The 55897-nt window shown below is 64.5% G+C and carries 55 protein-coding genes and 1 tRNA gene (1 of these 56 cut by a window edge); 27 read left to right on the top strand and 29 right to left on the bottom strand.

The window, feature by feature from the left end; genetic code table 11:
* From T331_RS18475 to T331_RS0114250, 4 genes are all read left to right on the top strand, one after another.
* Positions 1 to 4 carry the final stretch of a [protein-PII] uridylyltransferase gene (locus tag T331_RS18475; RefSeq protein WP_051622397.1) on the top strand. The gene continues 2777 nt to the left of window position 1, outside the view, so 4 of the gene's 2781 nt are visible here — the last part of the coding sequence; its start codon lies off the left edge, out of view; the stop codon is at positions 2 to 4.
* Between the two features lie 116 nt (positions 5 to 120).
* A complete protein-coding gene (locus tag T331_RS0114260) occupies positions 121 to 525 on the top strand; it encodes a hypothetical protein (protein ID WP_026440512.1) in 405 nt (134 codons plus the stop codon).
* The gene (locus T331_RS0114255; protein ID WP_026440511.1) at positions 518 to 1795 is read left to right on the top strand and encodes an NAD(P)/FAD-dependent oxidoreductase; all 1278 of its coding nucleotides are present in this window, start codon (positions 518 to 520) and stop codon (positions 1793 to 1795) included. The genes T331_RS0114260 and T331_RS0114255 overlap by 8 nt, the downstream gene beginning before the upstream one ends.
* A 48-nt stretch (positions 1796 to 1843) precedes the next feature.
* A tRNA-Thr gene (locus tag T331_RS0114250) sits at positions 1844 to 1918 on the top strand.
* A 9-nt stretch (positions 1919 to 1927) separates the two neighbouring features.
* Here the strand turns inward: T331_RS0114250 and T331_RS18470 are convergent.
* Positions 1928 to 2224 (bottom strand): PilZ domain-containing protein, encoded by a 297-nt coding sequence (locus tag T331_RS18470; protein ID WP_035180251.1) that lies wholly within the window; start codon positions 2222 to 2224, stop codon positions 1928 to 1930.
* A gap of 371 nt (positions 2225 to 2595) precedes the next feature.
* Here T331_RS18470 and T331_RS0114240 point away from each other — a divergent pair, with 371 nt between their 5' ends.
* Both T331_RS0114240 and T331_RS0114235 read left to right on the top strand, forming a co-directional pair.
* On the top strand, positions 2596 to 3561 hold the full coding sequence (locus T331_RS0114240; RefSeq protein WP_026440510.1) for a 2-hydroxyacid dehydrogenase: 966 nt from the start codon (positions 2596 to 2598) through the stop codon (positions 3559 to 3561).
* Between the two features lie 56 nt (positions 3562 to 3617).
* Complete coding sequence (locus T331_RS0114235; protein ID WP_026440509.1) at positions 3618 to 4304, top strand: fumarylacetoacetate hydrolase family protein; 687 nt, start codon at positions 3618 to 3620, stop codon at positions 4302 to 4304.
* Between the two features lie 134 nt (positions 4305 to 4438).
* Here the strand turns inward: T331_RS0114235 and T331_RS0114230 are convergent, their stop codons facing one another.
* The 10 genes from T331_RS0114230 to T331_RS0114180 form a co-directional block, all read right to left on the bottom strand.
* Complete coding sequence (locus T331_RS0114230) at positions 4439 to 4981, bottom strand: phosphate-starvation-inducible PsiE family protein (RefSeq protein ID WP_026440508.1); 543 nt, start codon at positions 4979 to 4981, stop codon at positions 4439 to 4441.
* Positions 4982 to 5113: 132 nt separating this feature from the next.
* Positions 5114 to 5848 carry an amino acid ABC transporter ATP-binding protein gene (locus T331_RS0114225; RefSeq protein WP_008492144.1) on the bottom strand — a complete coding sequence of 245 codons (735 nt, stop codon included), beginning with the start codon at positions 5846 to 5848 and terminating at the stop codon, positions 5114 to 5116.
* A gap of 3 nt (positions 5849 to 5851) precedes the next feature.
* Positions 5852 to 6706, bottom strand: a complete 855-nt coding sequence (locus T331_RS0114220; RefSeq protein ID WP_026440507.1) for an amino acid ABC transporter permease — start codon at positions 6704 to 6706, stop codon at positions 5852 to 5854.
* The gene (locus tag T331_RS0114215; protein ID WP_008492142.1) at positions 6703 to 7458 is read right to left on the bottom strand and encodes an amino acid ABC transporter permease; all 756 of its coding nucleotides are present in this window, start codon (positions 7456 to 7458) and stop codon (positions 6703 to 6705) included. The genes T331_RS0114220 and T331_RS0114215 overlap by 4 nt, the downstream gene beginning before the upstream one ends.
* 10 nt (positions 7459 to 7468) lie before the next feature.
* A complete protein-coding gene (locus T331_RS0114210; RefSeq protein ID WP_035180250.1) occupies positions 7469 to 8278 on the bottom strand; it encodes a transporter substrate-binding domain-containing protein in 810 nt (269 codons plus the stop codon).
* 432 nt (positions 8279 to 8710) lie between these two features.
* Positions 8711 to 9445 (bottom strand): amino acid ABC transporter ATP-binding protein, encoded by a 735-nt coding sequence (locus T331_RS0114200; RefSeq protein ID WP_008492140.1) that lies wholly within the window; start codon positions 9443 to 9445, stop codon positions 8711 to 8713.
* Positions 9423 to 10079, bottom strand: coding sequence for an amino acid ABC transporter permease (locus tag T331_RS0114195; RefSeq protein WP_456049070.1), 657 nt, complete (start codon positions 10077 to 10079; stop codon positions 9423 to 9425). Before T331_RS0114195 ends, T331_RS0114200 begins: the two co-directional genes overlap by 23 nt.
* Positions 10079 to 10750 carry an amino acid ABC transporter permease gene (locus T331_RS0114190; RefSeq protein ID WP_026440504.1) on the bottom strand — a complete coding sequence of 224 codons (672 nt, stop codon included), beginning with the start codon at positions 10748 to 10750 and terminating at the stop codon, positions 10079 to 10081. The genes T331_RS0114195 and T331_RS0114190 overlap by 1 nt, the downstream gene beginning before the upstream one ends.
* A gap of 9 nt (positions 10751 to 10759) precedes the next feature.
* Complete coding sequence (locus T331_RS0114185) at positions 10760 to 11548, bottom strand: transporter substrate-binding domain-containing protein (protein ID WP_026440503.1); 789 nt, start codon at positions 11546 to 11548, stop codon at positions 10760 to 10762.
* 345 nt (positions 11549 to 11893) lie between these two features.
* Positions 11894 to 12817: a dihydrodipicolinate synthase family protein gene (locus T331_RS0114180; protein ID WP_026440502.1), complete on the bottom strand. Its 924-nt coding sequence runs from the start codon at positions 12815 to 12817 to the stop codon at positions 11894 to 11896.
* Between the two features lie 196 nt (positions 12818 to 13013).
* Here T331_RS0114180 and T331_RS0114175 point away from each other — a divergent pair, with 196 nt between their 5' ends.
* Both T331_RS0114175 and T331_RS0114170 read left to right on the top strand, forming a co-directional pair.
* Positions 13014 to 13940: an aldose 1-epimerase gene (locus T331_RS0114175; RefSeq protein ID WP_026440501.1), complete on the top strand. Its 927-nt coding sequence runs from the start codon at positions 13014 to 13016 to the stop codon at positions 13938 to 13940.
* 109 nt (positions 13941 to 14049) lie between these two features.
* Entirely contained in the window at positions 14050 to 16014 is a 1965-nt protein-coding gene (locus T331_RS0114170) for an OPT family oligopeptide transporter (RefSeq protein ID WP_026440500.1), read from the top strand.
* 38 nt (positions 16015 to 16052) lie between these two features.
* Here the strand turns inward: T331_RS0114170 and panS are convergent, their stop codons facing one another.
* Entirely contained in the window at positions 16053 to 16991 is a 939-nt protein-coding gene (panS, locus tag T331_RS0114165; protein WP_026440499.1) for a ketopantoate/pantoate/pantothenate transporter PanS, read from the bottom strand.
* Between the two features lie 269 nt (positions 16992 to 17260).
* On the opposite strand from panS, the gene T331_RS20310 reads away from it, so the two are divergent.
* Complete coding sequence (locus T331_RS20310; RefSeq protein ID WP_155992727.1) at positions 17261 to 18286, top strand: hypothetical protein; 1026 nt, start codon at positions 17261 to 17263, stop codon at positions 18284 to 18286.
* A 111-nt stretch (positions 18287 to 18397) separates the two neighbouring features.
* Here T331_RS20310 and trhO read toward each other — a convergent pair whose 3' ends face one another.
* Genes trhO through T331_RS0114140 form a run of 4 tightly spaced genes read right to left on the bottom strand, consistent with a single transcriptional unit; the run spans position 18398 to position 21269 of the window.
* On the bottom strand, positions 18398 to 19399 hold the full coding sequence (gene trhO / locus T331_RS0114155; RefSeq protein ID WP_026440498.1) for an oxygen-dependent tRNA uridine(34) hydroxylase TrhO: 1002 nt from the start codon (positions 19397 to 19399) through the stop codon (positions 18398 to 18400).
* Positions 19400 to 19454: 55 nt separating this feature from the next.
* Positions 19455 to 20459, bottom strand: coding sequence for a DUF6976 family protein (locus tag T331_RS0114150; protein ID WP_026440497.1), 1005 nt, complete (start codon positions 20457 to 20459; stop codon positions 19455 to 19457).
* 12 nt (positions 20460 to 20471) lie between these two features.
* Positions 20472 to 20681 carry a hypothetical protein gene (locus T331_RS0114145; protein WP_008492126.1) on the bottom strand — a complete coding sequence of 70 codons (210 nt, stop codon included), beginning with the start codon at positions 20679 to 20681 and terminating at the stop codon, positions 20472 to 20474.
* Positions 20682 to 20717: 36 nt separating this feature from the next.
* Entirely contained in the window at positions 20718 to 21269 is a 552-nt protein-coding gene (locus T331_RS0114140) for a methylated-DNA--[protein]-cysteine S-methyltransferase (protein ID WP_280512648.1), read from the bottom strand.
* A 141-nt stretch (positions 21270 to 21410) separates the two neighbouring features.
* On the opposite strand from T331_RS0114140, the gene T331_RS0114135 reads away from it, so the two are divergent.
* A complete protein-coding gene (locus tag T331_RS0114135; protein WP_026440495.1) occupies positions 21411 to 22883 on the top strand; it encodes an AlkA N-terminal domain-containing protein in 1473 nt (490 codons plus the stop codon).
* Here the strand turns inward: T331_RS0114135 and T331_RS0114130 are convergent.
* Positions 22874 to 24124 carry a D-amino acid dehydrogenase gene (locus T331_RS0114130; RefSeq protein ID WP_026440494.1) on the bottom strand — a complete coding sequence of 417 codons (1251 nt, stop codon included), beginning with the start codon at positions 24122 to 24124 and terminating at the stop codon, positions 22874 to 22876. The two genes, T331_RS0114135 and T331_RS0114130, sit on opposite strands and share 10 nt — an antisense overlap.
* Before the next feature lie 21 nt (positions 24125 to 24145).
* Positions 24146 to 25273 carry an alanine racemase gene (gene alr, locus T331_RS0114125; protein ID WP_026440493.1) on the bottom strand — a complete coding sequence of 376 codons (1128 nt, stop codon included), beginning with the start codon at positions 25271 to 25273 and terminating at the stop codon, positions 24146 to 24148.
* Between the two features lie 135 nt (positions 25274 to 25408).
* Here alr and T331_RS0114120 point away from each other — a divergent pair, with 135 nt between their 5' ends.
* From T331_RS0114120 to T331_RS18460, 4 genes are all read left to right on the top strand, one after another.
* A complete protein-coding gene (locus T331_RS0114120) occupies positions 25409 to 25873 on the top strand; it encodes an Lrp/AsnC family transcriptional regulator (protein WP_026440492.1) in 465 nt (154 codons plus the stop codon).
* A 187-nt stretch (positions 25874 to 26060) separates the two neighbouring features.
* Positions 26061 to 27755: a circadian clock protein KaiC gene (kaiC, locus tag T331_RS0114115; protein ID WP_026440491.1), complete on the top strand. Its 1695-nt coding sequence runs from the start codon at positions 26061 to 26063 to the stop codon at positions 27753 to 27755.
* Positions 27755 to 28078 carry a circadian clock KaiB family protein gene (locus T331_RS0114110; protein ID WP_026440490.1) on the top strand — a complete coding sequence of 108 codons (324 nt, stop codon included), beginning with the start codon at positions 27755 to 27757 and terminating at the stop codon, positions 28076 to 28078. Before kaiC ends, T331_RS0114110 begins: the two co-directional genes overlap by 1 nt.
* A complete protein-coding gene (locus T331_RS18460) occupies positions 28078 to 29838 on the top strand; it encodes a PAS domain-containing hybrid sensor histidine kinase/response regulator (RefSeq protein ID WP_008492117.1) in 1761 nt (586 codons plus the stop codon). Before T331_RS0114110 ends, T331_RS18460 begins: the two co-directional genes overlap by 1 nt.
* A gap of 6 nt (positions 29839 to 29844) precedes the next feature.
* Here the strand turns inward: T331_RS18460 and T331_RS0114100 are convergent, their stop codons facing one another.
* Both T331_RS0114100 and T331_RS0114095 read right to left on the bottom strand, forming a co-directional pair.
* Positions 29845 to 30183 (bottom strand): DUF2322 family protein, encoded by a 339-nt coding sequence (locus tag T331_RS0114100; protein WP_205619713.1) that lies wholly within the window; start codon positions 30181 to 30183, stop codon positions 29845 to 29847.
* Positions 30184 to 30312: 129 nt separating this feature from the next.
* Complete coding sequence (locus T331_RS0114095) at positions 30313 to 30762, bottom strand: PPC domain-containing DNA-binding protein (RefSeq protein ID WP_008492115.1); 450 nt, start codon at positions 30760 to 30762, stop codon at positions 30313 to 30315.
* A gap of 194 nt (positions 30763 to 30956) precedes the next feature.
* On the opposite strand from T331_RS0114095, the gene T331_RS18455 reads away from it, so the two are divergent.
* Genes T331_RS18455 through T331_RS0114070 form a run of 5 tightly spaced genes read left to right on the top strand, consistent with a single transcriptional unit; the run spans position 30957 to position 36751 of the window.
* On the top strand, positions 30957 to 31808 hold the full coding sequence (locus T331_RS18455; RefSeq protein ID WP_051622395.1) for a hypothetical protein: 852 nt from the start codon (positions 30957 to 30959) through the stop codon (positions 31806 to 31808).
* A 19-nt stretch (positions 31809 to 31827) separates the two neighbouring features.
* Positions 31828 to 33606 carry a thiamine pyrophosphate-requiring protein gene (locus T331_RS0114085; RefSeq protein ID WP_026440489.1) on the top strand — a complete coding sequence of 593 codons (1779 nt, stop codon included), beginning with the start codon at positions 31828 to 31830 and terminating at the stop codon, positions 33604 to 33606.
* Between the two features lie 4 nt (positions 33607 to 33610).
* Positions 33611 to 34252 carry a gluconate 2-dehydrogenase subunit 3 family protein gene (locus tag T331_RS0114080; protein ID WP_026440488.1) on the top strand — a complete coding sequence of 214 codons (642 nt, stop codon included), beginning with the start codon at positions 33611 to 33613 and terminating at the stop codon, positions 34250 to 34252.
* Positions 34242 to 35876, top strand: a complete 1635-nt coding sequence (locus T331_RS0114075) for a GMC family oxidoreductase (protein ID WP_026440487.1) — start codon at positions 34242 to 34244, stop codon at positions 35874 to 35876. The genes T331_RS0114080 and T331_RS0114075 overlap by 11 nt, the downstream gene beginning before the upstream one ends.
* A complete protein-coding gene (locus T331_RS0114070) occupies positions 35873 to 36751 on the top strand; it encodes an SMP-30/gluconolactonase/LRE family protein (protein WP_051622394.1) in 879 nt (292 codons plus the stop codon). Before T331_RS0114075 ends, T331_RS0114070 begins: the two co-directional genes overlap by 4 nt.
* Here T331_RS0114070 and T331_RS0114065 read toward each other — a convergent pair.
* The 6 genes from T331_RS0114065 to T331_RS0114040 form a co-directional block, all read right to left on the bottom strand.
* Positions 36748 to 38319: an FAD-dependent oxidoreductase gene (locus tag T331_RS0114065; RefSeq protein WP_026440485.1), complete on the bottom strand. Its 1572-nt coding sequence runs from the start codon at positions 38317 to 38319 to the stop codon at positions 36748 to 36750. The two genes, T331_RS0114070 and T331_RS0114065, sit on opposite strands and share 4 nt — an antisense overlap.
* A gap of 134 nt (positions 38320 to 38453) precedes the next feature.
* Positions 38454 to 40232: a glycoside hydrolase family 15 protein gene (locus T331_RS0114060; RefSeq protein WP_026440484.1), complete on the bottom strand. Its 1779-nt coding sequence runs from the start codon at positions 40230 to 40232 to the stop codon at positions 38454 to 38456.
* A gap of 13 nt (positions 40233 to 40245) precedes the next feature.
* Entirely contained in the window at positions 40246 to 40557 is a 312-nt protein-coding gene (locus T331_RS0114055; protein ID WP_008492105.1) for a cytochrome o ubiquinol oxidase subunit IV, read from the bottom strand.
* On the bottom strand, positions 40554 to 41189 hold the full coding sequence (locus tag T331_RS0114050) for a cytochrome c oxidase subunit 3 (protein WP_026440483.1): 636 nt from the start codon (positions 41187 to 41189) through the stop codon (positions 40554 to 40556). The genes T331_RS0114055 and T331_RS0114050 overlap by 4 nt, the downstream gene beginning before the upstream one ends.
* Entirely contained in the window at positions 41177 to 43261 is a 2085-nt protein-coding gene (locus tag T331_RS18450) for a cbb3-type cytochrome c oxidase subunit I (protein WP_081822264.1), read from the bottom strand. The genes T331_RS0114050 and T331_RS18450 overlap by 13 nt, the downstream gene beginning before the upstream one ends.
* Positions 43254 to 44162, bottom strand: coding sequence for a cytochrome ubiquinol oxidase subunit II (locus T331_RS0114040; RefSeq protein WP_051622398.1), 909 nt, complete (start codon positions 44160 to 44162; stop codon positions 43254 to 43256). The genes T331_RS18450 and T331_RS0114040 overlap by 8 nt, the downstream gene beginning before the upstream one ends.
* Before the next feature lie 226 nt (positions 44163 to 44388).
* On the opposite strand from T331_RS0114040, the gene T331_RS0114035 reads away from it, so the two are divergent.
* From T331_RS0114035 to arsB, 3 genes are read left to right on the top strand one after another with little or no spacing between them, the layout of a single operon-like run.
* The gene (locus T331_RS0114035; protein WP_008492101.1) at positions 44389 to 44730 is read left to right on the top strand and encodes an ArsR/SmtB family transcription factor; all 342 of its coding nucleotides are present in this window, start codon (positions 44389 to 44391) and stop codon (positions 44728 to 44730) included.
* A 10-nt stretch (positions 44731 to 44740) separates the two neighbouring features.
* Positions 44741 to 45178: an arsenate reductase (glutaredoxin) gene (gene arsC / locus T331_RS0114030; protein WP_026440481.1), complete on the top strand. Its 438-nt coding sequence runs from the start codon at positions 44741 to 44743 to the stop codon at positions 45176 to 45178.
* Complete coding sequence (gene arsB / locus T331_RS0114025) at positions 45171 to 46217, top strand: ACR3 family arsenite efflux transporter (RefSeq protein ID WP_211248733.1); 1047 nt, start codon at positions 45171 to 45173, stop codon at positions 46215 to 46217. The genes arsC and arsB overlap by 8 nt, the downstream gene beginning before the upstream one ends.
* Positions 46218 to 46347: 130 nt before the next feature.
* Here arsB and T331_RS0114020 read toward each other — a convergent pair whose 3' ends face one another.
* Entirely contained in the window at positions 46348 to 48042 is a 1695-nt protein-coding gene (locus T331_RS0114020) for a dihydroxyacetone kinase family protein (RefSeq protein WP_026440479.1), read from the bottom strand.
* 414 nt (positions 48043 to 48456) lie between these two features.
* Here T331_RS0114020 and T331_RS18445 point away from each other — a divergent pair, with 414 nt between their 5' ends.
* Both T331_RS18445 and T331_RS18440 read left to right on the top strand, forming a co-directional pair.
* On the top strand, positions 48457 to 50703 hold the full coding sequence (locus tag T331_RS18445) for a TonB-dependent receptor domain-containing protein (RefSeq protein WP_051622391.1): 2247 nt from the start codon (positions 48457 to 48459) through the stop codon (positions 50701 to 50703).
* 77 nt (positions 50704 to 50780) lie between these two features.
* Positions 50781 to 51488 (top strand): TonB family protein, encoded by a 708-nt coding sequence (locus T331_RS18440; RefSeq protein ID WP_211248732.1) that lies wholly within the window; start codon positions 50781 to 50783, stop codon positions 51486 to 51488.
* A gap of 247 nt (positions 51489 to 51735) precedes the next feature.
* Here the strand turns inward: T331_RS18440 and T331_RS0114000 are convergent, their stop codons facing one another.
* On the bottom strand, positions 51736 to 52635 hold the full coding sequence (locus T331_RS0114000) for a LysR substrate-binding domain-containing protein (RefSeq protein ID WP_026440478.1): 900 nt from the start codon (positions 52633 to 52635) through the stop codon (positions 51736 to 51738).
* Positions 52636 to 52758: 123 nt separating this feature from the next.
* On the opposite strand from T331_RS0114000, the gene T331_RS0113995 reads away from it, so the two are divergent.
* The 3 genes from T331_RS0113995 (at position 52759) to T331_RS0113985 (ending at position 55528) form a co-directional block, all read left to right on the top strand.
* The gene (locus T331_RS0113995) at positions 52759 to 53190 is read left to right on the top strand and encodes a cupin domain-containing protein (protein WP_026440477.1); all 432 of its coding nucleotides are present in this window, start codon (positions 52759 to 52761) and stop codon (positions 53188 to 53190) included.
* A 143-nt stretch (positions 53191 to 53333) separates the two neighbouring features.
* Entirely contained in the window at positions 53334 to 54332 is a 999-nt protein-coding gene (locus T331_RS0113990; protein WP_026440476.1) for an aldo/keto reductase, read from the top strand.
* 137 nt (positions 54333 to 54469) lie between these two features.
* Positions 54470 to 55528 (top strand): aldo/keto reductase, encoded by a 1059-nt coding sequence (locus tag T331_RS0113985; protein ID WP_026440475.1) that lies wholly within the window; start codon positions 54470 to 54472, stop codon positions 55526 to 55528.
* A gap of 32 nt (positions 55529 to 55560) precedes the next feature.
* Here T331_RS0113985 and T331_RS0113980 read toward each other — a convergent pair.
* Positions 55561 to 55897, bottom strand: a 337-nt coding sequence (locus T331_RS0113980; protein WP_026440474.1) for an IS5/IS1182 family transposase, incomplete at its 5' end; no start/stop codon positions are given.

Genomic DNA, 55897 nt, shown 5'->3' with positions numbered 1-55897 from the left:
CTAGGAGCGCGAAGAGGTGGGAACTTTTTGCAAAAAGTTCCCACACCCTCAAAAACTTTTGCTCCTGGTGCCTCGGCGCTGTCATTTGACATAAAGCGAATTTAATCCGATTCCTGGGGAATGGCGCGCAAGGTCTCCGCTTCCCGCATCGGCTTCATGCTGTGCTGCTTCCTGTTTCCGGGGCTGATCGGCAGTTTCGCGAGTTTCTCCATCCCCGCCCCGCTGGTGGATGTGATCCATCAGCAGGCGGCTTTGGATGCGGTGCTGGCGGCCCCCACACCGGCGGCACAGCAGGCCGCCCTGGCTTCATTGCCGCAGGCGGTGGATGAGGAGACCGCCGCCATCGCCACCCAGGGCAGCGCCCCGCTGCCCGCCCGCATCGCCGCCGCCACCACCCATATGCGCCAGCACGCCCTGGCCCAGGCCCGTGCATCCGCCTACCGCATCCGGCTGATGGTCATCACCATGACCGTGCTCGGCGCGATCTTCGCCCTTATGTTGATGGGACCAGACAGACATGAATGATCACATCGCCTCCTATTACGCCGCCAGCGCCAACCGCCAGGATGCGCGCCCGCCGCTGGAGGGCGCCATCGCGGCCGAGATCTGCATCATCGGCGGCGGCTTCACCGGGGTGAACGCTGCCCTGGAGCTGGCCCAGCGCGGCCGCCACGTGGTGCTGCTGGAAGCGGTGCGGATCGGCTTTGGCGCCTCCGGGCGCAATGGCGGGCAGATCGTCAATGGCTATTCGCGGGATCTGGACGTGATCGCGCAGCGCTACGGCGTTGCCGCCGGCCGCAAGATCGCCGGCATGGCCCGCGAGGGCGGAGACATTATCCGCGAGCGCGTCGCGCGCTACCAGATCGATTGCGATTTGAAGCCGGGCGGGATTTTCGCCGCCCTCACCCAGTCCCAGCTGCGCGGGCTCGCGCATCATGTGAGAATCTGGGAGAGTTTCGGCTATCAGGACGGGTTCGAGCTGCTCGACCAGACCGGGCTGCAGACCCATCTGAAATCGCAGCGCTATGTTGGCGGGCTGATCGACCATCATGCCGGGCATCTGCACCCGCTGAATCTGGTGCAGGGCGAGGCGGCGGCGGCGGAAGCGCTGGGGGCGATGATCCATGAGGGCTCACCCGTGACCGGGGTGACATTCGGCGATGTGGTGCGGGTGAAGACCGCGCAGGGCGAGGTGACGGCAAAGACCGTGCTGGTCTGCGGCAATGCCTATCTGCAAGGCGTGCTGCCGGCGCTGGAGACGCGGATCATGCCGGTCTCCACCCAGGTTCTGGCCACCGAGCCGTTGGGCGAGACCGCCGCCGAATTGCTGCCCACCGATATGTGCGTGGAGGATTGCAACTACATCCTCGATTATTTCCGCCGCACCGCGGATAACCGCATTCTCTATGGCGGCGGCATCGTCTATGGCGGGCAGGACCCGGCCAGCGTGCGGGCGAAAATCCTGCCGCTGATGCACAAAACCTTCCCGACTCTGAAGGATGCGCGGGTGGATTTCGCCTGGAGCGGCAATTTCGCCCTCACCCTCACCCGCTTCCCGCAAATTGGCCGGCTGGCGCCGAATGTGTATTTCTCCCACGGCGATAGCGGCCATGGGGTGACGACGACGCATCTGCTGGCGCGCTTGCTGGCGGAGGCGGTCAGCGGTGAATCGCAGCGCTTCGATGTCTTCGCCGGACTGCCCTATTTCCCCTTCCCCGGCGGCCGGCATCTGCGGGTGCCGCTGACGGTCGCCGGCTCCTGGTGGTATCGCTTCCGGGACATGCTGGGGCTGTAACGCCCGGTTGCCGCCGCCTGTGAATTCCAGTACAGGCTGGCGCTGCGGGCCGGGTTAGCACAGTGGTAGTGCAGCGGTTTTGTAAACCGAAGGTCGGGGGTTCAAATCCCTCACCCGGCACCAGCCTGTTTGCTATTCCGCTGGCTCGTTCAGATATTCCAGACCGATCGCCACACCGCGCGCCCAGCAGCGGCGCACCCGGCGCGGGGCACGGCCATCGATGCGCAGGGTCAGGTAATCCGGCACCGGCATCATCACCGCGGTTTCCACCTTGGCCCCGCCTTCGGAGAGGTCACGCACCATGCAATCCACCACCGCCTGGCTGGTCAAGCCATAGACCAGCTTGGCCCGGCTCAGGGCCGGCTGACGGGCGCTGCGCCGGCGTTCGGTTGTATCCGTTCGGCTTTGAGACTCGCCCAAAATCGACATGATCTCCCCTCTCAGAGAAGCGGCGCACCCGCCCTGCCCCTCGGCTTTCGTTCAATGAAGCTGAAACTCCTACTCGCCACGCGACGCTTTTAGCTGTGCCACAACCCAGGCGCGAATCGTTGCGAGTCGATAAATAATTAACACATTCTTGTGAAAATGCACCGCAAAAATCTGCACGCCTCTGCGCGAAAAACTCATGAGCATACCAACTAATTTTCGGAATCGCGGAGGGGGCCGGGGATGGCCCCGAAAAACTCATGCCTGAGCCCAGCAAGGCACGGGTTTTCTTGGATTTTCCTCTGGCTATGGTGGAAGCGGGCGCGGGGCGTGAGGCGTCTGGGCACAAGCAGATCTGGACGGGGTGAATAAAAATGAGCGCGCGCAGCAAGATTTTGAGCATTGGCGGGATGGAGCGCCGGGTGGAAGAGGCACTGGCCCGCGATTTCGAGGTGTTCAGCAGCCATGACGAGTCGCTTGCCAAGCTGGTGGCGGCGCATGGCAAGGAGATCGAGGCCATCGTCACCTGGGGGCGTGAGAAGACCGACGCGGCGCTGATAGAAGCCTTGCCGAAGCTGCGGCTCATCTCGAATTACGGGGTTGGCTATGATTCGGTGGATGCCCATGCCGCCGCTGCCCGGGGCGTCATCGTCACCCATACGCCGGATGTGCTGAATGACGAGGTGGCGGATTTCGCCGTGGCCCTGCTGCTGGCCACCATCCGGCAGCTGCCGCAGGCGGATGCCTATGTGCGCGGCGGGCAATGGGCAAGTGCACGGTTTCCGCTCAGCGCCTCGCTGCGCGACCGCTCGATCGGCATTGCCGGGCTGGGGCGGATCGGGCTGACCATCGCCAAGCGGCTGGAGGGGTTCGGCCGGCCGATCGCCTATCACACCCGCACGCAGCGCCCGGGCCTCGCCTATGCGTATCATCCCACGCTGGAAGGGTTGGCGGCGGCCGTGGATACGTTGATCCTGGTGATGCCGGGCGGGGCGTCCACCCATCATGCGGTGAATGCGAAGGTGCTGGAGGCGCTCGGGCCGCGCGGCATTCTGATCAATGTCGCCCGGGGCTCGGTGGTGGACCAGGAGGCGCTGATCGCAGCGCTACGAAACCGGACCATTCTCAGCGCCGGGCTGGATGTGTTCGAAGGTGAGCCGAATGTGCCGCAGGCGCTGCGGGAGATGGCGCATATCGTGCTCGCCCCGCATATTGGCAGCGCCACCGAGATGACCCGCCGGCTGATGGCCGAGCTGGTGATCGATAATGTCCGCTCCTGGTTCGCGGGCGAAGGCCCGCTGACCCCGGTGCCGGAAACCCCTTGGCCCGCCAAGGATTGAAACGCGCACGGGCATGCCGCGCCTCGCGTGCCCCTCATCCAACAGGAGCCAAAAGCATGGCCGAGTTCGTTTTCCCCCCGCCGGCGCCGGTCACCGTACCGGTGAGCGATGGCCGCGCCTTTCCGGTGCGCCGGATTTTCTGCGTGGGCCGCAACTATGCCGCCCATGCCCGCGAGATGGGCAACGATCCGACGCGCGAGCCGCCTTTCTTTTTCACCAAACCCGCCGATGCGCTGGTGACGGAGGGCAAGGACACCCCGTATCCGAGTGAGACGAAAAACCTGCATTACGAGATCGAGCTGGTGGTGGCCATCGGCAAGGGCGGGCGGACTATCGCGCCGGCGGAGGCGCTGGGCCATGTGTTCGGCTATTCCATCGGCGTGGATCTGACCCGGCGGGATTTGCAGGACGAGGCCAAGGGCATGCGCCGGCCGTGGGATCTGAGCAAGGGGTTTGATGCCTCGGCGCCGATTGGCAGCATCGTCCCGGCCAGCGAAATCGGCCACCCAGCGGCGGGGCGGATCGCGCTCAGCGTCAATGGCCAAGTGCGCCAGGACGGGGATCTGGCGGATCAGATCTGGCCGGTGCCGGATATCGTCGCCACCTTGTCCAAGTTTGTGGCGCTGGCGCCGGGGGATCTGATCTTTACCGGCACGCCGGAGGGGGTGGGCGCCATCGTGCAGGGCGATGTGGTCGAGGGCGAGATTGCCGGGGTTGGCACGCTGAAAACAAAAATTATCTAAAAGTTTTTTGGTGCCGCTTTTTTACAAAAAAGCGGCGAAAAACGGTTGGATGGTGATGACGACGTTGCCAGCCCCCCGAATGTTTGTGGGGACTTTTTGAAAAAAGTCCCCACACCCCCAAAAACTTTTGCGCCTTATCCCAGTTTCGTCGGGGTCGTTGCCTCGCCCGGCGGCTGGCTACGGCGCATGAAGATGCGCACATCCTGCTCGCGAATCAGCCAGTAAACCGCCCCCAACGATAAGGCGGCGGCGGAGAGGGCCAGCAATTCGGCCGGCGAGGTCGCCTGCAGATCCAGAATGATGAATTTCCGCGCCACCGCCAGCAGCGCGATCAGCATGATGGTGCGCCCACGCACCACCTCCTTGCGCTCCACGAAGGTCAGCCGCAGCGAGCTTTTGAACTCCAGCGCGATGATCACGGTGAAGATATTGCCGAATACATCCTGGAAGGCCGAAGTGCTGTTGGCGCTGAACTGGTCCTGCCAGACAAGCCCCCAGACATTCTGCACCAGCGAAACCGTCGCCACCGCCGTGATCACCATGATCAGCACGGTCAGCACCAGTATGATCACATGCTCGAAGCTCTCATAAGGCGACGCCTCGCGAAACACCTGCCGCAGCCGGCTCCACTCGCGCGCGAACGGGTTGGCGCCTTTATGGTGATGGGGCTCAGACATAGGGCGCGCCCCTGGTCGGTCGAAATTCGCGCATCGTCACCTTTCCTGCTCGTGCCCAGGCGCCGTTTTACGCGCCAGGCCAGCGCGCAGGCAACAAGGTGCGCGCGATGTCACGAAATGGCAGCGCGCCGGTTACAGCACCTGGGACAGGAAGGTCTTGGTGCGCTCATCCTGCGGGTTGCCGAAGAACTGCGCCGGGGGGGCGTGTTCGACGATGACGCCGCGATCGGTGAAATAGACCTCGTTGGCGACTTCGCGGGCGAAATTCATCTCATGGGTCACCAGCACGCAGGTCATGCCCTCCTCGGCGAGCTGGCGGATGGTGATCAGCACCTCACCCACCGTCTCGGGATCAAGCGCCGCCGTCACCTCATCGAACAGCATCAGATCCGGGCGCATGGCGAGCGAGCGGGCGATGGCGACACGCTGCTGCTGGCCGCCGGAAAGCTCTCCAGGATAGGCATGCGCCTTGTTTTCCAGCCGCACCTTCTTCAGCAGCGCATGGGCTTCCGCCTCCACCTCGGCGCGCGGGCGCTTGAGAACCTGCATCGGTGCCATCATCACGTTCTGCAAGGCGGTGCGGTGCGGGAAGAGATTATATTGCTGGAACACCATGCCGACATGCCGGCGCAATTTCAGCTTATCCAGCTTCGGGTCGTTGACCTCAATGCCCAGCACCTTCACGCTGCCCTGCTCGAAGGGCACCAGCGCGTTGACGCAGCGGATCAGCGTGGATTTACCGGAGCCGGACGGGCCGATGATGCAGGCGACATCGCCCTTGGGCACCTGCAGGGACACGCCTTTGATGACTTCGACATCGCCGAAGCGCTTATGCAGGTTTTCGATGGTGAGAAGAGCGTCGGCCATGGGTCAGATCCGTACCTTGGTGCGGCGCTCCAGGCGCCGTGTCGCGATCGCGACCGGGTAAGTGTAGATGAAGAAGAGCAGCAGCACGTAGGCATAGACCGGCGCCAGCAGCCCAGGATTATTCCCCGCCGCCGCCAGCACCTGGCCGGCGCGGGTGACGACATCATTCACCCCGACGATGGAAGCCAGCGTCGTGTTGGTGGTGAGGATGGCGTAGAGATTCATCCAGGGCGGCAGCATGCGCTTGAAGGCCTGCGGCAGGATGATCGAGAAAAGCTGCTGGTTGCGGGTGAAGCCGAGGGATTCGGAGGCTTCCCACTGGCCGGGATGGATGGAGCGCACACCGCCGCGCACGATCTCAGCGACATTGGCCATCACCGGCAGGCCGAGCCCGACCACCGCCTTCAGCCAGTCCGGCAAGGAGATATGCAGCCCGCCGATGCGCATATGGTAGGGCAGCAGATAGATCATGAAAAACAGCAGCGCCAGCCAGGGGGCGTTGCGGAAGAACTGGGTGAGCGCCCAGCTGGTCTGGCGCAACGGCTTGGTCTGCGCCACCAGCCCGAGGCCGAGCGCGATGCCGAGAATGGTGCCCATCGCCATCGACAGGAAGCTGATTTCGATATTCAGCAGGAAGCCGCGCAGCAGCAGCGGCGTCCACTGCACCAAGGTGGCGAAGATGCTCTTTTGCAGCGGCGCCGGATTGGCGGCCTGGGCGACGCTGGCGCAGATCAGCAACAGGGCGGTGAGACCGAAGCCGTGCCAGATGGTCAGGCGCGGCAGCGCGAAGCTCAAGCCAGCGCGCGCGCGCGGGCGCAGCGCCGCGGGCAGTTTCGGGAAAACCGGAAGATCGCTCATGTGCCCAACCCCGGACGGCGCAAGGACCGTTCCCACCAATGCATCAGCGCCACCAGAATGCCGACCAGGATGATGTAGATGATGAAGAGCAGGATCATCATTTCCGGCACATTTTCCGCGTCCGACCAGATCTGGTTGGAGACATAGAGCAGCTCGGGCACCGCGATGGCGTAGGCGAGCGTGGTGGTCTTGATCAGATTGACCAGATTATTGGTCAGCGCCGGCAGGCAGATGCGCAGGCCCAGCGGCAGGATCACGTTCAGATAGGTCTGCCGGCGGGTATAGCCCAGCGCCTCGGCCGCTTCGAGCATGGAATGCGGGATCGCCTCGATGCCGGAGCGGAAGATCTCGACATTGAAGGAGCCGGCATAGAGGGCGAGCGAGATGCTGGCCCAGGCGAAGCCGCCGATCAAAGGCTGCGCCATGCCGAACCCGTTATGGGTATGCGGCAGCACCGCCGAGAGACCAAAGAAAAAGAAGTAGATCTGCACCAGAGGCGGGGTGTTACGAAAGAGCTCGACATAGCTCCACGTCACACCCCGCACCCAGGCGGATTTCACCCCCTGCCCCCAGGCGCCGATGACCCCCACCAGCACCGAGGCGATGATGGTGACCACCGATAATTCAATCGTCACCCATAGACCGTGCACGAAGCGCGTGGCGTCGAACGGGTCGTAGAAGACGGTAAAATTGATGCCGGTGGTGGCGTTGAGATGCCTGAACCAGTCGGCAATGGGGGCGAGGGCGTTCAAAGTCTAGCGCTTACTTGGCGGCCTTGTGGGCATCCTCGGCGAACTTGGAATGCTGGATATGGTACTTGGTTTCCAGCTGCAGCACATAGCCGGTCTTGTTCCAGTCGCTCACGGTCTGGGAGAGGAATTTCTCGAAGGCCGGCTCGCCCTGCTTGATCGCCATGCCCCAGGGCTGCGCATCCTGCGAGGGCAACGGCATGTCATAGCCGCTCCAGTTCGGGTCCTGCAGCTTGCCTTCAATGGCGGTGTCATCATACAGGAACGCGTCGCAGCGGCCCTGATGCAGAGCGGTCAGCGCCTCGGCCACGCCGGTAAAGGCGACCAGCTCGGCGCCGTATTTCTCGGCCACTTCCTTGTTATAGAAGGAGCCCTGAATGGCGCAGACCGGCACGCCCTTGACCTGCGACCAGCTATGCAGCGGCACGGTCTTGGCGACCATCAGATTGTAACCGGAAGCGTAGTAATCCGGGTGGATGATGTCGACGATCTTGGCGCGCTCGGGCGTGTCGTTCATCGTCGCGATCAGCAGATCGATCTTGCCCTGCTGCAGGAACTGGATGCGGTTGGCGGCGACGACGTTGACATAGCGCACCTTCACGCCCAGGCGCTTGGCGATATCGGCCGCCATGTCCGGCTCGATGCCGATATTCTGGCCGGACGGGCTCAGATAGCCGAAGGGCGGGTAATCGGCCTTGACGCCGACAACCAGCACGCCCTTGGACTTGATGTCCTGCAACTCATCCGCGTGCGCCGGCGCGGCGGCATAGGCGGCGCCAAACCCGGCGACCAGACCGCTGAGCAAAAATGCTTTGAATTTCATGAAAACCCCCATTTGTTTATTGAAGCCAGGCCAGCCGGGCGCCAGAACATGTTGGAGGGTAACGAGATTTGCGCGCGACGCAAAGCCCTTATTCGGCGCGCTCCCCTCTCCCCGGGCTGAAGCTGCCCATTATCGCGGCACAGCGCCTGCAATCGCACCGCCATTCTGGGCAGTTGCAGGGCAAAAAGATTTTTGTGCGGCGCTGCGGCGGCAGAGAAGAAACCGCCTGCTGAATGAGCAAAAATTTTTGGGGTGCAGCCCTTTTTTCAAAAAGGGCTGCGAAAACGTTTGGGGCGTTGGCACATTGTTGCCACCACCCCAAACATTTGTGGGGAGTTTTTGAAAAAAGTCCCCACCCCTCCAGCGCCATTCCATCGCTGCTGCTCAGCGATGGAACCTTGGGCGCCTCCGCCCCCAAAAACTTTTGCTCCTTTACGCCGCGTCGCGCTGGCCGATGAACTGCCGCAACTCCGGCGTTTGCGGCGCGGTGAAGACCTGCTCCGGCGGGCCGCTTTCATGGATGCGGCCCTGATGCATGAACACCAGGCGGTGGCAGACCTCACGCGCGAAGCGCATCTCATGTGTTACCATCACCAGCGTCATGCCCTGCGCGGCCAGGTCACGCACCACCGCCAGCACCTCGTTCACCAGCTCCGGGTCGAGGGCGGAGGTGATTTCGTCGCAGAGCAGCGCCAGCGGCTGCATCGCTAAGGCGCGGGCGATGGCGACGCGCTGCTGCTGGCCGCCGGAGAGCTGGCCGGGATAGGCATCGAATTTCTGCCCGAGCCCGACGCGGGTGAGCATCTCCTTCGCCAGCGCCTCGGCCTCGGCCTTGCCGGTTTTCTTCACCACCATCGGCGCCAGCATCACATTGCGCCCGACGCTGAGATGCGGGAACAGATTGAATTGCTGGAAGATCATGCCGACCTTCTGGCGCAGCAGCCGCAACTGCCCCGCACTCTCCAAGACGCTGGTGCCGGCGACCCGGATGCTGCCTTGCTGGTAGGTCTCCAGCCCGTTGATGCAGCGCAGCAGCGTGGATTTGCCCGAGCCGCTCTTGCCGATGAGCGCGATCACCTCGCCCGGCTCGATATCCAGCGTGATGCCTTTCAGCACCTCATTCTGGCCGTAGCTTTTATGGATGTCAGTGAGCGAGATGAGCGGCATTGAGCCTCCGTTCGAGCCAGCCTCTGCACAGCGCGACGGGATAGCAGAGGCAGAAATAAATGAGCGCCACCAGCCCATAGACCGTGAACGGATGGAAGGTGGCGTTGGTGATGGCGGTGCCGGCCTTTTCCAGTTCGACAAAGCCGATGATCGAGGTCAGCGCCGTGCCCTTGATCACCTGCACCATGAAGCCAAGGCTGGGGGCGGCGGCGATGCGCAGCGCCTGCGGCAGGATGATATGGCGCAACTGCTCAAGATAGGACATGCCGAGGCTCCCCCCCGCCTCCCACTGGCCGGCGGGCACGGCCTCGACGCTGCCGCGCCAGATTTCGGCGAGGAAGGCGCCGGTCCAGAGCGAGAGCGCGACCCAGGCCGCGGCCCAGGCCGGCACATCGATGCCGAACAGAGCCGGGGTGAAGAAGGCCAGGAAGAGCTGCATCAGCAGCGGCGTGCTCTGGAAGATTTCGATATAGATCCGCGCCACCCAGGCCAGGCGGCGATGGGGCTGCACCCGCAGCACCAGCACGATGAGCCCGGCCAGCACCCCGCCGACAAAGGCGCCGGCGGAGAGGGCCAGCGTCCAGCGCGTCGCCAGCAGCAGGCCGCGCAGAATATCCCAGGTGGTAAAGCCCATCATCGCGCCTGCACGCCTTTGAAGAGATGCCGCCCCGCCGCCAGCAGCGCCTGGCGCAGCGCCAGGGCCAGCACGAGATACAGCGCGGTAACGACGAAATAGGCTTCAAACGCCCGGAAGCTGCGGGACTGGATATAGGAGGCGACGTAGGTGAGCTCCTGCACGCTGATCTGCGAGCAGACCGAGGAGCCCAGCATCACGATCACCACCTGGCTGGCCAGGGCCGGCCAGATCCGCGCCAGGGACGGGGCGAGCACGATATACCAGAAAATCTGCGGCTTGGAGAGACCAAGGCTGGCCCCGGCCTCGACCTGCCCGCGTGGCGTCGCCATCAGCCCGGCACGGACGATCTCGGTGCCGTAAGCGCCGAGATTGACGACCATGGCGAGAATCGAGGCATCCACCGCATCCAGGCGCAGGCCCAGCGCCGGCAGCCCGAAGAAGATGAAAAACAGCTGCACGATGAAGGGCGTGTTGCGGATCAGCTCGACATAGACCGTGACCGGCAGATTGAGCCAGAGCTTGCCGCTGGTGCGCGCCCAGCCGCCCAGCACCGCGACCGCGATGCCCAGCGCGGTGCCGAACAATGTCAGCTCCGCGGTGATGGCGATGCCGTGGAGCATCATCGGCCAGTAGCCGATGATGGCGCCAAAATCGAACTGATACGTCATTGCGCGGGGTCAGAAATCGGCGGGCAGCGGTTGCTTCAGCCAGGTCTCGCAATATTTGTTCAAGGTGCCATCGGCCTTGGCCGCGGCGATGATGGCGTTCACCTTCGCCAGCAGCGCCGGCTGGTTCTTGTTGACCCCGACATAGCAGGGCGAGCTTTGCAGGATGAATTTCAGCAGCGGCGCGCGCGGCGGGTTCTGCGCCATGATCGTCGCGGTGGTCGAGCTGTCGGTGCAGATCAGCTGGGTTTGGCCGGAGATGAAGGCGGAGATGGTGGATTGGTTATCGCCATAGCGCATGATCTGCGCACTCGGCGGGGCGAGCTTGCTCAGCGCGATATCCTCGATATTGCCACGGGTGACGGCGATGCTCTTGCCGGCGAGATCGGCGGCGGTTTTGACATCGATCGTCGCCGGACCGAAGACGCCGCTGAAAAAGGGGGCGTATTTGTCGGAGAAATCGATCACCTTGGCGCGGGCGGGATTCTTGCCGAGGCTGGAGATGATCAGATCGACCTTGCCGGTCTGCAGATAGGGAATGCGGTTTTCCGAGGTGACGGGGGTCATCTGCAGCTTCACGCCGATTTTCGCGGCGATCAGCTTGGCCATGTCGATATCATAGCCCTGCAGGTTCATATCCGGCCCGACAAAGCCCCAAGGCGGCAGATCCTGCGGCACCGCAACGCGCAGGACGCCAGATTTGGTGATGTCGTCCAGCGTATCGGCCAGGGCGCGGCCGGCGAGGGTGAGAGAGGCGACGCCCGCCGCCATGATCGTGGTGAAATGCCGTCTGGTGGTCATCTATATATCGTTCCTGCGTTCAATACCGCGCCGGGGCGCAACAGCAGGGACCAATGCAAGAGCGATGCCACGATGGGGGGCGACAGGCTTGGCACCGCAAATGCCGGGGCCGACTTGGAAATGACGGGGATTGTTGAACAATCAGCGTCGCAGACGCTGGGTTTTTCGCCAAACCCGCCCATAAAAGCGCCAATTGGCGCGGGGGGGGGGGGTGGGGGGGTGTCCGTTCCCCTTACGGTTTTCGCCGCTTTTTGCGCAAAAGCGGCGTGAAACAGTTTGGGCGTTCAGCCTTCATCCGCCCGCCCGGCGCCAGCTTGGCCGGCGCGGGCGGGAGCGGCGCGGGGCTCAGGCCGCGTGGGCCTTGGTCAGCCCCCAGGCGGCGAGGTTGCGGGCCAGATCCTCCTGCTGGCGCGGGGTCAGCGGCCAGGCGCCCGGCGGGCGCACCGCGCCGCAATCCTGCCCCATCAGCGCCAGCGCCGCCTTCACCACCGAGACATTGGTGCCGTTGCCTTCCTCGGCCCGCAGCGCCTCGAATGGTTCCATGGTGGCGATCATCGCGCGGGCCTTGGCGTAGTCCCCGGCTTCCAGGGCGGCGTGAATCGCGACCGAATGCGCCGGCCAGACATTGATGAGGCCGGAGGTGAAGCCGCGCGCCCCCACCGCGTAGAAGGCCGGCGCCCAGGTTTCGGCCAGCCCGCCGACCCAGACGATGGAAGGATCGGCACGGCGGATCGCCTCGGCCAGGCGCAGCGGCGCCGGGGTCGCCCATTTCACCCCGACCACGTTGGGGATGGCGCAAAGATCCGCGATGGCGTCCAGGCCGATGCCGTCATTGCGCAGATAGATCACCACCGGCAGCCCCTGCCCGGCCTCGGCGATGCGCTTCACATATTCGACGACGCCGCGCGGGGCGACGAACGGGTCGGGCGGCTGGTGCACCATCAGCGCCGAAGCGCCGGCGGCGCGGGAGGCTTTGGTGAGGGCCAGCGCGTCATGGATCGAGCGGCCGATGCCGGCCAGCAGCGGCACCCGCCCGGCCACCGCCTCCGCCGCCGCATGCACCGCACGCTCCGCCTCGGCGGTGGTCAGGCCGTAGAATTCGCCGGTATTGCCGTTGGCGGTGAGGATATGCACGCCCGCCGCCGCCGCCCGCTCCGCGATCGCGGCAAGCGGTGCCGGGTCAATCTGGTCCTGCCGGTTGAACGGTGTCACGAGAATGCCCGAAATGCCCGTGAGCCGGGCACGAAACTCTTCAGCGGTGAAGCTCATCTTGCGATCCTTATCCCTTACCAAATCATGATCTTCGTTTGAAATCAGCGTGATGTCCGGAAGCGGCCAAAGCAGCGCCGCCACGGTCCGGACCGGTCGATTTACATATATTATAAACTTAATTGACAACTTTTTGTCAAGCGCGGCCTTGCCGCCTCCTGCATGCTGCGCTGTAACCGGCAAAGGAGGATCGCCAATGACCCGTTCGGACGCTGCAGAGCACGACCAGCCTGACTCTTTACATCTGCGGCAAGGCCCGACCGCGCTGGCACTCTCGCCAGGCCAGGGCGGCGCCATCATCGGCTGGCACCATGGCGGCACCAGCCTGATGCGGACGGTGCAGCCCGGGCCGGACGGCACGGTGAGCGTGCGCCAGCTGGCCTCCTACCCGCTGATCCCGTTTTCCAACCGCATCGCCCATGGGCAATTCAGCTTTGAGGGCCAGAGCTACACCCTGCCCCGGGACACGCGGGAGACGCGCCATGCGATGCATGGCAACGCGCTTCTCGCCCCGTGGGAGATTGACCGCGCCAGCCCGGCCGAGGCCTTGCTGCGCCTTGCCTCCTCACCGAACCGGCCGGATTTGCTCGCCTTCCCCTTTGCCTATGGGGCCACCCAGCTTTACCGGGCGCAAGATGACGGGTTCGAGATCGAGATCAGCATCCGCAACCAGGACCGCCGGGCCATGCCGGCCGGGATGGGGCATCATCTTTATTTCCCGCGCCTGCCAGGGGTGAGGGTGCGCTTCGCGGCGGCCGCGATGTGGGAGAGCGACCAGGAGGCGCTGCCCGCCTTAAGGACGGATGCCTGGCGCAGCCGGCTGGAAGCCGGGCTGGGCGACCTCGATTCAGTCAATTTCGATAATTGCTTCGAGGGCTGGGCGGGCCAGGCCTGGCTGGATTATCCAGAACAGGGCTACAGGATCCGGATCGAGGCCTCGCCCTTGTTCGGCCATGCGGTGTTCTTCACCCCGCCGGGGAAGGATTTTTTCGCCTTCGAGCCGGTCTCGCATCTCAATAACGCGATCAACCAGCCCGACGGGCCGCAAGCCCATGGGCTGAAAATCCTCGAACCCGACGAGGCGGTCAGCGGGTGGATCAGGCTGATCCACGAGGCGCTGTAAGCGCCCCTCCCCTGGCGCGGCGCGCGCGGCTTGACAGCCGGCCAGGGGGCTTCCAGGCAAGAGACAGGCCAGCGCGCCTTCCCTTTTTCAACGCACCTTGGATGATCGCATGACCATAAGCCCGCCCCCTGCCCGCCGCGCCGAACTCACGCTGCGCGGTGTTCTCATCGGCATCCTGATCACCTTCGTGTTCACCGCCGCCAATGTCTATTTCGGGTTGAAAGCCGGGCTGACCTTTTCCTCTTCGATCCCGGCGGCGGTGATCTCGATGGCGATTTTGCGCGCCGTGGGCGGCGCCAGCATCCAGGAAAACAATATCGTGCAGACGGTGGCCTCCGCCGCCGGCACGCTGTCCTCGATCATTTTCGTGCTGCCGGGGCTGGTGATCGTCGGTTATTGGAGCGGGTTTCCGTTCTGGCAGACCAGCCTGATCTGTGCCGCCGGCGGGATTCTGGGGGTGATGTACACGATCCCGCTGCGCCGGGCGCTGGTGACGGACTCTGATCTTCCCTACCCGGAAGGGGTGGCCTGCGCGGAGGTGCTGAAAGTCGGCACGCAAGGCGCGCCGGAGGCCGGCGGGGCCGGGCTGCGCACCGTGGTCTGGGGCGGCATCGTCTCGGCGGTGTTTTATTTCATCGTGCAGACGCAGATTTTCGCCGCCAGCATTGCCGGCTATGGGCGCTTTGGCGGGAAAAACGAGGACGCGACCGGATTCGAGTTCGATCTCTCTTTCGCGCTGTTCGCCATCGGCCATCTGGTCGGGCTGTGGGTGGGGCTGGCGATGGCGCTGGGGGCGGCGATCGGCTGGCTCTGGGGCGTGCCGCATTTCACCGCGCTGCATGCGATCCCCGGCAGCGCTGCCGCCGCCGCCTCGGCGGGCTGGAGCCATTATGTCCGCTTCGTCGGCGCCGGGGCGATCGCGGTGGCGGCGATCTGGTCGCTGGCCAAGCTGGCCGGGCCGCTGGCCCGGGGCCTGGGCGGGGCGATGCGCGCCGGCCGGGCCAGGCGCGAAGGCAGGCTGCAGGAGCTGCCGCGCAGCGAACATGACATGCCGATCGCCATGGTCGGGCTGATCGCGCTGCTCTGCCTGCTGCCGATCGCCTATCTGCTCTGGCATTTCGCCATCGCCAGCGGGCTGGGGGCGGCTACATTGCCGCTGGTGCTGGGCGGGGTGGTGTTCGTGCTGGTGCTCAGCCTCGTCGTCGCGGCGGTGTGCGGCTATATGGCCGGGCTGATCGGCTCCTCCAACAGCCCGCTCTCGGGGGTTGGGATTCTAGTGGTGCTGATGGCGGCGCTGCTGCTGGTGGTCGGGGTGAAGCCCTTGCTGCCGCCGGGGGCGGCGCAGGCGCTGGTCGGGTTCGCCTTGTTCATCACCACCATCGTCTTCGCGGTGGCCACCATCTCCAACGATAATCTGCAGGATCTGAAAACCGGCCAGCTGGTGGACGCCACCCCGGCCTTGCAGCAATGGGCGCTGGTGATCGGCGTGCTGGCCGGGGCGGTGGTGATCCCGCCGGTGCTGAACCTGCTGCAGCATACTTACGGCTTCCTCGGCGCGCCGGGGGCCAATCCGGCGACGGCTCTGGCGGCCCCGCAGGCCGGGCTGATCTCGGCCTTGGCCAAGGGCGTCATCACCGGCTCGCTGCCCTGGGGGCTGATCGCGCTGGGGGCGGGCATCGGCGTCGCCATCATCATTCTGGACGAGCTGCTGGGGGCGGTGGCGAAAGGCCCGCGCCTGCCGCCGCTGGCGGTGGGGCTTGGCATCTATCTGCCGGTCTCGACGACGCTGATGATCATTCTGGGCGCCATCGCCGGGGCGGTGTTCGACCGCAAAGCCGGCAAGAGCCGCAATCCGCAGATGGCGCGCCAGCTCGGCGTGCTGCTGGCCTCGGGGCTGATCGTGGGCGAGAGCCTGCTGGCGGTGCTGTTTGCCGGGCTGGTGGCGTTCAGCGGCAATCAGGCGCCGGTGGCGCTGGTGGGGGCCGGGTTTGCGACGCCGGCACTCTGGCTGGGTGGGATCGTTTTCGCCGGCGCGCTGTTCTGGCTCTATCGCTGGGTGCTGCGCCAGGCGTGAGCATAAAAAGCCCGGGCACTGCCCGGGCTTTTGCGGTTTCAGGCCTGCGGCGCTGGCGCCAGCCTCTCCTGGCGCGCCCGCCTGGCACTCCAATAGCCGGCCAGCAGCGAGCCGGAGATATTGTGCCAGACCGAGAAGATCGCCCCGGGCAGCGCCGCCAGCGGGGTGAAATAGAGCTTGCCCAATGTCGCCGCGAGGCCGGAATTCTGCATCCCCACCTCGAAGGCCAAGGTGCGGCAGACGCTCTCATCGAAGCCCAGCAGCCGCCCGCCCCAATAGCCGCCGAGATAGCCGGTGCCGTTATGCAGCACCACCGCCAGCAGCACGATCGGCCCGACCGCGGCGATGGCATGCGCGGTGCCCGCCACCACGGCGGCGATGATCAGCAGGATGGCAACCATGGAAAACAGCGGCAGCACCGGCTCCACCCGCCGCACCAGCCGATGCGCCAGCACGTTGACGGCCACACCCAGCGCCACCGGCACCAGCACGATTTTCACGATGCTGATCAGCAGCCCCATCACATTCACCTGGATGCCATGGGTGGCGTAAAGCTGCACCAGCAGCGGCGTGGCGACGACGCCGACCAGGGTGGAGACGGCGCTGATCGTCACCGAAAGCGCGACATCACCGCCGGCGAGATAGACCATCACGGTGGAGGAGGTACCGCTGGCGACCGAGCCGACCAGGATCATGCCGATGGCGAGCTGCGGCGGCAGCCCGAGCAGCTTGGCGATGATGAAGGCGGCCAGCGGCATGATGAGGTAATGCAGCCCGAGCCCGGCCAGCACCGGCCCGGGCTTCTGCGCCACGCGGCGGAAATCCGCCGGGGTCAGCGTCACGCCCATGGCGAACATAATCAGCCCGAGCAGCAGCGTCACCCAAGGCAGGATCGGGGTGAAGGAGGAAGGCGCCAGGAACGCGGCGGCGGCGATCAGGATCGCCCAAAGCGGAAACAGGCGGGTGACGGCACGCATCGGACTCTCCAACCAAGACCCCGCCAAGGCAGGGTTTACAAAATGACACAAGACAGAAAATGTCGCTTAGCTGGATCAGCTTGAACGGAAAATAGGAAAAAGGCGCGTCTGCTGACCATTTCTGTCATGACGGCGCGTTGATGTGGCGGGCGGGACGAGCGCCGGCAGGGGCGCGGCGCCGCCGCCCGGCCCGCGTGACAGGCCACGCCGCAGCGGCTAAATTGGCGGGCGCTCCGCCCTCAAGCCCCCTCAAACCATGGATCTCAGCCTTGCGCCGTCTGATATCGAAGTCCCGTCTTCTGCCCGGCCTCATCCTGTTGCCCCTCGCCGGGTGCCATCAGAGCTACTCCCCCAATACCTATGCCGCCGCCGCCGCCCAGCAGGAGGCGCAGGTGCAGCGCGGGGTGATCATCGGGGTGCGGCAGGTGGTGATTTCGCCCGACGGCACGGTGGGGGCCACCGCAGGTGCCGCCGCCGGCGGGGTCGCGGGAACGCAATTCAGCAACTCGGCCGGGCTGAACGCGCTGGGCGCCATCGGCGGCGCGCTGGTCGGCGGGGTTGGCGGCGCCGCGGCGCAGCAGGCGGTGCAGGCCACCAAAGGCTGGGAATATATCGTCCAGGAGACCAATAACGCCCTGGTGTCGGTTACCCAGACCAGCAAGACGGCGCTGGCCATCGGGCAGCACGTGCTGGTGATCAATGGCAGCAAGCAGGCGCGCATCGTGCCGGATTATACCGTGCCGGTGCCCAGCCCCGCCCCGGCAAAACCCGCCGCCACCCCGCCGAAACCCGCCGCCATCACCGCCACGCCGCTACCCGCGCTCCCGGCAGCGCCCACGCCAGCAGCCACGCCAGCACCCGTGCCAGCAACGGCAGCCAGCCCGGCGCAGGCCACCGGCACGGCCAGTACCACCACCCCGACACCCGCCGGTACTTCCTCCACCGGCACCACCCCGGCCAGCGCCACCCCGACCAGCGCCACCCCGGCCAGCGCCACGCCCGCAAGCGCGACAGCGGCGAACATGGCGGCAGGTGGCGCGGCGGCAACGGGCAGCGCCAGCTCCCCTAAGCCCGTCCCTCAGCCCAGCAATAATGGTGCGGTGACAACCTCAAGCTCGGCGCTGCCCGATGCGACGAGCCCGACCCAGCCCGCCCCGGCCAGCAGCACGGCGACACCAAGCACAAGCGCCACCGTGCCGGCTGCCAGCACCGGCACGGGCAGTTCCAGCTCCAGCGCCCCCACCAGCAGCGCCCCCAGCACCGGCGCGGCCAGCAGCAACGCCGCCACGCCCTGAACCGGACGACCAGCCCCGCCACGCCGCCTGGGGCCCTGGAGCCTGGGCGTTGGCCGTCGCGCACGCTAATCACGCCCAGGGCGTCAATGGCGCGGGCGCTGTGTTCCGGGTCTATTCCGGGGTGAAACGGGCGGCCTGAGGCGCCTGACTGGCGCCGACATGCGCCGCGCCACGCGCCTGCGCCAGAGCTTCCTGATGGTGCCGCTCACGATAGCGGGCGCGCTGGGCGTCACTGCGTTCGGCATGGCAATGCGGGCAGCTCACCCCTGATTCGAACAGCGGCGAGGCCTGGTCCGCCGCGCTCACCGGGCGGCGGCAGGCATGGCAGAGGCCAAAGCGCCCCGGCGCCAGCCCATGGCCGACCGCCACGCGCTGGTCGAACACGAAACATTCGCCTTCCCACAGACTATCCTGCGCGTGCACCTCTTCCAGATATTTCAGAATCCCGCCCTGCAGATGAAAAACCGCCTCCACGCCTTCCTGCTTCAGAAACGCGGTGGATTTCTCGCAGCGTATACCGCCGGTGCAGAACATCGCCACTTTCGGCGTCCGCCCCTCGCCCAGCAGCCGGTCGCGCTGCGCCCGGAACCAGGCGGGGAAATCGCTGAAGCTGCGGGTGCGCGGATTGATCGCGCCTTTGAAGCTGCCGATCTCGACCTCGTAATCATTGCGGGTGTCGATCAGGATGACATCCGGCTCGGAAATCAGCGCGTTCCAGTCCGCCGGCGCGACATAGCGGCCGACGCTGGCGCGCGGATCGATCCCCTTCTCGCCCATGGTGACGATTTCACGCTTGATCCGCACCTTCATCCGGTGAAAGGGCATGGTGGCGGCGCGCGCAAACTTCACTTCCATCTCCGCGCAGCCCGGCAAGGCCTGCAACGCGGCCACGGCCTGGGCCAGCGCCGCATCCTCACCGGCGATGGTGCCGTTGATCCCCTCCGGCGCGAGGATAAGCGTGCCTTTGATACCCAGCGCCAGGCAGCGCGCCAGCACTTCATCGCGGATGGACGCGCAATCCTCGAACGGCGCGAATTTATACAAGGCCGCGACGCTGACAGGCAGGTCAGTACCGGCGGGCGGGACGGGGTGGGGCTGAACCAGATCTGCCATCCGCCGCCCCTAGCACGTCAGGCCGCCCCCGTCATGAGGGCGGCCGGTCATCGTCTCAGGCGGCGGCGCCGAGTTGCGCCGAACTCAGATCCAGCCGCACCAGAGTCTGGTTGAGCAGGATATAGGCGATCTCCCCGAACGTCACCGGGCCGATGAAGCCGCCCGTGGTGCGCCCCTGCAACGCCGCATATTGATAATTCAGGATGCAGTTGAAGGAGAGCGCCTTGCCGGCGCCCTGCGCATGCAGGCCGGTGCAATAGCTGCCATAAGCCTCGGCATAATCCCCGACCGGCGCGGCCAGCCGGTAGACCCGCCCCGCCACCACCGGCGCATAGAACTCCACCTGATCGGGCAACAGCGCCTGGAAGGAGACATTGATCATCGCCCCGGCATAGGAGGAGACCAGCGGCAGGCTGGTATCGACCTCCTGCTCGCGCAGCCAGCTGGCGAAATCCACGCGCTTGCCATCCACCTCGCACTGCGAAGCGGAAAAGCCGGTTTCGGGAAACACGATGTCCGGGCCAGAGCCTTGCGTGAACAGATTGACGATATCCGCCTCGGCGAAGACATTCTGGCTCAGCCCGACATGCATGACCAGCCCGGCATCCTCATGGATTTGACCGGTGCCGCCATCGACGACCGAGGGACGGACCTTGCCCAGCTCGGTCAGCTCCACCCCTGTCACCCAGCCGACCAGCGGCTGCTCATAGAGCTTCGGCAGCCCCGGCGCCTCCAGCGCGAAGCGTTTATGCACGCCGGTGAAGGCCGGGATCAGCACATAGGAAAAGCCGGATGGCAGCCGGTCCCTGACAATCGCCTGCAGATCATCCTCGCGCACCACGGCGATGCGCATATCCTGCGCGCCCTCCACCACCGTGCAGAAGACATGCTCGTGATCCACCATGCCGCCATCGGGGGTCATGAAATACGGGGTCGACCCGCCGATCCAACGGCCCTTGGGCAGGCTGGCCAGCGCCTGGCCGCTGCCGGCCACGAACAGGACGGCGCCGCTTTCGATCAGCCGGCCCGCCTGCGCGGTTGAGATGAATTGATTCAACATCGGCTTGATTCCTTAAAGATTCACGAGATCGCGCGCCGCGAAGGCGTTGTTGGCGAAAAATTCATGGAGTTCCGCGGCCGCGCGGCCGATACCGGACGGATTGTGCCGCACCTCCTCGCGAAGCCGCGACAGCAGCAATTTGGTGGCGAGCGAATTGACCTTCGGCTCGGCCCCCGTCAGCGCGCTCCGCCATTTCGGATCGGAGATTGCCGGTATGGACATCGATGAATTCCTCCCTCGGTAAAGACTGAGAGGGTTCTAAGCCTGGCCGGTTAAGTGCGGTTTAAGGCTGGCGGCGGCAAGCCGGGTGGCTTCATGGCGGAGCAGATAGGCTTTCGCCTCCAGCCCGCCGGCGAAGCCTGTCAGGCTGCCATTGGCGCCGATGACACGATGACAGGCGGCGATGATCGAAACCGGGTTGCGGCCATTCGCCGCCCCCACCGCCCGCACCGCCGCGGGCGCGCCGATGGCGCGGGCGATGTCGCCATAGCTGCGGGTCTCGCCAAAGGGGATACGGGTCAGCGCGCTCCAGACCCGCAGCTGAAACGGCGTGCCGACGAAATCCAAGGGAATGTCGAACATGCTGCGGCGTCCTTGAAAATATTCGTTCAGCTGCACCGCCGCGCGGCATAGCAGCGGATGCGTTGCGTCCTGCCGCGCGTCGTGCAGATGCGGCACCCGCGCCGGCAGCTCCCGCGCCCACAGCACGCCCGCCAGCCCCGCCGCGCTGCCGACGAGCCGCAACGCCCCGACCGGTGAGTCGATCACGCTGAACAGATAGCCCATCTCTCCTGCCCTTTCCTGCATCATGCCAGCGTCCTACACCCGCCGGCGCGTTCGGGCTGGCCATTTTCGGACATCGTGGCGGGGGGCGGCGCGATGTCCGAAAATGGCTAGCGGCCGGCGCTTGGCGCGCTATGCTTCCCGCTCAAGCCAATCCGGGTGGAGAGGATGATCGAAAACCAGGCGGCCTACCAGGCGCTGACCACGCGCGACCCACGCTTCGACGGCATCTTCTATGTCGGCGTCACCTCCACACGCATCTATTGCCGGCCGATCTGCCCGGCCAAAACCCCAACCGCGCGCAATTGCCGGTTCTTCGAAAGCGCCGGGCAGGCGGAAAAAGCCGGCTTCCGGCCCTGCCTGCGCTGCCGCCCGGAGCTGGCACCGGGGGCGGCGCCGGTGGATGACGCGCAGCGCATCGCGCATCTGATCGCGCAGAGGATCGAAACCGGGGATATCGGGCTTGGCGCAAATTTGGCGCAGATTGCCGCGCAATTCGAGCTCAGCCCGCGCCAGATCAGGCGGATCATGCAGGCCCAGCTCGGCCTTTCGCCGATGGAGCTGCTGCAGAGCAAGCGCCTGCTGCTGGCCAAGCAATTACTGACGGAAACCAGCCTGCCGGTGACCCAGATCGCCTTCGCCAGCGGCTTTTCCTCGCTGCGGCGCTTCAACGAAGCGTTCAGCCGGCATTATCGCATGCCCCCCTCGCGCCTGCGCCGGGAGGCTGCCACGCCTTCCCCCGGCATCGCGGCGCAGGCCTGCGCGCAGCTGCGCCTCGCCTACCGGCCGCCTTATGACTGGCCCGGCGTGCTCGCCTTCCTCGCCGGGCGGATGATCAAGGGTGTGGAGCATGTCACCCCGGATTTTTATGCCCGCACCGTGCGGCTTGGCGGCGCTGTCGGCTGGGTCAAGGTGACGCAGCGCGCGCCAAGCGATGAGCTGCTGGTCGAATTCCCGCACAGCCTCACCCCCGTGCTGCCGGCCCTGCTCGGGCGGTTGCGGGATCTGTTCGACCTCGATGCGCGGCCGGACATCATTTCCGGCCAACTGCGGCGCGATGTGACGCTGGCGCCGATCGTGGCGCGCAATCCCGGCCTGCGCGTGCCCGGCGCCTTCGATGGCCATGAGATGGCGCTGCGCGCGATTCTCGGCCAACAGATCACCGTGAAAGCCGCGACCACCCTGGCCGGCCGCCTGGCGGCGCGCTTCGGCACGCCACTCGCCACCCCGTTCGAGGCGCTGAATTTGCTGGCACCGACGCCAAAATCCCTGAGCGACGCGACGATCGATGACATCGCAGCACTCGGCATCATCCGCAACCGCGCCGCCAGCCTGATCGCGCTCTCACGCGCGATCGCCGCTGGCGGACTCGATCTGCGATCTGGCCTGCCGGCTGAAAAAACCATCGCCGCCCTGCGCGCCCTGCCCGGCATCGGCCCCTGGACGGCGCAATATATCGCGATGCGCGCGCTGCATTGGCCGGACGCGTTTCCGCACGAGGATATCGCGATCCGCAATCAATTCGGCCGGCAACCCTGGAAACAGATCGAAGCGGCGGCGGCGGGCTGGCGGCCCTGGCGCAGCTACGCGACGCTGCATATCTGGTCGCATCCCGAGGCGATCGCGCTTTGTCAGCCGTAGCGCGCGACTTCGTAATCGGCGGCGTCCAGATCCGTCTTGCCGTTGCCGACCAGCTGGGCGATGTGGCGGGCGGAGCCGCAGCTCATCGTCCAGCCCAGCGTGCCATGGCCAGTGTTCAAGTACAGCCCGGCAATCTTGGTCTTGCCGATCACCGGCGTGCCATCCGGAGTCATCGGCCGCAGCCCGGTCCAGAATTGCGCCCGCGACAGATCGCCGCCGGGGAACAGATCGGTGACTGAGAGCTCCAGCGTGCGCCGGCGCGCTTCCGGCAGGTCCGTGGTGTAGCCGGAAATCTCCGCCATGCCGCCGACACGGATCCGCTCGCCCAGCCTCGTGATCGCGATCTTGTAGGTTTCATCGAGAACGGTTGAAACCGGCGCGCGGCTTTCATCGATGATGGGGATGGTCAGCGAATAGCCCTTCACCGGATAGACCGGCAGCTTGATGCCGAAGCGCTTGACCATGAAGGGCGAGAAGCTGCCCATGCACATCACCACGCTGTCGGCCTTCTGGGCGCCAGCGCCGGTGAGCACGCCGGTAATCTTGCCAGCTTCCGTCAGCACGTCCTTGATTTCGGTGTTGTACTGGAACACCACGCCCAGCGCCTCGGCCTGCTTGGCCAGCGCGTTGGTGAATTTGAAGCAATCGCCGGTTTCGTCATTCGGGGTCAGCAGCCCGCCTTTGATCTTGTGGCGCACCGCCGCCAGCGCCGGCTCCACCCGCGCGCAGCCTTCGGCATCGAGAATCTCGAAGGCAACACCATCGGCTTTCAGCGCCTTCACATCCTTGGCCGAGGCTTCCATCTGCTCATCGGTGCGAAAAAGCTGCACGGTGCCGCGCATGCGCGCATCGTAATCAATGCCGGTTTCGGCGCGCACCTGCGCCAGCGCCTCGCGGCTGAGATCGGCCAGGCGCAGCATGCGGCCTTTATTCACGGCGTAGCGGCCGGTGGAGCAATTGGCGAGCATCTGCAGCAGCCAGGAGAGCATGGCCGGATCCGCCTTCGGCCGCAGGATCAGCGGGGCATGTTCCTGGAACAGCCATTTCAGCGCCTTCAGCGGAATCCCCGGCGCCGCCCAGGGGCCGCAATAGCCGAAGGAGACCTGGCCGGCATTGGCATGGCTGGTTTCCAAAGCCGGGCCGGGCTGGCGGTCGATGACCGTGACCTCATGGCCGGATTTCGCCAGCTGGTAGGCGGTGGTGACGCCGACAACGCCGGCGCCGAGAACAGTGATCTTCATGCCGTTCTTCCGTTTCGCGATTCAGAGATAGACCCGGCGATAACGCTGGCCGAGGCTGGTGAGGATTTCATAAGAGATGGTGCCGGCATCGGCGGCGAGCTGCTCCAGGCTTTGATGGGGGCCGATCATCTCGACCAGATCGCCAGGGGCGAGCGCGCCTTCGGGCAGGTGGGTGATATCGACGATCAGGCTATCCATCGAGAGCCGTCCGACCATCGGCAGCCGGATCCCGCCATAATAGGCGGCGCCACGCCCGCTCAAGGCACGCGGCAAGCCATCGGCATAGCCGGCGGCGAGCACGGCCAGGCGCATCGGCGCCGCCGCGCGGTAGGTGGCGCTATAGCCGATCAAGGCGCCCTCTGGCACCTCGCGGATCTGCGCGACAGAAAGCGAGAGCCCGACCACCGGCGCCATCGGCCCCACCCGCCCGGCATGCGGGGCGCCGCCATACAGCGCGATGCCGGGGCGCACCAGCGCGCCATGGAAATCCGCCCCCATCAGCACCCCGCCGGAATTGCCGAAACAGACCGGCAGCGGCGCGAACTCGGCGGTGATTTTCAGCATCTCGGCGCGCTGGCTGGCATTTTGCGCGGCATCCGGCTCATCCGCCGAGGCGAGATGGCTCATCACATACAGCGCCTCAATCTCCGGCGCCGCCGCCAGCGCGGCACGGAACGAAGCCCGCGCCCGCGGTGCCACGCCGAAGCGCGACATGCCGGTATCGAACTGCAAGATCGCCGGCAGCCGCCGCCCGCAGGCGCGGGCCTGGGCCTGCCAGGCTTCGAGCTGCTCCGGCGCGTTCAGCACCGGGATGAGGTTGTGCGCGGCAAAAATGGAGGCGGTGCCCGGCAGCAGCCCGTTCAGCACGTACAGGCGCGCCGCCTCGGGCAAAAGCGGGCGCAGCGCCAGCGCCTCGCCCAGCTGGGCGACGAAGAATTGCCGGCATCCGGCCGCCAGCAGCGTGCGCGCCACCGGCGCCACCCCCAGCCCGTAAGCATTGGCCTTCACCACCGCCGCCACCTCGGCCGGGGCCGCCAGCGCGCAAAGCTGCTCATAATTCCGGCGCAGGGCGCCAAGATCGATCGTCAACAGACCGGGATATCCGGTCGCGTCCGCCGCCTGGGCGCTGGTCCATCCGAGACTGTCCATCGTGCATCCGCCGAAAGGTTGAAACAAGCCATGGAGCTTAACGCAACAATCATGCCGATTCCCGCCATATTGCGCCGGAATATTTTGCGATTTGCGAATTTTTGATAGAATCAACGAAGAAATGGAAGGTTCTGCATGTCCACCCTAGACGCCATCGACCGCAATATCCTTCGCCTGCTGCGGGTGAATGCCCGCATCAGCAACGCCCAGCTGGCGCAGGAGGTCGGGCTCTCCGCCTCCGCCTGCCTGCGCCGGGTGAAGCTGCTGGAGGCGGCGGGAGTCATTCGCGGCTACACCGCGCTGGTCGAGCCCGGGGCCGCCCATCAGGGCATCGCGGTGCTGATCAATATCACGCTGGAGCGCCAGACCGAGGATTATCTCAACCGCTTCGAGGCGGCGGTGCGCAAACATCCCGAAATCCAGGAATGCTATCTGATGACCGGCGGCTCGGATTATTTCCTGCGGGTCGAGGTCGCCAATGCCGGCGAGTTCGAGCGGATCCATAAAGAGATCCTCTCCACCCTGCCGGGGGTGCTGCGCATCCATTCCAGCTTTTCGATCAAGAACGTCCTGGCCACCCGCCCGAAAGGCCGGCGCTGACACCGCCCCCGTTGCGCCATGTCGCGGCGAAGCGGGCAAATTGCGCCGCGATTAACTTATCGAAACGCTATATTTCCAAGCTTCATGAACATCAGTATGACTTACCTTTGTGCGCAGAAACGTCACGCGGCCGCCGGTTCAGCAGCATGAGTCACGCTTAACCCTTCAGGTGGAGACCACGCCGAGCATGCCTTCCTCCGATCACGCCGCCATGCCGGCCGGCCTGGCCAAGACACAGACCGGCATTTCCGGGTTCGACGAGATCACGCTGGGCGGCTTGCCGACGGGACGGCCGAGCCTGGTCTGCGGCGCCGCCGGCTGCGGCAAGACGCTGTTCGCCACCACCTTCCTGGTCAACGGCGCCACGCGGTTCGACGAGCCGGGCGTGTTTGTCAGCTTCGAGGAGCGCGCGGAGGATCTCGCCGCCAATGTCGCCTCGCTCGGCTATGAGCTGGAGACGCTGATCGAGGAGGGCAAGCTCGCCATCGACCATATCCGGGTCGACCCCAGCGAGATCGAGGAAAATGGCGAATACGACCTGGAAGGGCTGTTCCTGCGCATCGGCTTCGCGGTGGAGTCCATCGGCGCCAAGCGGGTGGTGCTGGATACGATCGAGACGCTGTTTTCCGGCTTTACCGACCAGGCCCTGCTGCGCGCCGAGCTACGCCGGCTGTTTGGCTGGCTGAAGGAGCGCGGGCTGACCGCCATCATCACCGGCGAGCGCGGCGATGGCCAGCTCACCCGCCAGGGTCTGGAGGAATATGTCTCCGACTGCGTGGTGCTGCTGGATAACCGGGTGGTCGACCAGATCACCACGCGCCGGCTGCGTGTGGTCAAATATCGCGGCTCCGCGCATGGCACCAATGAATATCCATTCCTGATCGATACTGGCGGGATCAGCGTGCTGCCGGTCACCTCCTCGGGCCTGCACCGCCCGGCCTCGGATGAAATCGCCTCCTCCGGCGTGCCCGGGCTGGATGCGATGCTGGGCAAGAATGGGTTTTACCGTGGCTCCAGCGTGCTGGTCTCGGGCGTCGCCGGTACCGGCAAAACCGCCTTTTCCGCGCATTTCGCCGCCGCCGCCTGCGCGCGTGGCGAGCGCTGCCTGTATTTCGCCTTCGAGGAAAGTGCTGACGAGATCCTGCGCAATGCCCGCTCCTACGGGCTGGAGCTGGGCCAGCATGTGCAATCGGGGCTGCTGCGCTTCGAGGCATCCCGCCCCAGCCTGTTCGGGCTGGAGATGCATCTGGCGCGGATGAACCGGGATTTGCAGCAATTCGACCCGCATGTCGTCATCATCGACCCGATCAGCGCCTTTCGCGGCCCCCTCGCCGAAGTGCACGCGACGCTGCTGCGGATGATCGATCTGCTCAAGAGCCGCGGCATCACCGGGCTGTTCACCACGCTGCGCAGCGATGGCGGGATGATGGATGATACCGAAACCGGCCTCTCCTCGCTGATGGATGCCTGGGTCAAGCTCGAAAATGACGAGGCGAATGGCGAGCTGAACCGCACGCTCTACGTGATCAAGGCGCGCGGCATGGGCCATTCCAACCAGGTGCGCGAATATCAGATCAGCCATGCTGGCATCGCGCTGATCGAACCCTATATCGGTCCTGAAGGTGTAATGACCGGCACCGCGCGGATCACCCAGGTGGCGCGCGAGGCCGCCGCCAAGCTGCGCCGCCAGCAGGAGACCGAGCAGCGCCGCCGCGAGGTGGTCCGAAGGCGGGCCGCGCTGGAGCGCCAGATCGAGGAATTGCGCGCGGCCCTGGAGAGCGAGGAGCTGGAGGAGACCATCCGGCTCTCCGAAGCCGATGCGCGCGAGGACAAGCTGCGGCTGGACCGCGAAATTCAAGCCCATATGCGTGGATATTCGTAATGGAACATGACGACGAGACCAACCCGATGCTGGACGATCCTGAACATTATCATCTGCGGCTTTACGTCGCCGGGCAGACCAGCAAATCCCTGACCGCGCTCTCCAACCTGAAAAAGGTGTGCGAGGAGCATCTGGCCGGGCGCTATGAGATCGAGGTGATCGATCTGATCCAGAATCCGCGCCTGGCGGCGGGGGACCAGATCCTCGCCATCCCCACGCTGGTCAGGAAGCTGCCGGCGCCGCTGAAGCGCATCATCGGCGATCTGTCGAACACCGATAAGGTTCTGGTCGGGTTGGATGTAAGGCCGAAGAGCGCTGGTTGATGACAGGCGCGCCCCCCGCTCACGAGCCGGCCCATGCCGCTCTCACCGCGCGCATCCGGGCGTTGGAAGCGAGGCTGCAGGAGAGCGAGGAGACGCTCGATGCGATCCGTCGCGGCGAGATCGATGCCTTCGTCATGGCCAATGCAAGCAAGGGGCATGAGGTCTACACCATCGGCGCCGCCGACCGGCCCTATCGGGTATTGATCGAGGAGATCCAGGAAGGCGCGCTCACCCTCGACGAGACCGGGACCATTCTCTATTGCAACCGCCGCCTGGCGGACATGCTGGCGGCGGACCAGCAGGCGCTGATCGGCCGCAATCTGGCGACGCTGGTGCCGCTGGCGGCCGATGCCGCTTTGTTTCCCGCCCTGCTGGGTGAGGCGCTGCGCCAGGGGGCGCGGCGCGAACTGACCATCGCGGTCCGCCCCGAGCAGCCTGTCCCCGTGGCCTTGTCGCTGAGCCCCTTGCCCAGCGATGGCGGCTTCAACCTGCTCTGCGGCGTGGTCACGGACCTGACCCAGCATAAGCAGCATATCGAGGCGCTGGCGGAGGCCAATCGCCGGTTGCGCGCCGAGATCCAGGAACGCGAGCGTGTCGAGGAAGCGCTGCGGCAGAGCCAGAAGATGGAAGCGGTCGGCCAGCTCACCGGCGGGCTGGCGCATGATTTCAACAATCTGCTCACCGGCATCACCGCCGGGCTGGAAATGCTGCAGACCAGGCTGCGCCAGGGGCGGCTGCAGGGTGTGGACCGCTATGTCGGCATCGCCCAGGACGCGGCACGGCGCGCCGCCGCCCTCACCCACCGGCTGCTGGCCTTCTCCCGCCGCCAGACCCTGGCGCCGAAACCGACCGACCTCGCCGATCTGGTCGGCGACATGATGGATCTGATCCAGCGCACGGTCGGCCCCGAAATCACCCTGCACACCAACGCCGCCCCGGGCGGGCCGCTGGTGCTGATCGACCCCGGGCAGATGGAAAACGCCCTGCTCAATCTCTGCATCAATGCCCGCGATGCGATGCCCAGGGGCGGCGAGATCCTGATCGATATCTCCAGCCTGGTCCTGGAGGAGGACGCGGCGAAGGCAAAATCGCTCTCCCCTGGGGCCTATATCGTGCTGCGTGTCGCGGATACCGGCTCTGGCATTCCCGAGGATCTTCTCTGCCGCGTGTTCGACCCGTTTTTCACCACCAAGCCGCAAGGCTCGGGCACCGGGCTGGGGCTTTCGATGGTCTATGGCTTCGTGCAGCAATCCGGCGGCCAGGTGGACATCGCCTCCGAACTCGGGCGCGGCACCTCGCTGTTCATCTATCTGCCGGTGCATGAAGGGCACGCGCTGCCGTCTGAGAACGCCCCCCCGGCCGAGGACAGCCCGACCGCCGGCGCCGGCCAGACCGTGCTGGTGGTGGATGATGAGCCCTCGGTGCGCATCCTGGTCGCCGAGGTGCTGAACGATCTCGGTTACAAGGCGCTGGAGGCGAGCGATGGGGTGAGCGCCCTGGCGATGCTCAGCTCCGATCTGAAAATCAATCTGCTGATCACCGATGTCGGGCTGCCGGGCGGCATCAATGGCCGCCAGCTGGTGGATGCCGCGCGCGCCTTCCGGCCGACGCTGAAGGCCTTGTTCATCACCGGCTATGCGGAGCAATCCGTGCTGAACAGCAGCCTGGAAAACGCCATCGAAATCCTCAGCAAGCCGTTCAGTCTGGAAGAGCTGTCACGGCGGATCGGCGATATTCTCAGCCAGCCCGCCGCGCGGTAGGGCCTCTCAGGCCGCGATGACCTCGATGCGCAGCGGGGCCGCGCCCTGCGCCAGCGCCAGCAGCCGGTCGATATTCGGATGCGCGCCGGGGCGCTGGCGGGCATCCTCGGTATGTTCGGCAAACACCGCCAGCCCGTGCGCCGCCGCCTTGGCATCCAGCGCCCCGAATAGCTGCCGCAGATAGAGATAGACGGCCAGGGAGCCCTGCTTGCCCGGCTGGTTCTCGATGCTGCCCACCAGCGCCCCGGCGGCATCGAACAGCTCGATGCGCTTGACCCCCTCGATGCCGGGCAATTGCGCCAAATTGCTCTTGAAGGAGGCCGCCGGTTGGATCATCGCCTGCATAAATCTTCATCCCGTTCAAATGCGCGGCGGCCTGTATCACGCTTCGCCAGGGAGAGCCACCTCAAGCGAAGCAGCCGCGAACGCGCATGGGACTACAGATGTCAGCGCGTCACATTTCATGCCCCGGCTTTAATCCGAATGTGGCAGATCGATCAGCGCCAGACCGCTCTCAGGATCATGTGTCTTGCGCAGATGCGCGGGGCTTTCGGTCAGCACGATTTCCAGTGTCGGCCGCACGGTGCCAGAGAGCAGATGCCCGGCCTTGGTGCTGCCATCGCGCCGCGCCAGCACGCAATGCAGATGCAGAACCGGTGCCCCCTCCTCGCCCAACGCCACGTCGCCCAGCAAAGCCGCGACCTCGACCTGCTCATCCACGGGCAATTTCAAATAAGATTTCGAGGCCCAGTCATAATAGCCGAGCATCGCGGCGCTGAACGCGCCGATGGCGGTGATCTGCGCCGCCGCCACCTGTTCCTCGCGCACGAACGCATTCAGCGCCTCCATGATGTCCTCGCCCGTCTTCAGAACGATTGAGAAAACCCGCAAACCATTTGCCTCGTGCAGCAATTTCGCTGGCATGGACATCTCCTTTTGATTGAACTTGATCGCCGCCTGCACAGCGGCGGGCTTTTACGAAGATGGTGTGTTGCGACAGCCGCCACACCGGGGCATGGGCGAAAGCCGCAAAAATGGCCGGATGTTAACGGCCGCGTCTATTTTCTCACGCCTCCTCGGCGCCATATCCCCTGGACCATTTCCAAGCCGGAGGCCGGATGAAACCGCCCGTCCCAAGCAAGCGCCATACACCCGCTGTCCTCGCCGCCAAACGTCTCAACCGTGGCGCGGCGATGCTGGCAACTTCCGTGCTGCTGGACAGCGCGGTCGAGCATTATCGCGGGGCGTTTCACAATCCGGCGATGCTGGCGCCGATCGCGACCTCGCTGGCGGCGCTGGCGGGATCACTGCATGGCCATGGCGATGACAAACAGCAGCGCCATGCCAAGCGGGAAGCGATTTTCGCGCTCACCGCCGCCACCGGCCTCGCCGGCACCGGCTTTCACATTTACAACGCGATGAAAAAGCCTGGTGGGCTGAGCTGGCAAAATCTGTTCTATTCCGGCCCGGTCGGCGCGCCGGCGGCGATATTACTCTCCGGCCTGTTCGGTCTGCTGGGTGAGCGTGTGCGCGATGCGGACCCAGGGACCACGCCGAAAATCTGTGGGCTGAATGCCGGGCGGGTGGCGTCTCTGGTCACCTCCATCGGCCTGCTTGGCACCAGCGGCGAGGCCGGGCTGCTGCATTTTCGCGGCGCCTTCCAAAACCCCGCAATGCTGCTGCCGGTGACGATGCCGCCGGCCGCCGCCGCGATGATGGCCAATGCCGCATGCGGCGATGGCCGCAAGAATCGTTGGTTTTCGCGGCTCTGGCTGCGGATGACCGCGATGCTCGGCATCGCCGGTGTCGGGTTTCACATTTACGGCGTCTCGCGCGCCATGGGCGGCTGGCGCAACTGGCGGCAGAACGCGGTTGATGGCCCGCCCATCCCCGCCCCGCCCAGCTTCACCGGCCTGGCCCTCGCCGGCCTCGCCGCTTTGGCGCTGCTGCGCGACCATCCCGAGGATTGATCGGAGTTTTGCAATGAGCATGAATGTATCTGAATTCGTCTGGAAGCGCCTCTCCGAATGGGGGCTGAACCGGGTCTATGGCTATCCGGGGGACGGCGTCGGCGGGTTGGATATCGCGCTCGAAAAAGCCCTCCCCTACATGGATTACGTGCAGGTGCGGCATGAGGAAATGGCCGCCTTCATGGCGTCGGCGCATGCGAAATTCACCGGCCAGGTCGGGCTTTGCTACGCCACCTCCGGCCCGGGGGCGGTGCATCTGCTCAACGGGCTCTATGATGCCAGGCTGGACCATACGCCGGTGGTCGCCATCGTCGGGCAGCAGGCGCGTACCTCGCTGGGCGCGCATTATCAGCAGGAAATCGACCTGCAGAATCTGTTCAAGGATGTGGCGGGCGAGTTCGTGATGACGGCAAGCGTGCCGGAGCAGGTCCGGCATCTGATCGACCGGGCGGTGCGCATCGCGCATGAGAAGCGCACCGTGACCTGCGTGATCCTGCCGAATGATCTGCAGGAGCTGCCTTACAGCGACCCGCCGATGGCGCATGGCGCCACCCATACCGGCATCGGCTTCGCCACCCCGGCGCGCACGCCGGAGGCCGATGGCTTGCAGAAAGCCGCCGCCGTGCTGAATGAGGGCAAGAAAGTCGCGATCCTGGTCGGCGCCGGGGCGCTGCATGCGACGGATGAGGTGATCGAAATCGCCAACCGGCTCGGCGCCGGGGTGGCCAAGGCGCTGCTGGGCAAGGCGGCGCTGCCGGATGAACTGTCTTTCGTGACCGGCGGCATCGGGCTGCTCGGCACCAAGCCGACCTGGGACATGATGAAAGGCTGCGACACGCTGCTGATGGTCGGCTCCGCCTTTCCCTACTCGGAATTCCTGCCCGAACCCGGCAAGGCGCGCGGCGTGCAGATCGATATTGACGGCGCCAATCTCAGCCTGCGCTACCCGATGGAGGTCAATCTGATCGGCGACAGCGCCGCCACGCTGCGCGCCTTGCTGCCGCTGCTGACGCAGAAGCAGGATCTTGGCTGGCGCAACAGCATTGAGAAAAACGTCGCGTCCTGGTGGAAGCTGATGGAAGACCGCGCCATGCAGCCGGCCAGCCCGATCAACCCGCAGCGCGTATTCTGGGAGCTTTCCCCGCGTTTGCCTGAAAACGCGATCATGACCGGGGATTCCGGCTCCGTCGCCAATTGGTATGCGCGCGATATCAAGATGCGCCGGGGCATGAAGGGCTCGCTCTCCGGCGGGCTGGCCTCGCTGGGGGCCGGCGTACCCTACGCGATCGCGGCGAAATTCGCCTTTCCGGAGCGCAGCGTCATCGCCTTCATGGGCGATGGGGCGATGCAGATGAACGGCATCTGCGAGATGATCACCGTGAAGAAATATTGGCGGCAATGGAAAACCCCGCATTTCATCGTGATGGTGCTCAACAACCAGGATCTCAACCAAGTCACCTGGGAGGAGCGCGTGCAGCTGGGCGAGGCGAAGACGCTCTCCACCCAATCCATTCCGGATTTCCCCTACGCCAAATATGCTGAGCTGCTCGGGCTGAAAGGCATTTATGTCGATAAGCCGGAGCAGATCGGCCCGGCCTGGGACGAGGCGCTGGCGGCGGACCGGCCGGTAATTCTGGAAATGCGCACCGACCCGAATGTGCCGCCGCTGCCGCCGCATATCACCGCCAAGGATGCGCGGAATTTCCTCGCCTCGCTCTGGCACGAGCCGGAACGGGCCTCGGTGGTGAAGAACTCCACCCGGCAGATGCTGGCCTCCGTGCTGCCGAACGGGAAATAGGCGCATGAATGAGCGCTTCCCCGGCTATGATGTGCTGAACAAACGCGCCGGCCTGTCCTGGAACAATGCCACCCGCGCCGCCGTGGATGCGCGGCTGGCGGTCTCCCGGGAGCCGCGCTTTTTCGATGCGCCCAGCTTCGCGGTGCTGGAGCGGCTTTGCGCGCGCATCATCCCGCAGCCGAAAGATCGCCCGCCAGTGCCGGTTGCCGCGCTGATCGACGCGAAAATGCGGCGCGCCGGCGAGATCGGCACCCGGGTCGAGCCGATGCCCTGGGATGGCGAGGCCTGGACGCGGGCCCTGGCGGGTTTGGAGCAGGAAGCGCGCAACCGCCACGGGGCCGGCTTTGCCGCGCTCAACGACATCTCCGCCGATGCGCTGCTGCACGCGATGCAGGACGGCACCTGCGACGGCCCGCACTGGGACCAGATCCCGCCGAAGCTGTTCTTTGCCAAGCGGCTGCTGCCGGACATTGTTGAGGCCTATTACAGCCACCCCACCGCCTGGAGCGAGATCGGCTTCGGCGGCCCGGCCAGCCCGCGGGGCTATGTGCGCATGGAGGCCGACCGGAAAGACCCCTGGGAGGCGGCGGAAGCCAAGCCCGGCGAGGAGGCGCGCGCCCTGCGCCATAACCGCCATGTCGCCTGAGGGGCTGCGCGCCACCGGCGGGCGGGCGCCGGATGTGTTCCGCGAGGGCGGCTGGATTCCGATGCGCCAGTACGGGCTGGATGAGGAGGTGGATTTCCTCATCATCGGCACCGGGGCCGGCGGTGGCACGCTGGCGGGAAAGCTGGCCGAGCACGGTTTTTCCGTGGTGGCCATGGATGCCGGCCCGTATTTCCGCCCGCTGGAGGATTTCGCCTCGGATGAGACCGAGCAGGGCAAGCTCTATTGGCAGGATAAGCGCATCTGCACCGGCGAAAACCCGCTGCAGATGGGCGGCAAGAATAGCGGCAAGGCAGTCGGCGGCTCGATGGTGCATTTCGCCATGGTCTCGCTGCGCTTCCGCCCGGAATGGTTCAAGAGCCGCAGCCTGCTCGGCTATGGCGCGGATTGGCCGCTCGATTGGCGGGAGATGTGGGGCTATTACCGCCAGGCCGAGCAGGCGCTGAGCATCTCCGGCCCCGTAACCTACCCCTGGGGGCCAAAGCGCCCGCGCTACCCCTACCGCGCCCATGAAATCAACGCCGCCGGCAAGCTGTTGGCAAAAGGCGCGGAGGCGCTGGGGATCAAATGGACGGAGACGCCGCTGGCCACCGTTTCCGCCCCGCGCGGCGAGGCGCCGCCTTGCGTCTATCGCGGCTTCTGCCGCTTTGGCTGCTCCACCAACGCCAAGCAGAGCACGCTGAACACCTGGATTCCCCGCGCGATCAAGGCCGGGGCGGAGATCCGCGATCTCGCCATGGCCGGGCGGATCGAGGTCGACGCGGCGGACCGCGTCACCGGCGTGCAATTTTACCGTGACGGCGCCTGGCATTTCCAGAAGGCGCGGAATGTGGTGGTGGCCGGCTATGCGGTGGAGACGCCGCGTCTGCTGCTCAACTCCGCCACCCAGCGCCACCCACAGGGGCTGGCCAACAGCTCCGGTCTGGTCGGCAAATATCTGATGAGCCAGAGCAATCAGGCGGTGTTTGGGCGCATGCAGGAAGAGGTGCGCTGGTACAAGGGCCCGCCCTCCCTCACCCTTACCGAGCATTGGAATTACGAGGACAAAAAAGATTTCTTCGGCGGCTATTGCTGGATGGCGCAAGGGCCGCTGCCGATTGAATGGGCTTTCATCCAGACCGGCGCGCGCGGCCTCTGGGGCGAGGCGCTGCGCCAGGAAATGATGCAGTATAACCATCAGGTCGGGCTGAAAATGGTCGGCGAGACGCTGCCGGATGCGCGCAATAGCGTGACGCTGGCGGACGAGACCGACCAATATGGCCTGAAAATCCCGCGCATCAGCTTCTCCTGGGGCGAGAATGACAAGGCGCTGATCCAGCACGCCATCGGCCAGATGACGCGCAGCATGGAGGCCATCGGCGCGGAGGACATCTTCGCCCAGACCGAGGATGCCAACCATCTCGCCGGCACCGCCCGCATGGGCTTCACCCCGCAGGACAGCGTGGTGAATGCCGATTGCCGCAGCTGGGACATTCCCAATCTCTGGATCTGCGACGGCTCGGTGTTTCCCACCACTGGCGGGGTCAATCCGTCACTGACCATCCAGGCCATCGCGCTGCGCACCGCGGACCGGATCAAGGCCATGGCGCAAAGGGGGGAGCTGTGAAGATCGAACTGGTCGAAGATGCCCGCGCTACCATCGGCGAATCGCCGCTCTGGGTGCCGGAGGAAGAGACGCTGTACTGGGCGGATATCAAGGCCCCTGCCTTGTTCGCCCGCAAGCTGACGGATGACAGCCAGCGCCGCTGGGATCTGCCTGCCGATATCGGCGGCTTCGCGCTGGATGGGCGGGGGCGCGCCTTGGTGGCGCTGCGCACCGGGCTGCATTGGCTGAGCCTGGAGACCGGCCGCCTCACCCTCGCCGCCCCTGCCCCGTTCGACCCGCAACTGATCCGCTTCAATGAAAGCGGCTGTGAGTCCACCGGGCGCTTCTGGGTCGGGGTGATGACGGACCCGCTGGGCGGGCGCCAGAGCGACCGCAAAGGCGCGCTCTATAGCTACATGAAAGAAGAAGGGCTGCGCGCCTACCCGGACTTCGCCGAGATCACCAACAGCATGGCCTGGAGCGCAGACGAGAAGAGCATGTATCTCTCCCATAGCGAGGAGCGGGTGATCTACCGCTATCTCTATGACCGCGAGATCGGCGCGCTAGGGGAACGGCGGGTGTTCGCGCGCCAGCCCGGCCCCGGCATACCTGATGGCGCGGCGATGGATGCGGAGGGGTATCTCTGGTGCGCCAATCATGGCGGCGGCTGCCTGCACCGCTACGCGCCGGAAGGCGCGCTGGTGGCGACCATCGCGCTGCCGGTGAGCCAGCCGACCAAATGCTGCTTCGCCGGCAAGGCGCTGGACTGGCTCTATATCACCAGCGCCCGGGACGGGCTGGACGATGACGCCCTGGCCTTGGAGCCGCATGCCGGCGGGCTGTTCCGCCTGCGCCCCGGCCCGCGCGGGCTGGAGCGCCATTGGCGGGTCCGTTAGGCTTTCAACAATTTGTCCAGTACCTGGAGCGGCGACTGGCCCTGCGGGTGCAGCGCCTCCACGCTCCAATCCTGGCGGCGGTCGAGCAGCTCGATGATCGCCGCCATCTCCTGGTCGCGTTGATGGCCAAGGGCGGCAACCACTTTGCCGTCGCGGACATAATAGGCGATGAAGCCATCGCCTTGCAGATCCCCGCGCACGCTTAAACGATCATCGCCGCGGCCCAGCCCGGCATAGTCGAAACGCTGGCCATATTGGATGGTCCAGAAAAACGGCGTCTGCGCGAAGCGGGCCGGGCGCTGCAGCATGTTCAAGGCGGCAATCCGCCCCTGCTGTTCGGCGACACGCCAATGTTCCACCCGCACGCGCTCACCCTGGCCCCAGAGCGGGAAGGCGGCAATGTCACCGCCGGCGAACACGCCATCGGCGAGGCGCAGGCTGGAGTCCACGGGCACGCCGCCATCCTTCTGGGTGAAGGCCCCATCGAGAAACGAGGTGGATGGGCGCGTGCCAAGGCCGAGTATGACCAGATCCGCCGGCAGATGCCCGCCGCTTTTCAGCCTGACCAGATTGACCGCTTTTTCGCCCGAAAAGCCTGCCACCTCCTCGCCGGATTTGAACACCACGCCCTTGGATTCATGCAGCTTCTGGATCACCCCGCCGATTTCACGGCCCAGATGCGCCTCGAACGGCACCGCTTCCGGGCTGACCACCGTCACCGCGATGTCGCGCTGGCGCAGCGCCGCGGCGACCTCCATGCCGACGAAGCTGGAGCCGACGATCACCACCTGTTTGGCGCTGCTGGCCGCCTGCTTGATCGCCTCGGCATCGTCGGCGCTGCGCAGCGTATAAATACCGGCCAGATCGGCGCCTGGCACATCCAGCGTGTTTGCCTGGCCGCCGGTGGCGATGAAAATGGCATCAAAACGCTGCGCCGCGCCGCCATGCAAACGGATCATGCGCTGCTCGACATCCAGCTCTTCAACCACGCCGCTCTGCCGCTCGATGGCCTGTTGTTCATAGAAGGCCTCATCACGCAGGGTCGGCGGATGCGCGCCCTCCGGCTTTGCCAGAAACGTCTTGCTGAGCGCGGTCCGGTCGTAAGGCAGACGCCCTGGCGCGTCGATCATCACGATCCGCCCGGAAAACCCTTCGGCACGCAAGGTCTGCGCCGCGGAAAACCCGGCGGCGCCGGCACCGATGATCGCGAAAGATTGCGTGCTGTCCGGCTGGATGCGCTGTGGCGCAGACTCTGGCAGTGCTTGGACATGAATGATGCCATCCCGCACCTCCACCGCGTAGCGCTGCAAATCATCGATCGCCGGCGGTGCCAGGCATTTGCCTGAACCCAGCGAAAACACCGCCTTATGCCAGGGACAGATGATTTTATCCCCGGCCCGCACGCCCTTTTTCAAAGGCGCGCCGTTATGCGGGCAATGGCCGGAGAGGGCTTTGATCCCGTCAGCGGTTTTGGCCAGCAGCAGCGTCTCGCCATTCAGCTCGATCTCTTTCAGGCCATTTTCCGGAAACTCATCGACATGGCCAAACTGGCCGGCGCTGGCGTCCATGCGCATCTCCTTTTGCTTTTGCCCCGAGAGGCAGACTTTATTGACTGCGCTTGAGATGCGACATGATCCGAAGAATCAAAGGGCGGTCCTGGTATATTCGGGATGAGATCAGGGTCATGAACCCGGCTAAGGCCTCAGCCGCCGCCGCGCTGGTAGGTGCCGCCGCTCAGCCCCAGCGCCGCATTGATGAAGGCCAGATGCGACAAGGCCTGCGGGTAATTGCCATAAAGCCTTTGCCTGGGAACATGATATTCCTCGGCCAGCAGCCCGACATCATTGGCGATATCGGCGACGCGCTGCATCATCGCGCGGGCTTCCTGATGACGATTCTGCATTTCCATGCAACTCGCCAGCCAGCAGGCGCAGGCGATGAAACAGCCTTCCTCGCCGCCGAACAGCGGTGCGCGCTTGCGCCGCACCAACCCGCCTTGCACCAGCACACGCTCAATCTCGGCGATGGTGGCGCTGATGCGCGGATCCTCCACCGGCAGAAACCCAACCAAGGGCAAAAGCAGCAACTCCGCCTGAACCCGCCTGGTGCCGTAATAGGCAGTGAAATGCCCGGATTTCGGCGCCACGCCACGCGCGCAGATCTCCGCGTGCATCGCCGCACGCAAGCGCTCCAGCCGCGAGCGCAAAGCCGGATCGCTCTGCGCGGCGCTGGCTTTCAGCTTCAGGAACCGGTCCACCGCCACCCAGGCCATCACCTTGGAATAGACATAATGGCGCGGCCGCCCGCGCGACTCCCAGAAGCCCTGATCCGGATTCCGCCAGCTTTTCTCGACATGCTCGACCAGCCTACGCTCGATCTCCATCTCCCAGCCATTACGGTCCAGCCCGGCCTGCTCGGCGAGGTGGGAGCTATCAACAATTTCCCCGAAAATATCGAGCTGCCGCTGCCCCGCGGCCTGGTTGCCGATACGCACCGGCAACGCCCCTTCGAATCCCGGCAGCCATTTCGCCCACCATTCCTGCATATGCCGCCCGCCATCCACCCGGTAGGCAATGCGGATATGCTCCGGCGAATTACCGATGGCGCGCAGCAGCCATTGCAGCCAGGCCTTGGCCTCGCCGTCGAAGCCGGCATTGAGAAAGGCGGTGAGGGTGAAGGTGGAATCACGCAGCCAGCAATAGCGATAATCCCAGTTCATCCGCCCGCCCGGCTTTTCCGGCAGCCCGGCGGTGCCGGCGGCGAGGATGCCGCCGCTTGGCATGTAGGTGAGCGCTTTCAGCGTGATCAGCGAGCGGCGAACCAGATCCGGCCAGGGTGTTTCGCGTGTGAAGGCTGAAATCCAGTCCAGCCACCAGCTCTTGGTCTGGCGCAGCAGCGCGTGCGCATCCAGGGCTGGGGGCAAGGAAGCGGTGGAATCGCCATGCTGCATGCAGAACACGACCTGTTGCCCAGCGGCGAGAGGAAAGGCGGCACTGATCGTACCATCCTCTTCCCGCAGCGGGATATCGGCGCGCACCACCAGCAGATCCGGCCCGATCCGCCCGACCAGAACGCCTTCCTCACGGCTATACCAGGGCGCCACCCGGCCATAATCGAAACGGGCGCGCAGCGTCGTGCGCATCTCCACCACTCCCGACAAGCCGGAGACGATGCGGACCAGGCTTGAATGTTTGCCCTCGCGGATCGGCATGAAATCCGTCACCAGGCAGGCACCGCCCTCCGTGCGGAATTCTGTTTCCAGCACCAACGTATCGCCGGCATAGCGCCGGCGCGTCTCTTCTGCCGGCACCTGCGGGCAAAGCTCCCAGCTGCCATGCTCCGGCCGGCCGAGAAGGGCGGCAAAACAGGCATCGCTATCGAAGCGTGGCAGGCAGAGCCAGTCGATGGCGCCGTTCAAGCCGACCAGCGCCAGGCTCTGGCCGTCGCCGATCATCGCGTAATCCTCGATGCGTTTGGCCATGAACAGCGCCTCCCTACATCATCCTGGCGCGCAGATTGAACAGCACCACCAGCGTGCCGCCCACCATCAACGCGATGATCAAGCTCGAAAACAGCACCAGCATCAGGTCGGCCCGGGCCGAGCGCTGAAGGCTGAGATGCAGGAAACAGCGCATATGCACGATGATCTGCGCCAGACCCAGGACCAGGATGATCGCGAAGATCGTCTGCGGCGCGGCCAGGCGGAAATAGACCAGCGCGAAGGCGGTGAAGGTCAGCGCCAGGGCCAGGGCATAGCCCAGCGCGTAGGTGAGAAGATCGCCGAGGACCGGGCGCAAACGGTTCATGCCAGCAGCCCCCGCAGATAGACGATGGTGAAAATCGCCACCCAGACGACATCGAGGAAATGCCAGAACAGGCCGAGCCGGATCAGATTGATCTTGACCCGTTCATCGATATCGTGAATGGCGAGCTGCACCGCCATGATGACAATCCAGATCAACCCGCAGGTGACATGCAGCCCATGCGTGCCGACCAGCACGAAGAAAGACGAGAGCGCGCCGCTCGCCTGCGCGGTTTCGCCATGCGCGACCATGTCGGTGAAATCACCGATTTCCAGGCGCAGAAACCAGGCGCCGAGCAGGAAGGTGACGCCAAGCCAGCCCCATATCCAGCGTCGGGAGGCGCCGAGTTTCAGATTCAGCGACACCATGCCGTAGGCAAAGCTGCTGCTGAGCAGCGCCAAGGTTTCCAGAAAACTGGAGCTGAATTTGAAGTCCGTATGCGGTGCCGGCACGCCGGCGGTGGCATCCAGCATGGTGCCGTAGACGACAAAGAGCAGCGCGAACAAGATCGCATCGCTCATCAGGAACACCCAGAAGCCGAACACGTCGCTTTCCACCTGCGCCTGTTTTTCCGACGGATGGTTTGCAAGATTCAGCCCGGCATGCAGCAATTCCGGTTCATTCACTCCGGCCATATCGCGCGCCCCTCATTGCTCGGTGTTTCCTCAAGATGGCGCGAAACCGGCGTCGCCGCGGCGGCGATGGCCAGCCAATGGCGGTCCGCTGCCTCGATCTCGGCGGCGGGAATGATCTTGTGCAGATCACGCTGGAAGCTTCTCACCAGGCCGGCGGCGATACTGAGCAGCCCGAAAAGGATGGCCATCCACCAGATATGCCAGACCAGTCCGAAGAAGCACACCGCCATGCCGAGGCCAAAGATAACCCCCCAGCCAGTATTTTTCGGCATCTCGATATCACGGTAATGATCCGCCGGCTTGTAGGCGCCATGATTGCGCTTGCGCCAATAAAACGCATCGCGATGGCCAACCTGCGGGATGGAGACGAAATTATATTCAGGCGGCGGCGCGCTGATCGACCATTCCAGCCCGCGCGCATCCCAGGGATCGCCGACGGGCACCGCCAGCCTATCGCGTTTTTTCACGCTCACCCAAACCTGAACGAACAGGCTGGCGAGGCCGGCCAGGATCAGGAACCCGCCGCACATCGCCACCAGAAGCCAGGGCTGAAAGGCCGGATTGCTGAATTCCACCGTGCGCCGGGTGGCGCCATCCGCCCCCAGAACATAGAGCGGCATGAAGGCCATATAGAATCCGACCACCCAGAAAAACACCGCCCGCTTGCCCCATTTTTCTTCCAGTCGGAAACCGAAAGCTTTCGGGAACCAATATTGGCAGCCGGCGATCATGCCAAACAACGTTCCCGGAATCAGCATGTTATGAAAATGCGCGACCAGGAACAGCGTGTTGTGCATCATATAATCGAGCGGCGGCGTGGCGAGGATGATGCCGCTCAACCCGCCAATGACGAAGGTGATCAGGAATGCCAGCGTGAACAACATCGGCGCGGTATAGCGCACGCGGCCGCGAAACATCGTCCAGGTCCAGTTATAGAGTTTCACCCCCGTGGGAATGCCGATCAACATCGTGAGGATGCCGAAAAACGCGTTCACATTGGCACTCTGGCCCATGGTGAAGAAATGATGCAGCCAGACCGTGAAGGACAGGACCGCGATCGCCATCGTCGCGATCACCAGGGACACATAGCCGTAAAGCTCTTTCGACGAGTAGGCCGAGACCACTTCGGAATAGACGCCGAACGCAGGCAGAATGAGAATATACACCTCCGGATGGCCGAACAGCCAAAACAGATTGACGTAATTCATCATGTTGCCGCCGAGATCATTGGTGAAGAAATGCATGCCCAGATAGCGGTCGGCGGCGAGCAGCAAGGTGGCGACGGTCAGCGGCGGCATCGCGAAGATCATCAGAATGGCGGTGCACAAGGCGGTCCAGCTGAACAGCGGCAGGCGCATCCAACTCATGCCCGGGGCGCGTAGCTTGTAGATGGTGACAGCGAAATTCAGCCCTGTCAGCATCGCGCTGAGTGAACTCATCGTCACCGCCCAGATCCAGTAATCCGGCCCGACCCCGCCATTGAAAGCCAGCTCCGTGTAGGGCGGATAGCCGCTCCAGCCGCCGGTGGAAAACTCGCCGATGACCAGCGAGACCATCACCAGCACCGCGCCGCCGACCGACAGCCACAACCCGATCGAGTTGAGGAACGGAAACGCGACATCCCTTGCGCCGATCTGCAAGGGCATGGCGAAATTCACCAGGCCGGAGATCAACGGCATCACCACGAAGAAAATCATGATGGTGCCATGGGTGCTGAAGAATTGCGCGAAATGATCCGGGGCGAGGATACCCGGCGCGTTCACCGCGAGGTCCTGCTGCACGCGCATCAAAACCCCTTCGATGACGCCGCGCACGATCATCACCACCGCCAGGCAGACATACATGATGCCGATGCGCTTATGATCGAGGCTGGTGAACCATTCGCTCCAGAGATAGCGCCATTTGCGCAGCCAGGTGATCAGCCCGAGCCCCGCCAGCGCGCCGAACACGGCGATCATCGCAGCCGCGCCGGCGATGATGTTGCTGATCGTCGGATCCTGCCAGGCCTTCACCACCGGCAGATCGATCCAGACGAAACGGCCGAAGAGACTATGCCAAACCATGCTATCCATGTGCGCCGGCCTCGTGATGCTGGGCGAGATATCCGGGCTGGATTTTCTGCGCCAAAATATCCTTGAACAGATCCGGGGCGAGCTGCCCAAAGACCAAGGGATGATCAACCAGCGATTGCCGGGAGAGATTTTGGTAGGCGGCCGCATCCATGCTCGTGCCGCTCGTCTGCGCCTGCGCCACCCAGCGGGTGAAATCCGGCATCGTCATCGCCTGGATGGTGAATTTATCGGCATGAAATCCGTCGCCGTTATATTGGGTGTTTTCGCCGAAATAGCTGCCGGGCTTGTCGATTTCGAAATTCAACTTTGTGCGCATGCCGGCCATCGCGAAAATCTGCCCGGCCAGACGCGGCATCAACAGCGATTGCATCACGGTGCCGCTGGTCAGCTGAAATTCCACCGGCGTGCCGGCGGGAACGACCAGCTGATTGACCGTCGCGATATGCTGGGCCGGATACAAAAACAACCATTTCCAATCCAGCGCCACCACCTGCACCTGCAAAGCCGGCACGGTGCTGGCCACGGGTTTGTAGGGATCGAGCCGGGTGGTGTAACGCACCAGCAGAACGGAAAGCGCCACCACCACCAAGGTGGGAGGAATCCAGATCAGCCCTTCGAGAATCCAGCTGAATCCCCATTGCGGGCGATAGGCGGCGCGTTCGTTGGAGATGCGATAATGCCAGGCAATCAACGGCACCAGAATGAAAACCGGAAGCCAGACCAGGACGAGAATGGCGCTGACAATCAGAAATTCATGATGCTCGAGATTGGCGATGCGCCCGGCCGCCCCGCCGAGAAACCCTCCCGAGAGCGCGCCGCACCCGCTGAGCGGCAGCAGACAAAGCGTGAGGACAATGCGCGCAAGCCCGGGGCGAGCCTGCCGCGCTCCACGCAACACCATCGCTTTTCCGCGAGAAAAAATGCCCAAATCCGCCATGCCGCATCCGTCCACAACCCTTTCGGAAATAAGCCCGGGGGGCATGAAATGAACCTATGTGGCGGTTTCGTAATCCAATGTTGGGTTTTACGGTGCTGCAAACACCCCGCGCCGCTCACATCGGAATGCGCCCGATAGGTCAGATCATCGCCTCTTTTCATTTCAACATATATTGAGATATTGAACCATTATGGATGAAGCCCACGCCCTCGCTGCCTTTGCCGCCCTGTCCCAGGAAACCCGCCTGCGCATCGTCAGGCTGCTGGTGAGCGCCGGCCCGGAGGGCATGGCCGCCGGGGCGATTGGGGAGGCGCTGGCGGCCAGCTCCTCCCGGCTCTCTTTCCATCTGTCGCAGCTGGAGCATGCGGGGCTGATCCAGTCCCAGCGGGAGGGCCGCTCGATCCGCTACAGCGCCCGCTATGAGTCGCTGTCCGGGCTGATCGCCTTCCTGATGCGCGATTGCTGCCAGGGGCGCCCGGAAGTCTGTGCCCCCGCCGTCAACGCCCTGGCCGCCTGCTGCCAAACCCCATGAGGAGCGCATAATGACCGTCACCATCTACCATAACCCGGCCTGCGGCACCTCCCGCAATGTGCTGGCGATGATCGAGAATAGCGGCGCGCGGCCGCGGATCATCGAATATCTGAAAACCCCGCCCAGCCGGGAGGCGCTGGCCGGCCTCATCGCCCGCATGGGCATCCCGGTGCGCGCCCTGTTGCGCGAGAAAGGCACGCCCTATCACGAGCTTGGCCTGGATGACCCAGGGCTGAGCGATGACGCGTTGCTGGATGCGATGATGGCGCACCCGATCCTGATCAACCGCCCCATCGTGGTGACGGAGCTTGGCGTGAAGCTATGCCGCCCCTCCGAGCTAGTGCTCGAGATTCTGCCCGCCCCGCAGCGCGCCGCCTTTTCCAAGGAAGATGGCGAGACGGTGATCGACGCATCGGGTCAGCGCGTCGGCAAGCCCGGCCATGCGTAAGCCCGCGCGCCTGGGCGTGTTTGAACGCTATCTCACCCTCTGGGTGGCGCTGTGCATCCTCGCCGGCATCATTCTGGGGCAGCTCGTCCCGGCGCTGTTCCAGACTCTTGGCGCGGCGACGCTGGCGCAGGTGAATCTGCCGGTCGCCCTGCTGGTCTGGCTGATGATCGTACCGATGCTATTGAAAATCGACCTCGCGGCGTTGCGCCAGGTCGGCCAGCATTGGCGCGGCATCGCCACCACCGTCGGGGTGAACTGGCTGGTCAAGCCGTTTTCCATGGCGCTGCTGGGCTGGCTGTTCATTGGCCATCTCTTCCGCGCCTGGCTGCCGGCGGCGCAGATCGACGGCTACATGGCCGGGCTGATCCTGCTCGCCGCCGCCCCCTGCACGGCGATGGTCTTCGTCTGGTCCAATCTTGTCGAGGGCGAGCCGCATTTCACCCTCTCCCAGGTGGCGCTGAATGACAGCATCATGATCGTGGCCTTCGCCCCCCTCGTCGCGCTGCTGCTGGGGCTGTCCTCGATCATCGTGCCCTGGAATACGCTCATCATTTCCGTGCTGCTCTATATCGTGGTGCCAGTGGTGGCGGCCCAGCTCTGGCGCCGGGCGCTGCTGAAAGCGGGCGGGCAAGCCGCGCTGGCGGCGACGCTGCGCGGGCTGGGGCCGCTCTCGCTGCTGGCGCTGCTGCTCACGCTGGTGCTGCTGTTCGGGCTGCAGGGCCATCAGATCGTCAGACAGCCCGCGGTGATCCTGCTGCTGGCGGTGCCGATCCTGATCCAGGTCTATTTCAATGCCGGGCTGGCCTATTGGGTGAACCGGCGGCTCGGCGTTGAATGGTGCGTGGCCGGGCCCTCGGCGCTGATCGGCGCCAGCAATTTCTTCGAGCTGGCGGTGGCCACGGCAATCGCGCTGTTCGGCTTTCAGTCCGGCGCGGCGCTGGCCACGGTGGTCGGCGTGCTGGTCGAGGTGCCGGTGATGCTCTCGGTGGTGCAGATCGTCCGGCGCTCGCGCGGCTGGTATGAGCGGGGGCAGGCATGAGCCTGCGCCGCCGCAATGACCGTGCGTCATTGACACGCGGAAAGGGCAGCATGATCCCTCCTCACAGAAACGCTGTCCGCCGCTTCGTTGCGCCGTGGCCCTCAACGCCCATCGATTACGACGATAAAAACTATTCCAACCGCTTGGCGACGGCCCGCATCCACACCACCACGGCGCTCGCCCCCGCATCTGGAATGCCGATCGCCCGCGCGCCGATATAGCTGGCGCGGCCCAGGCGCGGTGTCATCTGTGCGGTCGCCGCGGTGCCGGCCTCGGCCGCCTCCAGCGCGGCGCGCCAGGCGTTGGCGCCATCCTTGCCGGCCTCGATCGCCTGGGCAAACGCATCCGCCGCCGGGCGCAGCGCGTCGAACATGGTGCGGTCTCCCGGCTTGGCGCCGCCGAGTTCACTCACGCTGGCAACCGCGATCAGGAAGGCCTGCGCCCAGTCTTGCAGCGCGGGTTCAGCGGCGCCGCCCAAATAGCGCGCGGCGCGCAGCAAGGCGGTGGCGTAGAACGGGCCGGAACTCCCCGCGATCGCCCGGCGCAGCGCGCCGCTCATCGCGCTCAGCGCCACGCCTGGCGCGGCAAAGGCCGCCTCTGGCAAGGCCCGCAGCGCCGCCGCGCCGCGCACGAAGCTGATGCCAAGATCGCCGTCGCCCGCGGCGCTATCCAACTCAGTCAGCCGCTCCTCTTCCGCCTCGAACGCGGCGGCGATGGCCAGCACCGCCTCACGCAAGGCCGGCTGGGCGCGGCTGTCTGCCTCCAACGCATGGGCATCCGGCTCTGACGGCACGGGCACGATCACGCGCGGCGCCACCACGCCGGAGCCTGGCCAGGCCGGGGCGTCCGTCGCCGCATCCAGCGCCTGCAGCAGCTCATCGTCCAGAGCCAGCACCGAGAGCGAGCAGCCGGGCATTTCCAGCGCCGTCAGCAGATTGCCGCTCCAGGCGCGCGCAACCTGCAGCCCGCGTTCGCGCAGCAGCGCGAAGGCCTTGCGCGCCACCACGGCCAGCTCCATCGGCGTGGTGCCGCCCAGCCCGTTCACCAGCAGCGCCACATGCGCGCCCGGCTGCAGCCCGGCATCGTCCAGGATGCTGTCCAGAATGGCGGTGACGAACGCATCGGCAGATGCCATCGGCACGCGGCGCACCCCGCGCTCGCCATGGATGCCCAGCCCCAGCTCGGCCTCGCTCTCCTCCAGCGTGAAGCCGGGGCGCCCGGCCGCCGGAACCGTGCACGCCCCCAGCGCCACCCCCATGCTGCCAACCCCATCGGCGGCGGCGCGGGCCAGGCTGGCCACCTCCGCCAGCTCCTTGCCCGCAGCGGCGGCGGCGCCGGCAACCTTATGCACCAGCACGGTGCCGGCAATGCCGCGCCGGCGGGCCGGCTCCACCGTGTCGCGCAGCGAGACGTCATCCGCCACCACCACGATCTCCACCGGCAGTCCCTCGGCGCGGGCAAGCTCCGCCGCCAGGCCGAAATTCAGCCGGTCGCCGGTGTAATTCTTCACGATCAGCAACGCGCCTTTTGGCCCCGAGACAGCGCGGATCGCCGCCAGCACCGCATCGGCGCTGGGCGAGGTGAACACATCCCCGCACACCGCCGCATGCAGCATGCCATGCCCGACATAGCCGGCATGGGCCGGCTCATGGCCGCTGCCGCCACCGGAGATCACCGCCACCTCGTGACGTTGCAAAAAGCCGGGCAGGTCGGCGCGGACGATCACATCCTCGCCCTCGAGCAAGGCCTGGCCGGGATGCAGATCGACCAGCCCTTCCAGCATTTCACGGACCACCGCACGCGGATCATTGATGAGCTTCTTCATGGTGTTTCCTTTTTGATGGCCGCCTTGTTCTGGCGGATTGTCGTTCAGATGTAACCAAGCTGCGCCGAGATCGAGGAGGCCGCTTCTATCACGAAGGGGCGGCGGGCCTCCAGCCTGATCTCATTCATGCCTCTGGCGGGGAAGCTGACACTGACCGTCTTAAATATATGCCCCAGCCGGGACCGTGATGCCGAGCCTCAACGCCGCCCGCCAGCTGCAGCGGGCTCATCGTCATCCGCTCGCAGGGGAAGGTGGCGTTGATCATCGCCATCCTGCTGCGTGAGCGCATTTGCACGACGCGATGAAGGCGACAGGATCATGGCCTCGATGATTGTCATTAAAACTGCATGCCCCTGTCATTCGCCTGCCATGGATGGCCACTAGATACCCCAGCGACTCAACAGGGATATTGAAATGATCAAGTCGCGTCTGCTGCTCGGCACCGCCTGCAGCTTCATTGCCTTCGCCGCCGCCGCGCAGACCGCCACCATTTCAACCTCAATCGAGGCGATCAGCAAAACCGCCGGCGGCACCAGCGCCGCCGCGAAGGCGCCCGTGAAAGTGCCGCTTAAGTCAACCTATTCCGCCAGCGTGATCTCCAAAAAAACCGTCGAAACCGCATCCCCGGCGGCGACGGCGCAGGATATTCTGCGGCGTGAACCGTCGATCTTTGTGACCAATAATGGCCCGGGTGGCGTCAACCAGCAGGTGACGTTTCGCGCCTTCAACTCCTCGCAATTCTCGGAAACCTATGACGGTGTCGGCCTTAATGACGCCTTCAACGGCGCCGTCACCGCGCAGGCAGATAATGACAATAATACGCTGATCACGACGAACGATTTCGAAAGCGTTCAGCTCTTCCGCGGCATCAATAATCCGGCCAATAACAGCTACGATTCGCTGGGCGGCACCATCAACTACGTCCCCCGCAAACCAAGCAACGAGGCCAATGCCGAAATCGGCGGTGGTTATGGCTCGTTCGATACCGCGAATTGGCACGCCACCCTGAACACCGGCCTGTATCAAGGTGTAAAGCAGATTTTCTCCTTTGCCCGCCAGACCAGCAATGGCTGGACGCAGATGGACAAGAACAGCGGCTCCAACGTCTATTATGGGGTGGACGCGCCGTTGAATGGCGGCAACACCAATCTCTATGGCTCATTCATTTTCAACCAGGCCGCCGGCCTGGTGAATCAGTATCAGCCGGTGGCGCTGCTGCACCAATATGGCGACAATTTTCAACTGCCCAGTTCAGATTATTTCAAGCAGAACAACTCAACCAATTTCGCCGGCATTGCCGGGATCACCCAGCAGATCACGCCGTATCTGAGCGCTGACCTGAAGGGATTTTTCTCCACCAATGATTATAACCGCAACTCCTTCTGCAACAAGAGCTTCGCGGCAAGCTATCTGTATCCCGTTAGCGATTGCAGCCATCGCCCCTATCATCTTTACGCTTATACGGCGCAGACCTTCGGCGTGCAGCCCAGCGCGACGCTGGATCTCCCCTTCAATACCGTCAAGTTTGGAGGCAATCTGACCATCTCGCATCTGCATTCGCGCGAATATTTCTCAGCCACCTCGCCGGTCGTGCCCAATCCGCAACCCGATGGCAGCGGCAATGATTTCTGGAACGAGCATGATTACCGCTCGCTCTTCTCGATCTATGCCCAGGACGAGATCAGCCTGCTCAACGACAAGCTCAAGATCACGCCCGGCGTGAAATATCTCCTGGCCAACACCAAGGACACCGACCAGGCCGCTTATTACTACTCCACCGGCGGCAGCGTCTCCAACACTGAGCATTATCTGGCGCCAACCCTGGGGCTCAGCTACGAAGTGCTGCCTGGCCTCGATGCCTACGCCGCCTACGGCCAGAACGTAAAATTTCCAGAGATCACCGCTTATTATGGAAATATCGATACCGGCGCGAATTTCAACACTATCGTGCAGCCGCATACCTTGCCCGAGTATGTTCAGGATTATGAGGCGGGTCTACGCTATGAGCGCGGCAGCCTGACCGTCGAAGGCAATTATTATCGCGAATATTTCACCAACACCTTCCAGACCTACACTGACAGCGCCTCCGGCAATTCCTACACCACCAATGGCGGCAACTCGGTGTTCGAGGGCGAGGAGTTGCAGCTGGGTGACGATTTTGGCGGGCTGCGTGGCGTCCCCGGTGACTTCGCCGGCTATCTCAACTACGCCCATAATACCGCGACCTATACGCAAAACTACTACACGAATGGCGCGCTCGAATTCAGCAAGGGCGAGGGTGTGGGCGGCGTGCCGGCCAATCTGATCAGTGCCGGTGTGAACTGGACGAAGGGTGGATTTTACGCCGCGCTCGACGCCAATTATGTCGGCAGCCAGGAGATTTTCTATGACAGCCACGCCTCCTCCACCGGCGCGGCGAATATCCCTTCGGGTACCCGCTCGGGCGGCTATGTGCTGACCAACCTTACCCTGCGCGACAGCGTGCCGGTTCATGCGGGGCTGATGAAAGCGCTGGTGCTGTCATTGCATATCGATAATCTGTTCGGCGTGCGCTATTATGCGCAGTCGCAGATCAACCAGGATGCCAACGGCAATTATTATAAGGAAGCCATCATGGGCGCGCCCCGCGCGGTCTATGGTGATGTCACGGTCAAGTTCTGAAGTGCGGCCTGCGGCGCGCCTGGCGGTGGTCATCCCGTCCAGGCGCGCTTTGCGATGAAAAGGATAATGGAACGATTTTGAAGGACCAAGCTTTCATCAGTATGCCCGGGCCGGACCGGTTTGGCCGCGCCCTGCTGATCAGCTTCCTGCTGGAAGCCCTGGCCATTGGCGGTTTCGTGCTGGTGCCGCCGGCGCCGAAGCCGGTGGCTGCGGTGGTTGTGCGGGTGAAGATCGATGCGCCCCCGGCGCCCAAGCCGGTGGTGCAGCCGCCCCCGCCAAAACCCGCGCCGCCCCCGCCGCCAATGCCCCCGCCGCCGGTCCCGGTGCCAGCCCAACTGCCCCCGCCGCCCGCTCCCCATCCCAGCCATCGGGTGATCCGGCACGTTGCGCATATTCCGCGGCCGCCTGCCCGGCCTGTATCCCCCATGCCAACGCCGCCGGCTCCGCCCACCCCGGCCCCCGCCGCGCCACCTCCCGCGCCGATCGCCTCGCCCACGGTGATGGCGCGATATGCCAGCGAGGTCCGCGCTGACGTGCTGGCACAGCTGACGGTGCCGCAAATATTGATCGATGCCGGATTGTCAGGCGATTGTGTGCTGGAATTCACGGTGGCGCCGGACGGCACGCTGCTCTCTGCCAGCCTGTTGACCAAGAGTGGCCTGAGCGCCGTCAATCTGGCGGCGCTGGCGGCGCTGCGCGCCGCGCGCTTGCCGGCTTTCCTGCCGGGCATGCCGGCCGGGCCACACCGCTTCACTTTGCCCGTTCACGTTGCCGGCAACAGCTAGCATAGCAGATATGATTTGTCGCTTTGGTTTGCCTCCCTCGCGAGCGTAATAGGCGTTGAGGTTGACGCGACAACGTGACCCTGAATGCATGAAATTGCTGACCAAAACATGCGTCGAGCGAGGGGTGTAAACCCATCTCGCTCTACTCATGATTTAGAGGCGGATTCAGACATAAGACGCTATCGCGCAGCGATTCCATCTTATGTCATCCGGCTCTAGAGAATTGATAATCTCGCCTGGCGCCGTCCTATAATCCTTCACGCGCACGGATCATCTCCATCAGCGGCCGCAACCCTGGTTCATTCTGCCGCCTGCTGGCGAAATAGGCGTAGAATCCTGGGCCCGTGGAAGCCCATTCCGGCAGCACAACCTCCAGCGCGCCGCGTTCGATCTCGTCTTTCACCCGCCGTTCCAGCACATAGGCCAAACCAAGCCCATCAATGGCAGCGGCGATGGTCGTCTCGGTATTATTGACCTGCAATGGGCCGGCTACATCCAACCGGAGTTGACGCTCACCATCGCCCAATTCCCATTTATAGGAGGTATTATTCCCCAGCCGAACGCCGATGCTTGGCAGGCGCGCCAGCGCCCGCGGCGTTTCTGGCCGCCCATGTCTGGACAGAAAGCCTGGCGCTCCCACCACCACCCAGCGCAGCGGGCGGGTCAGTGGCACGGCCACCATATCCTGCGGCACGGTACCGCCATAACGTATGCCGGCGTCAAATCCCTCGGCGATGATATCAACGGGCCTGTCCTCCACGCTCAGGACGAGTGCCACGTGCGGATAATGCGAGGCGAATTCCGCCAGCACGGGCGAGAGCAGCAACCGCGCGGCGTCCAGCGGCACATTGACACGCAACTGCCCTGAGGGGTTCTGGCGGTAGCTCTCTATGCCCGAAAGCGCCGCGCCGATGAGGTCGAACCCCTGCTCCAGGCGTTGCGCGAGCTGCTCCCCCGGCGCCGTGGGCATGACCGTGCGGCTGGTGCGGTGCAGAAGCCGCACCCCCATCCTCATCTCCAGTTTGCGCATCGCGTGGCTGAGCGCGGAGGTGGTCACCCCCAGCTCTATGGCCGCGCGCTTGAAGCTGCGATGCCGCACGATGGTGGCGAAGATTTGCAAATCGGGCAGGTCGAAGCGGTTCAACATGGCGTTTCCAACGTTGAATTGAGATCAAACCCGCCTTGAGTCAATCTCAACCCCTTGACATGGCGCAACCGGCCCCGCCCCCTATGAAAAACGCTCTCACGCCAAAATGCAGAGGAACACGACATGCAGAGCACCGGCTATCATTTCTTCGATCTGGCTGAAATCAAATCCCGGTTTCCCGCCACGGCGGCATCGATGATCATGGATGCCTACCTCTCAGACCACGATTCCGCCAGCGCCCGGCTTTTCCGGCTCTATCATCCGCTGCCGCGCCATTATCATCTCACCTGCGATGAGCATCTTCTGCTGCTGGAGGGTGAGGTGGAGTTCGTGATCGCCGATGAAGCACCGAAGCGGTTGCACGCGGGCCAGATGGTCACCTTCCTGCGCGAGACGGTGCATGCGATCATGCCCGTTCCCGGTGCTCCGGCGATTTTCCTTGCCGTCGACACCCCCCGCCGCTTTCCGCAGGATGTATATTTCGTGGATCCGCTGCCCACCCCCGCCCGGGCCTTCGTCACTCACCTCGCGGATTACGGCGCGCAGTCTGGCTGACACCCGGCCATTCAACGCCTCGTTGAACCAGGTTCAACCAAACCCGGTGGAAGATCCTGCATGGGGGTCTATCTTGTGGGCTGGACCCCATCGCAGTGCCGGTGGTGCCAGAGCGCCCGGACTGAATCTGACAGGAGTGAAACATGGAAACCATCACCATCGGCAAGAGTGCCGTCGTCACCTCGCGCATCGGGCTCGGCACCTGGGCCATTGGCGGCTGGATGTGGGGCGGCACGGATGAGGCGGAGTCCATCGCCACCATCCAGAGCGCTGTGGCGCGCGGGATCACCTTGATCGACACGGCGCCCGTCTATGGCTTCGGCCGGTCGGAGGAGATTGTCGGCAAGGCCATTGCGGAGGGCGGGCTGCGGGATAAGGTGCAGATCGCCACCAAGCTCGGCCTGGCCTGGAAGGATGGCAAGGTGTTCCGCGATGGACGCCGGGCGCGTATCCGCCAGGAAATCGAGGACTCCCTGCGCCGCCTGCGCACCGACCGGATCGACCTCTACCAGGTGCATTGGCCGGACCTGGAAACGCCGCTTGAGGAAACCGCCGAAACGCTGGAGACATTGCGCCGCGAGGGTAAGATCCTGTCCATCGGCGTCAGCAATTTCTCGCCCGCGCAGATGGACGCGTTCCGTACCGCCGCACAGCTCGACGCGATGCAACCACCCTATAATCTGTTCGAGCGTGGGATTGAGGCGGCTGAGTTGCCATATGCCGCCAATACCGGCCTGACCGTGCTGAGTTATGGCGCGCTGTGCCGCGGCCTGCTGAGCGGGCGGATGAAAGCGGATACCGTTTTCGAAGGCGACGATCTGCGCCGTAACGACCCGAAATTCAATGGCGAGCGTTTCACCCAATATCTCCAGGCGGTGGAGGAACTCCGCGAGCTGGCGCAAAGGCGTTACGGCAAATCCGTGCTGGCGCTGGCGCTCCGCTGGGTGCTGGACCAGGGGCCGACCATCGCGCTCTGGGGCGCGCGCAACCCCGGCCAACTCGACCCCGTGAACGATGCCATGGGCTGGACATTGGATGCCGAAGGCAAGACGGAGATCGAAGCCATTCTCGCGCGCTGCATCAAGTCTCCGGTAGGCCCGGAATTCATGGCGCCGCCGCGCAAGCGTCCGGAACTGGTTTAGCGCTTCAAGCTTTTAGCTTGATGCCCCAACTTTTATTTCGGCGAGAAATTTCTTGTGTTTTATCTTGAGGCTGCCGCGTCAAGATAAACACATATTGGTCCAAGGGCCGCCATTCATTCAGTTCGAGGAGAGGGAAGATGGAATATCGCGTGCTGGGCAATTCCGGCCTGAAAGTTTCAACGCTCATTCTGGGTACGATGACCTTCGGCGGCCAGGGCAATTTCTCCAAGGTCGGAAATGCGGGCCTCGAACAGGCGCGCCGCCAAATTGACATGAGCCTGGAGGCGGGGGTGAACATGCTGGACACGGCCGATATCTACTCCAACGGCGTCTCGGAGGAGATCATCGGTCAAGCCATCGCCGGGCGGCGCAACAAATTGCTGCTCGCCACCAAAGCGCGGTTTCCGATGCGTGAGAAAGGGCCGAATGACCGTGGCCTTTCCCGCCAGCATCTCATCCGCGCCTGCGAGGACAGTCTGAAGCGGCTGAAAACCGACCATATCGACCTCTATTGGTGCCATGAATGGGATGGGCAGACGCCGGTGGAAGAGATATTGCGCGCGCTGGACGATCTGACCCGCGCAGGCAAGATCGGCTATGTAGGCGTTTCCAATTTCTCCGGCTGGCATGTGATGAAGATGCTGGGCGCCGCCAAGACGGAGGGGCTGGTACGGCCGATCGCGCAACAGATTTATTACAGCCTGCAAGCGCGTGATGCGGAATATGAGCTGCTGCCGATCGCGGTGGACCAGGGGGTGGGCGCGATCATCTGGTCACCTCTCGCCGGCGGGCTGCTCTCGGGCAAATATCGTCGCGGCAAGCCGGAGCCAGACGGCACACGCCGTGCCGCGCAATGGCAGGAGCCGCCTGTGCGCGATGTTGAGGCGCTCTACGATATCATTGAGAAAATCGTGGAGATTGCCGCAAAGCGGGGCGTGACTTCGGCGCAGGTGGCATTGGCCTGGCTGCTGACGCGCCCTGGTGTCTCGAGTGTGATCGTCGGTGCACGCACCGAGGCACAGCTGGAGGATAATCTTCAAGCCGCCGCGCTGGTTCTGGAACCGGACGAGATCGCGGCGTTGGAGGCCGTCAGCCGGCCGCCATTGCTCTATCCGTACTGGCACCAGAAGGCCACCGCGTCCGACCGGCTTTCACCGGCCGATCTGGTGCTGATCGGCCCGCATCTGGACGCGTAGATTCGAAATGAAAGCCTAGGTCGTGTCTGCATTCATCGTAGCCAAATCATGGCGCAAGCGAGATGTACGAAGCCCATGAAGGCTTTGATGGTTTTTTCGCATCTGAGGGCGATTCTGCGGAAGCGTTTGAGTTTATTGAAGAAGCACTCGACCTGATGGCGCTCCTTGTAGAGCCTCCAGTCGATTGGGGGGCTTATGGCGCGGCTGGGATTAGCCTTGATCTGAGCGGTTGCACCGAGATCATTGGCAATGAAAGCGCGTAGGGGATCTGCGTCGTAGGCAGCGTCAGCGATGACATGACCAACACCCTGCAACCCATCCAGCAGGGCTTCCGCCTGTGGGCAATCGCCGTGATGTCCCGGCGTCGGG

The organism is Acidocella facilis ATCC 35904 (assembly GCF_000687875.1).
Classification (GTDB): Bacteria; Pseudomonadota; Alphaproteobacteria; order Acetobacterales; family Acetobacteraceae; genus Acidocella; species Acidocella facilis.
The sequence above is the reverse complement of the archived record's forward strand: the minus strand, read 5'-3'. Positions and strand labels throughout refer to the sequence as shown.

Bases quoted from the DNA above. Each gene is read 5' to 3' on its own strand.
- T331_RS0114185 (WP_026440503.1), bottom strand. From the start codon at position 11,548: ATGACCACCAGACGGCATTTCACCACGATCATGGCGGCGGGCGTCGCC.
- T331_RS0114065 (WP_026440485.1), bottom strand. From the start codon at position 38,319: ATGGACGCCAGCGCCGGCCAGTTTGGCCATGTCGATGAGTTTCCGGAA.
- T331_RS0114095 (WP_008492115.1), bottom strand. From the start codon at position 30,762: ATGCCAGCGAAATTGCTGCACGAGGCAAATGGTTTGCGGGTTTTCTCA.
- T331_RS18470 (WP_035180251.1), bottom strand. From the start codon at position 2,224: ATGTCGATTTTGGGCGAGTCTCAAAGCCGAACGGATACAACCGAACGC.
- arsC (WP_026440481.1), top strand. From the start codon at position 44,741: ATGACCGTCACCATCTACCATAACCCGGCCTGCGGCACCTCCCGCAAT.
- T331_RS0114195 (WP_456049070.1), bottom strand. From the start codon at position 10,079: ATGGGCTTTACCACCTGGGATATTCTGCGCGGCCTGCTGCTGGCGACG.
- T331_RS0114230 (WP_026440508.1), bottom strand. From the start codon at position 4,981: ATGTCTGAGCCCCATCACCATAAAGGCGCCAACCCGTTCGCGCGCGAG.
- kaiC (WP_026440491.1), top strand. From the start codon at position 26,061: ATGCCTTCCTCCGATCACGCCGCCATGCCGGCCGGCCTGGCCAAGACA.
- T331_RS0114200 (WP_008492140.1), bottom strand. From the start codon at position 9,445: ATGCCGCTCATCTCGCTCACTGACATCCATAAAAGCTACGGCCAGAAT.
- arsB (WP_211248733.1), top strand. From the start codon at position 45,171: ATGCGTAAGCCCGCGCGCCTGGGCGTGTTTGAACGCTATCTCACCCTC.
- T331_RS0114175 (WP_026440501.1), top strand. From the start codon at position 13,014: ATGACCCGTTCGGACGCTGCAGAGCACGACCAGCCTGACTCTTTACAT.
- T331_RS0114060 (WP_026440484.1), bottom strand. From the start codon at position 40,232: ATGGCCAAACGCATCGAGGATTACGCGATGATCGGCGACGGCCAGAGC.
- T331_RS0114255 (WP_026440511.1), top strand. From the start codon at position 518: ATGAATGATCACATCGCCTCCTATTACGCCGCCAGCGCCAACCGCCAG.
- T331_RS18455 (WP_051622395.1), top strand. From the start codon at position 30,957: ATGAAACCGCCCGTCCCAAGCAAGCGCCATACACCCGCTGTCCTCGCC.
- T331_RS0114100 (WP_205619713.1), bottom strand. From the start codon at position 30,183: ATGCAGGCGATGATCCAACCGGCGGCCTCCTTCAAGAGCAATTTGGCG.
- T331_RS0114050 (WP_026440483.1), bottom strand. From the start codon at position 41,189: ATGGCCGGAGTGAATGAACCGGAATTGCTGCATGCCGGGCTGAATCTT.
- T331_RS0113990 (WP_026440476.1), top strand. From the start codon at position 53,334: ATGGAAACCATCACCATCGGCAAGAGTGCCGTCGTCACCTCGCGCATC.
- T331_RS0114085 (WP_026440489.1), top strand. From the start codon at position 31,828: ATGAATGTATCTGAATTCGTCTGGAAGCGCCTCTCCGAATGGGGGCTG.
- T331_RS0114190 (WP_026440504.1), bottom strand. From the start codon at position 10,750: ATGACGTATCAGTTCGATTTTGGCGCCATCATCGGCTACTGGCCGATG.
- T331_RS0114020 (WP_026440479.1), bottom strand. From the start codon at position 48,042: ATGAAGAAGCTCATCAATGATCCGCGTGCGGTGGTCCGTGAAATGCTG.
- T331_RS0114130 (WP_026440494.1), bottom strand. From the start codon at position 24,124: ATGAAGATCACTGTTCTCGGCGCCGGCGTTGTCGGCGTCACCACCGCC.
- T331_RS0114150 (WP_026440497.1), bottom strand. From the start codon at position 20,459: ATGTTGAATCAATTCATCTCAACCGCGCAGGCGGGCCGGCTGATCGAA.
- T331_RS0114075 (WP_026440487.1), top strand. From the start codon at position 34,242: ATGTCGCCTGAGGGGCTGCGCGCCACCGGCGGGCGGGCGCCGGATGTG.
- trhO (WP_026440498.1), bottom strand. From the start codon at position 19,399: ATGGCAGATCTGGTTCAGCCCCACCCCGTCCCGCCCGCCGGTACTGAC.
- T331_RS0114180 (WP_026440502.1), bottom strand. From the start codon at position 12,817: ATGAGCTTCACCGCTGAAGAGTTTCGTGCCCGGCTCACGGGCATTTCG.
- T331_RS0114120 (WP_026440492.1), top strand. From the start codon at position 25,409: ATGTCCACCCTAGACGCCATCGACCGCAATATCCTTCGCCTGCTGCGG.
- T331_RS0113995 (WP_026440477.1), top strand. From the start codon at position 52,759: ATGCAGAGCACCGGCTATCATTTCTTCGATCTGGCTGAAATCAAATCC.
- T331_RS0114035 (WP_008492101.1), top strand. From the start codon at position 44,389: ATGGATGAAGCCCACGCCCTCGCTGCCTTTGCCGCCCTGTCCCAGGAA.
- T331_RS0114080 (WP_026440488.1), top strand. From the start codon at position 33,611: ATGAATGAGCGCTTCCCCGGCTATGATGTGCTGAACAAACGCGCCGGC.
- alr (WP_026440493.1), bottom strand. From the start codon at position 25,273: ATGGACAGTCTCGGATGGACCAGCGCCCAGGCGGCGGACGCGACCGGA.
- T331_RS0114145 (WP_008492126.1), bottom strand. From the start codon at position 20,681: ATGTCCATACCGGCAATCTCCGATCCGAAATGGCGGAGCGCGCTGACG.
- T331_RS0114135 (WP_026440495.1), top strand. From the start codon at position 21,411: ATGATCGAAAACCAGGCGGCCTACCAGGCGCTGACCACGCGCGACCCA.
- T331_RS0114220 (WP_026440507.1), bottom strand. From the start codon at position 6,706: ATGAGCGATCTTCCGGTTTTCCCGAAACTGCCCGCGGCGCTGCGCCCG.
- T331_RS0114000 (WP_026440478.1), bottom strand. From the start codon at position 52,635: ATGTTGAACCGCTTCGACCTGCCCGATTTGCAAATCTTCGCCACCATC.
- T331_RS0114235 (WP_026440509.1), top strand. From the start codon at position 3,618: ATGGCCGAGTTCGTTTTCCCCCCGCCGGCGCCGGTCACCGTACCGGTG.
- T331_RS0114110 (WP_026440490.1), top strand. From the start codon at position 27,755: ATGGAACATGACGACGAGACCAACCCGATGCTGGACGATCCTGAACAT.
- T331_RS0114040 (WP_051622398.1), bottom strand. From the start codon at position 44,162: ATGGTGTTGCGTGGAGCGCGGCAGGCTCGCCCCGGGCTTGCGCGCATT.
- T331_RS0114240 (WP_026440510.1), top strand. From the start codon at position 2,596: ATGAGCGCGCGCAGCAAGATTTTGAGCATTGGCGGGATGGAGCGCCGG.
- panS (WP_026440499.1), bottom strand. From the start codon at position 16,991: ATGCGTGCCGTCACCCGCCTGTTTCCGCTTTGGGCGATCCTGATCGCC.
- T331_RS0114055 (WP_008492105.1), bottom strand. From the start codon at position 40,557: ATGAACCGTTTGCGCCCGGTCCTCGGCGATCTTCTCACCTACGCGCTG.
- T331_RS18450 (WP_081822264.1), bottom strand. From the start codon at position 43,261: ATGGATAGCATGGTTTGGCATAGTCTCTTCGGCCGTTTCGTCTGGATC.
- T331_RS18445 (WP_051622391.1), top strand. From the start codon at position 48,457: ATGATCAAGTCGCGTCTGCTGCTCGGCACCGCCTGCAGCTTCATTGCC.
- T331_RS0114140 (WP_280512648.1), bottom strand. From the start codon at position 21,269: ATGATGCAGGAAAGGGCAGGAGAGATGGGCTATCTGTTCAGCGTGATC.
- T331_RS0114210 (WP_035180250.1), bottom strand. From the start codon at position 8,278: ATGAAATTCAAAGCATTTTTGCTCAGCGGTCTGGTCGCCGGGTTTGGC.
- T331_RS0114260 (WP_026440512.1), top strand. From the start codon at position 121: ATGGCGCGCAAGGTCTCCGCTTCCCGCATCGGCTTCATGCTGTGCTGC.
- T331_RS0114225 (WP_008492144.1), bottom strand. From the start codon at position 5,848: ATGGCCGACGCTCTTCTCACCATCGAAAACCTGCATAAGCGCTTCGGC.
- T331_RS0113985 (WP_026440475.1), top strand. From the start codon at position 54,470: ATGGAATATCGCGTGCTGGGCAATTCCGGCCTGAAAGTTTCAACGCTC.
- T331_RS18460 (WP_008492117.1), top strand. From the start codon at position 28,078: ATGACAGGCGCGCCCCCCGCTCACGAGCCGGCCCATGCCGCTCTCACC.
- T331_RS0114170 (WP_026440500.1), top strand. From the start codon at position 14,050: ATGACCATAAGCCCGCCCCCTGCCCGCCGCGCCGAACTCACGCTGCGC.